Annotated in this window: 54 protein-coding genes and 4 tRNA genes (1 of these 58 only partly in view); 41 read left to right on the top strand and 17 right to left on the bottom strand. The window is 70.6% G+C overall.

The genetic code is table 11. The features are described from left to right. Positions 1-785, bottom strand: partial view of a uracil-xanthine permease family protein gene (locus tag ACJJVL_RS10035; RefSeq protein WP_405218521.1) — the 5' portion only. Its footprint begins 523 nt before the window's first position; only the first 785 of its 1,308 coding nucleotides appear in the window; the start codon lies at positions 783-785; its stop codon lies off the left edge, out of view. 148 nt (positions 786-933) lie between these two features. Here ACJJVL_RS10035 and ACJJVL_RS10030 point away from each other — a divergent pair, with 148 nt between their 5' ends. From ACJJVL_RS10030 to ACJJVL_RS10010, 5 genes are all read left to right on the top strand, one after another. After that, a complete protein-coding gene (locus ACJJVL_RS10030) occupies positions 934-3,189 on the top strand; it encodes an ATP-binding cassette domain-containing protein (RefSeq protein WP_405218520.1) in 2,256 nt (751 codons plus the stop codon). Positions 3,190-3,249: 60 nt separating this feature from the next. Then, positions 3,250-4,137 carry an alpha/beta fold hydrolase gene (locus tag ACJJVL_RS10025; RefSeq protein WP_405218519.1) on the top strand — a complete coding sequence of 296 codons (888 nt, stop codon included), beginning with the start codon at positions 3,250-3,252 and terminating at the stop codon, positions 4,135-4,137. A 56-nt stretch (positions 4,138-4,193) separates the two neighbouring features. After that, a complete protein-coding gene (locus ACJJVL_RS10020) occupies positions 4,194-5,243 on the top strand; it encodes a biotin/lipoate A/B protein ligase family protein (protein ID WP_405218518.1) in 1,050 nt (349 codons plus the stop codon). A gap of 55 nt (positions 5,244-5,298) precedes the next feature. Beyond that, positions 5,299-5,619: a GNAT family N-acetyltransferase gene (locus ACJJVL_RS10015; protein WP_405218517.1), complete on the top strand. Its 321-nt coding sequence runs from the start codon at positions 5,299-5,301 to the stop codon at positions 5,617-5,619. A gap of 44 nt (positions 5,620-5,663) precedes the next feature. Continuing rightward, positions 5,664-5,734, top strand: a tRNA-Gly gene (locus tag ACJJVL_RS10010). 123 nt (positions 5,735-5,857) lie between these two features. On the opposite strand, the gene pucL is transcribed toward ACJJVL_RS10010, so the two are convergent. The 9 genes from pucL to aceB all read right to left on the bottom strand — a co-directional run bounded on the left by pucL (position 5,858) and on the right by aceB (position 14,570). Next, complete coding sequence (pucL, locus tag ACJJVL_RS10005) at positions 5,858-6,757, bottom strand: factor-independent urate hydroxylase (protein ID WP_405218516.1); 900 nt, start codon at positions 6,755-6,757, stop codon at positions 5,858-5,860. Positions 6,758-6,759: 2 nt separating this feature from the next. Beyond that, positions 6,760-7,086: a hydroxyisourate hydrolase gene (uraH, locus tag ACJJVL_RS10000; RefSeq protein WP_405218515.1), complete on the bottom strand. Its 327-nt coding sequence runs from the start codon at positions 7,084-7,086 to the stop codon at positions 6,760-6,762. Then, positions 7,083-7,580: a 2-oxo-4-hydroxy-4-carboxy-5-ureidoimidazoline decarboxylase gene (gene uraD / locus ACJJVL_RS09995; protein WP_405218514.1), complete on the bottom strand. Its 498-nt coding sequence runs from the start codon at positions 7,578-7,580 to the stop codon at positions 7,083-7,085. The genes uraH and uraD overlap by 4 nt, the downstream gene beginning before the upstream one ends. A gap of 50 nt (positions 7,581-7,630) precedes the next feature. Then, on the bottom strand, positions 7,631-8,101 hold the full coding sequence (gene bcp, locus ACJJVL_RS09990) for a thioredoxin-dependent thiol peroxidase (protein ID WP_405218513.1): 471 nt from the start codon (positions 8,099-8,101) through the stop codon (positions 7,631-7,633). Between the two features lie 84 nt (positions 8,102-8,185). Continuing rightward, complete coding sequence (gene allB / locus ACJJVL_RS09985; protein ID WP_405218512.1) at positions 8,186-9,541, bottom strand: allantoinase AllB; 1,356 nt, start codon at positions 9,539-9,541, stop codon at positions 8,186-8,188. Further along, on the bottom strand, positions 9,538-10,734 hold the full coding sequence (locus tag ACJJVL_RS09980; protein ID WP_405218511.1) for a glycerate kinase: 1,197 nt from the start codon (positions 10,732-10,734) through the stop codon (positions 9,538-9,540). The genes allB and ACJJVL_RS09980 overlap by 4 nt, the downstream gene beginning before the upstream one ends. A 151-nt stretch (positions 10,735-10,885) precedes the next feature. Further along, positions 10,886-11,698, bottom strand: a complete 813-nt coding sequence (locus ACJJVL_RS09975) for a bifunctional allantoicase/(S)-ureidoglycine aminohydrolase (protein WP_405218510.1) — start codon at positions 11,696-11,698, stop codon at positions 10,886-10,888. Then, the gene (locus ACJJVL_RS09970; protein WP_405218509.1) at positions 11,695-12,969 is read right to left on the bottom strand and encodes a DUF6986 family protein; all 1,275 of its coding nucleotides are present in this window, start codon (positions 12,967-12,969) and stop codon (positions 11,695-11,697) included. The genes ACJJVL_RS09975 and ACJJVL_RS09970 overlap by 4 nt, the downstream gene beginning before the upstream one ends. Next, on the bottom strand, positions 12,966-14,570 hold the full coding sequence (aceB, locus tag ACJJVL_RS09965) for a malate synthase A (RefSeq protein ID WP_405218508.1): 1,605 nt from the start codon (positions 14,568-14,570) through the stop codon (positions 12,966-12,968). Before aceB ends, ACJJVL_RS09970 begins: the two co-directional genes overlap by 4 nt. A gap of 133 nt (positions 14,571-14,703) precedes the next feature. On the opposite strand from aceB, the gene ACJJVL_RS09960 reads away from it, so the two are divergent. Together ACJJVL_RS09960 and ACJJVL_RS09955 are read left to right on the top strand one after the other, a co-directional pair. Then, complete coding sequence (locus ACJJVL_RS09960; RefSeq protein ID WP_405218666.1) at positions 14,704-14,904, top strand: hypothetical protein; 201 nt, start codon at positions 14,704-14,706, stop codon at positions 14,902-14,904. A 41-nt stretch (positions 14,905-14,945) separates the two neighbouring features. Further along, complete coding sequence (locus ACJJVL_RS09955; protein ID WP_405218507.1) at positions 14,946-15,668, top strand: LmeA family phospholipid-binding protein; 723 nt, start codon at positions 14,946-14,948, stop codon at positions 15,666-15,668. Positions 15,669-15,673: 5 nt separating this feature from the next. On the opposite strand, the gene ACJJVL_RS09950 is transcribed toward ACJJVL_RS09955, so the two are convergent. Both ACJJVL_RS09950 and ACJJVL_RS09945 read right to left on the bottom strand, forming a co-directional pair. After that, a complete protein-coding gene (locus tag ACJJVL_RS09950) occupies positions 15,674-16,192 on the bottom strand; it encodes a hypothetical protein (protein WP_405218506.1) in 519 nt (172 codons plus the stop codon). Between the two features lie 59 nt (positions 16,193-16,251). Beyond that, positions 16,252-17,163 (bottom strand): EamA family transporter, encoded by a 912-nt coding sequence (locus ACJJVL_RS09945; protein WP_405218505.1) that lies wholly within the window; start codon positions 17,161-17,163, stop codon positions 16,252-16,254. Between the two features lie 112 nt (positions 17,164-17,275). On the opposite strand from ACJJVL_RS09945, the gene ACJJVL_RS09940 reads away from it, so the two are divergent. From ACJJVL_RS09940 to ACJJVL_RS09855, 18 genes are all read left to right on the top strand, one after another. Then, entirely contained in the window at positions 17,276-18,325 is a 1,050-nt protein-coding gene (locus ACJJVL_RS09940; RefSeq protein WP_405218504.1) for an ABC transporter ATP-binding protein, read from the top strand. Continuing rightward, the gene (locus ACJJVL_RS09935; RefSeq protein ID WP_405218503.1) at positions 18,322-19,362 is read left to right on the top strand and encodes an ABC transporter permease; all 1,041 of its coding nucleotides are present in this window, start codon (positions 18,322-18,324) and stop codon (positions 19,360-19,362) included. The genes ACJJVL_RS09940 and ACJJVL_RS09935 overlap by 4 nt, the downstream gene beginning before the upstream one ends. Before the next feature lie 157 nt (positions 19,363-19,519). Further along, positions 19,520-19,993 carry a YbaK/EbsC family protein gene (locus ACJJVL_RS09930; RefSeq protein ID WP_405218502.1) on the top strand — a complete coding sequence of 158 codons (474 nt, stop codon included), beginning with the start codon at positions 19,520-19,522 and terminating at the stop codon, positions 19,991-19,993. 275 nt (positions 19,994-20,268) lie between these two features. Next, complete coding sequence (locus tag ACJJVL_RS09925; RefSeq protein WP_405218501.1) at positions 20,269-20,940, top strand: Ltp family lipoprotein; 672 nt, start codon at positions 20,269-20,271, stop codon at positions 20,938-20,940. Between the two features lie 185 nt (positions 20,941-21,125). Continuing rightward, positions 21,126-23,435, top strand: a complete 2,310-nt coding sequence (gene glgX / locus ACJJVL_RS09920; RefSeq protein ID WP_405218657.1) for a glycogen debranching protein GlgX — start codon at positions 21,126-21,128, stop codon at positions 23,433-23,435. Between the two features lie 17 nt (positions 23,436-23,452). Beyond that, on the top strand, positions 23,453-25,783 hold the full coding sequence (gene treY / locus ACJJVL_RS09915) for a malto-oligosyltrehalose synthase (protein WP_405218500.1): 2,331 nt from the start codon (positions 23,453-23,455) through the stop codon (positions 25,781-25,783). Further along, positions 25,780-26,187, top strand: a complete 408-nt coding sequence (locus ACJJVL_RS09910) for a hypothetical protein (RefSeq protein ID WP_405218499.1) — start codon at positions 25,780-25,782, stop codon at positions 26,185-26,187. Before treY ends, ACJJVL_RS09910 begins: the two co-directional genes overlap by 4 nt. A gap of 102 nt (positions 26,188-26,289) precedes the next feature. Next, positions 26,290-28,182: a malto-oligosyltrehalose trehalohydrolase gene (gene treZ / locus ACJJVL_RS09905; RefSeq protein WP_405218498.1), complete on the top strand. Its 1,893-nt coding sequence runs from the start codon at positions 26,290-26,292 to the stop codon at positions 28,180-28,182. Positions 28,183-28,255: 73 nt separating this feature from the next. Next, entirely contained in the window at positions 28,256-29,275 is a 1,020-nt protein-coding gene (locus ACJJVL_RS09900; protein ID WP_405218497.1) for a hypothetical protein, read from the top strand. Positions 29,276-29,389: 114 nt separating this feature from the next. Continuing rightward, positions 29,390-31,201, top strand: coding sequence for a DUF222 domain-containing protein (locus ACJJVL_RS09895; protein ID WP_405218496.1), 1,812 nt, complete (start codon positions 29,390-29,392; stop codon positions 31,199-31,201). Then, on the top strand, positions 31,198-31,368 hold the full coding sequence (locus tag ACJJVL_RS09890; protein WP_405218495.1) for a hypothetical protein: 171 nt from the start codon (positions 31,198-31,200) through the stop codon (positions 31,366-31,368). The genes ACJJVL_RS09895 and ACJJVL_RS09890 overlap by 4 nt, the downstream gene beginning before the upstream one ends. Positions 31,369-31,408: 40 nt before the next feature. Next, a complete protein-coding gene (locus ACJJVL_RS09885) occupies positions 31,409-31,600 on the top strand; it encodes a hypothetical protein (RefSeq protein WP_405218494.1) in 192 nt (63 codons plus the stop codon). Positions 31,601-31,688: 88 nt separating this feature from the next. Continuing rightward, positions 31,689-33,230 (top strand): amidohydrolase, encoded by a 1,542-nt coding sequence (locus ACJJVL_RS09880; RefSeq protein ID WP_405218493.1) that lies wholly within the window; start codon positions 31,689-31,691, stop codon positions 33,228-33,230. A gap of 179 nt (positions 33,231-33,409) precedes the next feature. Continuing rightward, a complete protein-coding gene (locus tag ACJJVL_RS09875; RefSeq protein WP_405218492.1) occupies positions 33,410-35,608 on the top strand; it encodes an acyl-CoA dehydrogenase in 2,199 nt (732 codons plus the stop codon). A gap of 188 nt (positions 35,609-35,796) precedes the next feature. Beyond that, positions 35,797-36,900, top strand: a complete 1,104-nt coding sequence (locus tag ACJJVL_RS09870; RefSeq protein WP_405218491.1) for a fatty acid desaturase family protein — start codon at positions 35,797-35,799, stop codon at positions 36,898-36,900. A gap of 43 nt (positions 36,901-36,943) precedes the next feature. Next, positions 36,944-37,546, top strand: coding sequence for a 1-acyl-sn-glycerol-3-phosphate acyltransferase (locus tag ACJJVL_RS09865; protein ID WP_405218490.1), 603 nt, complete (start codon positions 36,944-36,946; stop codon positions 37,544-37,546). Between the two features lie 301 nt (positions 37,547-37,847). Then, complete coding sequence (locus ACJJVL_RS09860; RefSeq protein ID WP_405218489.1) at positions 37,848-38,291, top strand: pyridoxamine 5'-phosphate oxidase family protein; 444 nt, start codon at positions 37,848-37,850, stop codon at positions 38,289-38,291. A 216-nt stretch (positions 38,292-38,507) separates the two neighbouring features. After that, positions 38,508-39,197 (top strand): NADPH-dependent F420 reductase, encoded by a 690-nt coding sequence (locus ACJJVL_RS09855; RefSeq protein WP_405218488.1) that lies wholly within the window; start codon positions 38,508-38,510, stop codon positions 39,195-39,197. Positions 39,198-39,308: 111 nt separating this feature from the next. On the opposite strand, the gene ACJJVL_RS09850 is transcribed toward ACJJVL_RS09855, so the two are convergent. The 3 genes from ACJJVL_RS09850 to ACJJVL_RS09840 all read right to left on the bottom strand — a co-directional run bounded on the left by ACJJVL_RS09850 (position 39,309) and on the right by ACJJVL_RS09840 (position 39,644). Beyond that, positions 39,309-39,381: transfer RNA gene (locus tag ACJJVL_RS09850), tRNA-Phe, on the bottom strand. A 75-nt stretch (positions 39,382-39,456) separates the two neighbouring features. Continuing rightward, positions 39,457-39,531 (bottom strand) — tRNA-Asp (locus tag ACJJVL_RS09845). A 40-nt stretch (positions 39,532-39,571) separates the two neighbouring features. Further along, positions 39,572-39,644, bottom strand: a tRNA-Glu gene (locus ACJJVL_RS09840). Between the two features lie 290 nt (positions 39,645-39,934). On the opposite strand from ACJJVL_RS09840, the gene ACJJVL_RS09835 reads away from it, so the two are divergent. Then, the gene (locus tag ACJJVL_RS09835) at positions 39,935-41,371 is read left to right on the top strand and encodes a peptidoglycan DD-metalloendopeptidase family protein (protein ID WP_405218487.1); all 1,437 of its coding nucleotides are present in this window, start codon (positions 39,935-39,937) and stop codon (positions 41,369-41,371) included. A gap of 60 nt (positions 41,372-41,431) precedes the next feature. Here ACJJVL_RS09835 and ACJJVL_RS09830 read toward each other — a convergent pair whose 3' ends face one another. Further along, positions 41,432-41,977, bottom strand: a complete 546-nt coding sequence (locus tag ACJJVL_RS09830) for an inorganic diphosphatase (RefSeq protein ID WP_405218486.1) — start codon at positions 41,975-41,977, stop codon at positions 41,432-41,434. 47 nt (positions 41,978-42,024) lie between these two features. Here ACJJVL_RS09830 and tilS point away from each other — a divergent pair, with 47 nt between their 5' ends. From tilS to ACJJVL_RS09770, 12 genes are all read left to right on the top strand, one after another. Continuing rightward, positions 42,025-43,023 carry a tRNA lysidine(34) synthetase TilS gene (gene tilS / locus ACJJVL_RS09825; RefSeq protein ID WP_405218485.1) on the top strand — a complete coding sequence of 333 codons (999 nt, stop codon included), beginning with the start codon at positions 42,025-42,027 and terminating at the stop codon, positions 43,021-43,023. A gap of 224 nt (positions 43,024-43,247) precedes the next feature. After that, positions 43,248-44,045, top strand: coding sequence for a hypothetical protein (locus ACJJVL_RS09820; RefSeq protein ID WP_405218484.1), 798 nt, complete (start codon positions 43,248-43,250; stop codon positions 44,043-44,045). Between the two features lie 20 nt (positions 44,046-44,065). Beyond that, entirely contained in the window at positions 44,066-44,866 is an 801-nt protein-coding gene (locus ACJJVL_RS09815) for a hypothetical protein (RefSeq protein WP_405218483.1), read from the top strand. Then, positions 44,863-45,630, top strand: coding sequence for a hypothetical protein (locus ACJJVL_RS09810; RefSeq protein ID WP_405218482.1), 768 nt, complete (start codon positions 44,863-44,865; stop codon positions 45,628-45,630). Before ACJJVL_RS09815 ends, ACJJVL_RS09810 begins: the two co-directional genes overlap by 4 nt. Before the next feature lie 49 nt (positions 45,631-45,679). After that, a complete protein-coding gene (gene hpt, locus ACJJVL_RS09805) occupies positions 45,680-46,246 on the top strand; it encodes a hypoxanthine phosphoribosyltransferase (RefSeq protein ID WP_405218481.1) in 567 nt (188 codons plus the stop codon). A gap of 73 nt (positions 46,247-46,319) precedes the next feature. Beyond that, positions 46,320-47,132, top strand: coding sequence for a hypothetical protein (locus tag ACJJVL_RS09800; protein ID WP_405218480.1), 813 nt, complete (start codon positions 46,320-46,322; stop codon positions 47,130-47,132). A 57-nt stretch (positions 47,133-47,189) separates the two neighbouring features. Continuing rightward, complete coding sequence (locus ACJJVL_RS09795) at positions 47,190-47,915, top strand: hypothetical protein (protein ID WP_405218479.1); 726 nt, start codon at positions 47,190-47,192, stop codon at positions 47,913-47,915. Between the two features lie 92 nt (positions 47,916-48,007). Beyond that, positions 48,008-49,963, top strand: a complete 1,956-nt coding sequence (gene ftsH / locus ACJJVL_RS09790; protein WP_405218478.1) for an ATP-dependent zinc metalloprotease FtsH — start codon at positions 48,008-48,010, stop codon at positions 49,961-49,963. Beyond that, positions 49,963-50,529: a GTP cyclohydrolase I FolE gene (gene folE / locus ACJJVL_RS09785; RefSeq protein ID WP_405218477.1), complete on the top strand. Its 567-nt coding sequence runs from the start codon at positions 49,963-49,965 to the stop codon at positions 50,527-50,529. The genes ftsH and folE overlap by 1 nt, the downstream gene beginning before the upstream one ends. A 2-nt stretch (positions 50,530-50,531) precedes the next feature. Further along, complete coding sequence (gene folP / locus ACJJVL_RS09780) at positions 50,532-51,710, top strand: dihydropteroate synthase (protein ID WP_405218476.1); 1,179 nt, start codon at positions 50,532-50,534, stop codon at positions 51,708-51,710. Then, positions 51,704-52,207, top strand: coding sequence for a 2-amino-4-hydroxy-6-hydroxymethyldihydropteridine diphosphokinase (gene folK / locus ACJJVL_RS09775; protein ID WP_405218475.1), 504 nt, complete (start codon positions 51,704-51,706; stop codon positions 52,205-52,207). Before folP ends, folK begins: the two co-directional genes overlap by 7 nt. Then, positions 52,204-52,668 (top strand): DUF3180 family protein, encoded by a 465-nt coding sequence (locus tag ACJJVL_RS09770; RefSeq protein WP_405218474.1) that lies wholly within the window; start codon positions 52,204-52,206, stop codon positions 52,666-52,668. Before folK ends, ACJJVL_RS09770 begins: the two co-directional genes overlap by 4 nt. Positions 52,669-52,685: 17 nt before the next feature. Here ACJJVL_RS09770 and ACJJVL_RS09765 read toward each other — a convergent pair whose 3' ends face one another. Further along, a complete protein-coding gene (locus ACJJVL_RS09765; protein WP_405218473.1) occupies positions 52,686-53,675 on the bottom strand; it encodes an LCP family protein in 990 nt (329 codons plus the stop codon). A 124-nt stretch (positions 53,676-53,799) separates the two neighbouring features. On the opposite strand from ACJJVL_RS09765, the gene ACJJVL_RS09760 reads away from it, so the two are divergent. The 3 genes from ACJJVL_RS09760 to ACJJVL_RS09750 are packed head-to-tail and all read left to right on the top strand — an operon-like array spanning position 53,800 to position 56,848. After that, on the top strand, positions 53,800-54,294 hold the full coding sequence (locus ACJJVL_RS09760) for a PH domain-containing protein (protein WP_405218472.1): 495 nt from the start codon (positions 53,800-53,802) through the stop codon (positions 54,292-54,294). Then, entirely contained in the window at positions 54,291-56,156 is a 1,866-nt protein-coding gene (locus ACJJVL_RS09755) for a PH domain-containing protein (RefSeq protein WP_405218471.1), read from the top strand. Before ACJJVL_RS09760 ends, ACJJVL_RS09755 begins: the two co-directional genes overlap by 4 nt. After that, on the top strand, positions 56,153-56,848 hold the full coding sequence (locus tag ACJJVL_RS09750; RefSeq protein ID WP_405218470.1) for a DUF2520 domain-containing protein: 696 nt from the start codon (positions 56,153-56,155) through the stop codon (positions 56,846-56,848). Before ACJJVL_RS09755 ends, ACJJVL_RS09750 begins: the two co-directional genes overlap by 4 nt. Positions 56,849-57,015: the final 167 nt, after the last annotated feature.

The following is a 57,015-nucleotide window of genomic DNA, read 5'->3' as shown; positions in this document are numbered from 1 at the left end:
AGGTCGCGGTGCAGCAGCTGGCCGACGCCCTTGACGTGGCCGAGGTTCTCGGCGATCAGCGGCAGCACGATCGGCACGAACATCAGCATTGCCGGCAGCAGCGCCGGGTCGAAGGTGGGCGACGTGAATTCGGGGAGCCCGACCCAGGCGGCATCCTCGACCTTCGTCCAGTCGACCTTGCCCATCAGTGCCGCGGTGGCGTAGCCCACCACGACACCGACGAGGATCGACAGGCGCCCGACGAGCCCGCGGAAGAGCACCGACGTGAGGATGACCGCGAGCAGCGTGATGGCGGCCAGGCCCGGATCCTTCACGAAGTTGTCCCGGGCCGCGGGCGCCAGGTTGAAGCCGATGAGCGCGACGATGGTGCCGGAGACCACCGGCGGCATGAGCGCACCGATCCATCGGGTGCCGGCGAAGTGCACGATCACGCCGACGATCGCCAGCAGCACGCCGACCAGGATGACGCCGGAGAGCGCGAAGCCCGGGCCGCCGATGGTCGTCGCGGCGCCGATCGGCGCGAGGAACGCGAACGACGAGCCGAGATAGCTGGGCAGCTGATTCTTCGTGATGAGCAGGAACAGGATCGTGCCGATGCCGGAGAAGAGCAGCGTGGTCGACGGCGAGAACCCGGTGATGATCGGCACCAGGAACGTGGCGCCGAACATGGCGACCACGTGCTGCATGCCGAGCCCGATGGTGCGGCCCCAGCTCAGGCGCTCCTCGGGGTAGATGATGTCGGTCGCGGTGAGGTTGGTCTCGTCGCGGTAGCGCCAGGTGAACATGCTGTCCTTCGATGCAGGAGGTGCCGGGTGTGCTCCGGCCGCGACGGCGGGACTCCGTCGGCGGGATCGTATCCGGTGGCGCGCGAGCGTCTCACCCCTACCGCAGATTCCCGGTGCGGTCGGTGTCGCCGCCCGGTACCGTCGAGCCGTGAACGAGCAGATCAGTGTGCGCGGCGCGCGCGAGAACAATCTCCGCGATGTCGACGTCGACATCCCCAAGCGGCAGCTGAGCGTGTTCACGGGCGTCTCCGGCTCCGGCAAGTCGAGCCTCGTGTTCGGCACCATCGCCGCCGAGTCGCGGCGCCTGATCGACGAGACCTACGAGGCGTTCGTGCAGGGCTTCATGCCGCCCGCACCGCAGCCCGATGCCGACAGCCTCGAGGGCCTGACCGCCGCGATCCTCGTGGGTCAGGATCAGATGGGCGCGAACTCGCGCTCGACCGTCGGCACGGCCACGGATGCGTACACGATGCTGCGCATCCTGTTCTCGCGCGTGGGCGAGCCGAGGCTCGAGTCGTCGGTGCTGTTCTCCTTCAACGACCCGCGCGGCATGTGCATGGTGTGCGAGGGCCTCGGTCGCGTCTCGGCGATCGATGTGGGAGCGATCGTCGACCGCAGCAAGAGCCTGAACGAGGGCGCGATCGACTTCCCGAACTACCAGGTCGGCTCCTGGTACTGGAAGCTCTACGCCGAGTCGGGCCAGCTCGATCCCGACAAGCGCATCGCCGACTACACCGACGACGAGCTGCACCTCTTCCTCTACGGCGAGGAGCGGAAGGTGAACTTCGCGGGCTTCAACATGTCGTACGAAGGGCTCATCCCGAAGCTCAAGAAGAGCGTGTTCGTGAAGGACCCGGACTCCATGAAGCCGACGCTGCGCGCCCGCGTCGAGGCGGCCGCGACCTACGGCGACTGCGAGGAGTGCGGCGGTTCGCGCCTGAACGCCGCGGCGCGCGCGGTCACGGTGCAGGGCACCACGATCGCCGAGGCGACCGCGATGCAGCTGACCGATCTCGCGGCGTTCGTCGCCGCGATCCCCGCAGACGCCGGGGGAGCGGCGACGGCCCCGCTGCGCGCGAAGCTCGTCGACCTGCTCGAGACCTTCGACGCCATCGGGCTCGGCTACCTCTCGCTCGACCGTCCCGCGGGCAGCCTCTCCGGCGGCGAGGCGCAGCGCACGAAGATGGTGCGACACATGGGCTCGGCGCTCACCGACGTCACCTACGTGTTCGACGAGCCGACCGCGGGCCTGCACGCCCACGACGTCGAGCGCATGAACGGCCTGCTGCAGCGGTTGCGCGACAAGGGCAACACCGTGCTCGTCGTCGAGCACAAGCCGGAGGTGATGGCGATCGCCGATCGCATCGTCGACATGGGTCCGGGTGCCGGCACGCATGGCGGCACGATCGTCTTCGAGGGCACCTTCGACGAGCTTCGAGCCTCCGGCACGCGCACGGGCGACCACCTCGAGCACCGCCAGGCGATCAAGGCGTCAGTGCGCGAGGCCACCGGCAGCATCGCCATCCGCGATGCGCGCTCGCACAACCTCACGGGCGTCGACGTGGATGTCCCCACCGGCGTGCTCGTCGCCGTCACGGGCGTGGCCGGCTCCGGCAAGTCGTCGCTCATCCACGGATCGCTGCCGCGCCAGGGCACGACCTTCGTCGACCAGACCGTCATCAAGGGATCGCGTCGCTCCAACCCCGCGACGTACACGGGCATCCTGGAGCCCATCCGCAAGGCGTTCGCCACCCCCAACAAGGTCAAGCCCGCGCTCTTCAGCGCGAACTCCGAGGGCGCGTGCCCGGAGTGCAAGGGGCTCGGCGTCATCTCCTCCGACCTCGCATTCATGGCGGGCGTCACCACGCCGTGCGAGCTCTGCGGCGGCAGGCGCTTCACCGCCGAGGTGCTCGAGTACCAGCTGCGCGGCAAGTCGATCGGCGATGTGCTCGACATGTCCATCGAGCAGGCCGCCGCATTCTTCACCGAGAAGCAGGTCGCGCCGATGCTCGTGCGGCTGGAGGATGTTGGGCTCGGCTACATCACGCTCGGCCAGACGCTCACGACGCTGTCGGGTGGCGAGCGGCAGCGGCTGAAGCTCGCGATCGAGATGGGCACGGATGCCGCGGTGATCGTGCTCGACGAGCCGACCACCGGGCTGCACATGGCCGACGTCGACAACCTCATCGGGCTGCTCGAGCGCATCGTCGATGCGGGCCGAACGGTGATCGTGATCGAGCACAACCTCGACGTCGTCGCGCGCGCCGATTGGCTCATCGACCTCGGGCCCGGGGCTGGCCAGCAGGGCGGGCGCATCGTCTTCGAGGGCACGCCCGCAGCGCTCGCGGCAGACCCCGGCGACTCGCTCACCGGTCGCCACCTCGCGAAGCGGCTCGCCGTCTGAGCGCGGCGGGCGCGGCGGCGCGATGCGCCGATACCTATGTCGACGTCCTAGAATGCGGCCGTGCCCAAGTTCACCGCCATCCGCACTGAGTCGACCTTCGTCGACCTGCAGGGCGTGAGCATCCACTGCTACACCTGGAAGCCGGGCAAGCCGAAGGCCGTCGTTTTCATCGCGCACGGACTCGGCGAGCATGCCCTGCGCTACGAGCATGTCGCGCAGCACCTCGTCGGCGAGGGCTATGCGGTCTGGGCGATCGACCAGCGCGGCCACGGCGCCACCGGCATCGAGCAGCACGGCGGCGATCTGAGCAGGCTCGGCCGCATCGGCGCCGGCGGCATGCGAGCCGTCGTCGGCGACCTGGCGAGCGCGCTCAAGCGGATCCGCGGCGAGCACCCGGGGCTGCCGATCGCGATCCTCGGCCATTCGTGGGGCTCGGTCCTGACGCAGATCCTGCTCAATGACCGAGCGTCGCTCGTCGATGCGGCCGTGCTCACCGGCACCGCCTACCGAATGCCGGGCTGGGTGAATGCGGGCGACCTGAACGCGCGCCACGCGCACCTGGGCACGACGGGCTACGAGTGGCTCTCGCGAGACCAGGCGGTGATCGACGCGTTCGTCGAGGATCCGCTCACGTTCCCCGCGAACTCCCTGGAGCTCTTCGGCCTGCGCGAGGGCCTGCGGCTCTACGGCATGCCCGCGCGCCACATCGAGCCCGATGTGCCGGTGCTGATCGCCGGCGGCTCAGACGACTCGCTCGGCGGCACCAAGTCGCTCGAGAAACTGGGCGCCGCCTATCGCGGTCGCGCGGGCCTCAGCGACGTGACGGTGGTGGTGTACCCCGGCGCGCGCCACGAGATCCTCAACGAGATCAATAAGGGCAAGGTGCTGGACGACATCGTCGGCTGGCTCGACGAGCGGCTCGTGCCGAGCGCGGCACCACGGCGCTGAACGGTCGCGACCGGCGGGCTCCGGCCGGGCGGTAGCGGCGCCCGTAGGCTGAAGGCATGCACGGCGAGTACAAGGTTCCCGGCGGCAAGCTCGTGGTGGTCGACCTCGAGCAGAGCGACGGCCGCATCGTCGACTTCCGGCTCGCGGGCGACTTCTTCCTGGAGCCCGACGAGGCGCTCGGCGCGATCGACGAGGCGGTGAATGGACTGCCCGTCACCGCGACCGCCGTCGAGATCGGCCAGGCGATCACGGCGGGCCTGCCGCAGGATGCCGTCCTGCTCGGCTTCACCCCGGAGTCGGTGGGTGTCGCCGTTCGCCGCGCGCTGCAGCACGCGAGCTCGTTCGGCGACTACGAGTGGACGATCATCGACGACGAGCCGCGGTTGCCGATCGTCCACGTCGCACTCGACGAGGTGCTCACCGAGGAGGTCGGAGCCGGCCGTCGGGGCCCGACGCTGCGCTTCTGGAACCTCGCGGGACCGGCCGTCTACCTGGGCTCGTTCCAGTCGTACAGGAACGAGGTGGAGCCGGATGCCGCCGAGCGCCACGGCATCCCCGTGCTGCGCCGCATCACCGGCGGCGGCGCGATGTTCTCGGAGCCCGACAACGCCATCACGTACTCGCTCTACGTGCCAGGAGATCTGGTCTCGGGCATGAGCTTCCAGGACTCGTACGCATTCCTGGACGCCTGGGTGATCGAAGCCCTCAAGGGGCTGGGCATCGACGCGTTCTACGCGCCGCTCAACGACATCACCTCGGCGAAGGGCAAGATCGGCGGTGCGGCGCAGAAGCGCCTGGCCTCCGGCGCCGTGCTGCACCACGCGACGATGTCCTATGACATCGACGCCGACAAGATGACCGAGGTGCTCCGCATCGGCAAGGAGAAGCTGAGCGACAAGGGCACGACCAGTGCGAAGAAGCGCGTCGACCCGCTGAAGTCGCAGACCGGCATGGAGAAGGCCGCGGTGCAGGATGCGCTCAAGGGCACCTTCCGCAGGCTCTTCGGCGGCGCCGACGGAACCCTGACCGAGGCCGAGCTCGCCGAGGCCGAGGAGCGCATCCGCAGCAAGTTCAGCACGCGCGAGTGGCTGCACCGCGTGCCGTGATGCTGGCCCGTCGGACGCTCTTGTCTGCAGTGGCTGCTCACGATTGGATGGGCGCATGAGCGAGCCCGCAGTGCACGAGACCCACGTGGTGGTCGGAGACGACTCCGACCGCTCTCGCTATGAGGCGCACATCGGCATCCGGCTGGCCGGGGTGCTCTCGTACGTCGACGACCCGGACGGCAACCGCGTGCTGCAGCACACGGTGGTCGGGGAGGAGTTCGGCGGACACGGGGTCGGCAGCGCGCTCGCGGCGTTCGCGTTCGCCGACGCGGCCGAAGCCGGGCGCAAGATCGTGCCGCAGTGCACGTTCGTGCAGTCCTGGCTGCAGCGGCACACCGAGCATCAAGCACTGGTGGCGCACCCGTACGCAGGCTGAGGCCGCGACGTCGCGTACACTGGTGGCAGCCGGTCTCCGGCTGCGCGGATGTAGTTCAATGGCAGAACTTCAGCTTCCCAAGCTGATAGCGCGGGTTCGATTCCCGTCATCCGCTCCCTTGGCCCGGTCGACGACCGGGCCTTGCTGCTGCCGGGACAGTGCGGCCAGCGGCGCGACGACCGGCTGACACGGCGGTCGCGCGCCCGCCCCAGCAGTCGCCGCCTGGCCCGCGAGCTGATCAGCAGAAGCCGGCGATGCCCTTCCACGCAGCGTGGTCCGTCGCTGCACCCTCGCGCAGCACGGTCGCCTCGATTAGCCCGTAGGGGCGGTCGGCGGCGAAGAAGACCTCGTTCGGGTTGTCGAGCCCGAAGGGCTCGAGATCCACGAGGAAGTGGTGCAGGTTCGGCATCGAAAACTTGATCTCGTCGATCTCCGGGTGGGCCTCGAGCACCGCCTTGCCCATCGCGAACAGCGACTGCTGCAGCGCGAGCGAGTGCGTCTGCGCGAACGTCTCGAGCAGGATCCGGCGCACGTCAGCGAACGCGGCGTTGAAGTCGAGGTCCGCACGGTTGTAGCGCCACTTCGTCGTGACGGAGGTCGCCAGGATGCGATCATCCGTCTCGACGAGGCTCGTGTACCGGTCGCGCGGGAAGCCGTGGAACTCGGAGCCGGTCGACTTGAGCACCGCGAGGTCGTGCAGGCCGGAGATGACGGTGGTCTCGCCATCGTCGACCGTGACGACGGTCGAGCGGGTCTCGGTGCCACCGCGCACGAACGCGTGGTCGTGGCCCTCGCCATCCACGGGGATCCGGCTCCAGGTGTACTGCTCGGCCTCCCAGCGGCCGCCGGTGACCCAGTCGAAGTCGTCCGTGAAGTGCGCGCCCAGCCGCAGGAGGAAGTCCTCCGGTGCGCCGACGCCATCGCGGGCGAACGCGTAGACGGTGTTCTTCTGGGTGTCGGTCGCGACGACCCTGGCGTTCTCGCCCTCCGTGTGCGCGGCGGTGAAGTCGCCGCGCAGCTGCGAGGAGACGTTGAGATCGGTGATCTCGTGGCGGGGCGTGGCCCTGTCAATGCGGACCAGGCGGACCTCCGCCTTGCCGTACTGGTTTGCACCGAGGACGATCCTGCTCTCTGGCATCTTCAGTTCCCTCGGTAGGTCGAGTAGGCGAACGGGCTGATGAGCAGCGGTACGTGATAGTGCTGGTCTCCGTCAGCGACCGAGAAGTCGATCGACACGACGGGGTAGAAGGTCTCGCGATCGGTGCGGTTGAAGTAGTCGCCGACCGCGAACGTGAGCCGGTAGGTGCCGGCCTCGAGCCGCTCGGGGCCGAGCTCCGCGATGCGCCCGGCATCGTCGGTGACGTCGGCTGCGATCTCGCTGCCGTCTCCGCGCTGCAGCGCGACCGCGACCCCGCGGGCGGGGCCGCCGAGCGCGGCGTCGAGGATGTGCGTGGTGATCTGGCTCATGATCCGAAGATGCCTTCCAGTCGGAGGATGGCGATCTGCCGCAGCTGGTCAGCCACGACGGGGATCTCCTCCTCGTCGGTGTGGGTCAGCCGCTCACGCAGCGACGCGAGGATCTCCTCGGCGCTGCGACCCGCGGCTCGGATGAGGAACACCCGCGAGAACTGCTCCTCGTATGCGCGATTGCCGGCAGCCAGGGCTGCGGCGGTGTCCTCGCGCTGGACCCCGAGGCCGGCTTGCTCCGAACGCGACAGCGAGGCCTCAGCACTCGTGCCGCTCGCGCGCTCCCCGATGCGGGGGTGGTGCGCGAGGGCGCCGTCGATCTCAGCGACCGTCCAAGGCAGCGCTCGGGTGCGTGCTGCCTCGATCAGCGCTTCCATGCTGGAGTAGGGGCGGCCGTCGACGAGAGCGTCGACCCAGCGATCGATGTCGACGCAGGGTCGCACGACTGCTCGTGCCGCCTCGGCATCGATGCGGTTGAATGCTGCAAGCTGCATTGCTTGTCCTTCAGGTTTGCCGGTCGGGTGCTGCCGCCTGTGGCTGAGCCTCAGACCTGCAGCGACGCACGCAGGCGCGCGACGTGCCCGGTCGCATCGACGTGGTACTCGGCGGACTCGATCCGCCCCTCAGGGTCGAGCACAAAGGTGGAGCGGATCAGGCCGATGCGCTCCTCGCCGCCCACGACCTTGCGCCCCCAGGCGCCCCAAGCGTCGGCAACGGCGTGGTCCTCGTCCGACAGCAGCGGGAAGCCGAGCTGCTGCTCCTCGGCCCACTGCGCGATCCGCTCGACCGGGTCGGGGGAGATCCCTACCACCGCAACCCCGGCGGCGCTCAGCGAGGCGAGGCTGTCGCGGAAGTCGCAGGCCTCGGTCGTGCAGCCGGGCGTGAACGCGGCCGGGAAGAAGTAGACGATTAGCCGGCGGCCGGCGAAGTCCTCCGGTCGCACCTGCTGGCCGCTCGCGTCCGGCAGGGCGAATCCTGGCTGCGGATCACCCGGGGCGAGGCGTGTGTCGGTCATGGTCGTTCCCTTCGGGGTCGGGTTCCCGGCGGTCATGCCGGGTTGCGCAGACGGTCGGTGCCATCCTGCACGGTTGGGCGTGGATCAGGCTGCGCCGCGTCGCAGCAGCTGCCCGAGCGGCTGCTCGAAGTCGACGCGCTGCCCGCGCAGGTAGGTGTCGCGCACCACGCCCGACAGCGCTCGACCGTGGTACGGCGAGAGCGGGTTCTTGTGGTGCAGGCGCTGCACATCGACGACGAAGGCGGCGTCGGGAGCGAAGACCGAGAGATCGGCGTCGAAGCCGATCGCGATCGTGCCCTTGCGGGTGAGCCCCGCGAGCGCGGCCGGTCGCGCCGACATCCACTGCACCACGCGCTCGAGCGGGATGTTGCGACGCCTGGCCTCGGACCACACGAGCGGCAGGCCCAGCTGCAGCGACGCGACGCCGCCCCAGGCGACGGCGAAGTCGCCGTTGTCGAGGTCCTTGAGGTCGAGCGTCGAGGGGGAGTGGTCGCTCACGACGCAGTCGATCGTGCCGTCCAGCAGGCCCTGCCAGAGCAGCTCGCGGTTGGACGCCTCGCGGATCGGCGGGCAGCACTTGAAGGCCGTCGCACCGTGCGGGATCTCCTCCGCCAGCAGCGTCAGGTAGTGCGGGCAGGTCTCGACGGTGAGGCGCACGCCATCGCGCTTGGCGCTGGCGATCATCGGCAGCGCGTCGGAGGAGGAGAGGTGCAGGATGTGCGCGCGGGCGCCCGTCCAGCGGGCGCGCTCGATGACCTCGGCGATCGCGATGTTCTCGGCGCCGCGGGGGCGGGAGGCCAGGAAGCGGTCGTAGTGGTCGCCCTCCGCGGAGGGTGCGCGGTCGATGGCGCGGGAGTCCTCCGCGTGCACGATGAGCACCGAGTCGTAGCCCGCGAGCTCCGCCATGTCCACCTCCATCTCGTCGGCATCGAGATGCGGGAACTCGTCGACCCCCGCGTGCAGCAGGAAGCACTTGAACCCGAAGACGCCGTTGTCGTGCATGGCGCGCAGCTCGCTCGTGTTGCCGGGGATGGCACCACCCCAGAAGCCCACGTCGACGAAGACCTGGTCGGCAGCGACGCTCCGCTTCAGCTCGAGCGCATCGACCGAGACGGTCGGGGGGATGCTGTTGAGCGGCATGTCGATGATCGTGGTCACGCCGCCGGCAGCCGCCGCCTTCGTGGCGGACGCGAAGCCCTCCCACTCGGTGCGGCCGGGCTCGTTCACGTGCACGTGGGAGTCGACGAGCCCGGGCAGCAGGGCCTCATCGTCCTGCAGGGTGACGGTCTCGCGGCCGCGCAGCTCGTGGCCCAGCGGCTCGAGCGCGCGGATGACGCCATCGGTGATGCCGATCTCGCGGGGCCGGAAGCCCGCGGTCGTCAGGATCCGCTCGCCGCGCACGACGAGGTCGTATTCGACGTCGGGGGTGGGGTCGCTCATGCTCGTTCGCTCTCTGTGGTCGAAGGTGTGCGGGGCGTGCCGGAATCGCCCGGTGCCATGGTGCCTGCAGCGGGCAGCCGCGCGGCGATCTCCTCGCCGACCTGGTGCAGCAGTCGCGCGGCGTCGCGCATGCTGATCTCGCGATCGGGCTCGCGGGACGCGAGCGAGTAGGTGTGCTGGAAGCCTGCATCCTGCAGGCGCTGCTGGTCGAGCGTCGTGCGGCCGCAGACGGCGACGGTCGGCACCGAGACCGCCGCAGCCGCCCGGGCGACGCCCACCGGGGTCTTGCCGCCGAGTGACTGCTCGTCGATGCTGCCCTCACCGGTCACGACGAGGTCGGCGCCGTGCAGGCGCTCGTGCAGTCGGGTGAAGTCGAGCACCACGTCGATGCCGTTGCGCCGCTCGGCGTCGAGGGCCGCGAGTGCGGCGAAGCCCACGCCACCAGCAGCCCCTGCGCCGGGGGCATCGGCGACACCGGCTGCGTCGAACGCCGCCTGCACGGCCTGCGCGAAGCGGGAGAGACCGAGCTCGAGCAGCACGACGTCTTCCGGCCTCGCACCCTTCTGGGGTCCGAAGACGGCTGCTGCGCCCTGCGGGCCGAGCAGCGGGTTGTCGACGTCGCTCGCGAGCAGGAAGGCTGCGCCTGCCACCCGGGGGTCGAGCCCGGATGCGTCCACGGAGACGACGTCGACGAGTGCGGCGCCGCCGTCGGCCACCGCGGACCCAGAGGCATCCAGCATCCGCACGCCGAGTGCGCTCAGCATGCCGGCGCCGCCGTCGGTGTTCGCGCTGCCGCCAACCCCCAGCACGATGTGCGTGGCGCCGGCATCCAGGGCGGCGAGGATGAGCTCGCCCGTGCCGCGGCTGGTGGCTCGGAGCGCGTCGGGCGCACCGCGGACGACGGCGAGGCCGGAGGCGAGCGCCATCTCGATCACGGCCTCGCACCCGCGCAGCCCCCAGTCCGCCTCCACGGCGGTGCTGCTCGGCCCCGTCACGGTGGCGGAGCGGCGCTCGTAGCCGGCGCTGAGCGCCGCATCCAGCGTGCCCTCGCCGCCGTCGGCGACCGGAGCCAGATCCACCTCCGCATCGGGTCGCACCGCGAGGATGCCGTCCGCGATCGCACGGGCGACCGCCGGGGCCTCCAGTGAGCCCTTGAACTTGTCGGGTGCGATCACGACGCGTGCTGCGCGCATGTCAGAACCTCCTGGTCCGCTTGTCGCCGGTGCTGCCACGCTCGCAGAGGCCGTGCCCGCTCAGGACATGGTGGCGCGGAACCCGTCGCTGCGCACGGGCCACGAGACGAGCCGGCGGTCGCCATCGGGCATGTCAGCGTCGAAGCCGGCGTCAGGTGAGACGGATCTGCCGATTGACGTCCTTGTACAGCAGGTAGCGGAACGGCTCCGGGCCCCCGGCGTAGCAGGCTTGCGGGCAGAAGGCGCGCAGCAGCATGTAGTCGCCCGCCTCGCACTCGACCCAGTCGTCGTTGAGCCGGTAGACGGCCTTCCCCTGCAGCACGAACAGGCCGTGCTCCATCACGTGGGTCTCGGCGAACGGGATCGAGCCGCCAGGCTGGAAGGTGACGATGTTCACGTGCATGTCGTGCGAGAGGTCATCGGGGTCGGCGAACCGCGTCGTCGCCCACGCGCCGTCGGTGTCCGGCATCGGTCGCGGCTCGACGTCCTGGTCGCGGGTGACGAATGAGCTCGGCAGGTCGATGCCGTCCGCCGCCTCGTAGGCCTTGCGGATCCAGTGGAAGCTCGCGGCCGTGTCGCCGGCGTTGGCGAGCGACCAGGAGGCGCCGGGTGCGATGAACGCGTAGCCGCCCGGCTCGAGCACGTGCTCGACGCCCTCGAGCGTCAGCGTGAGCGTGCCTGCGGTCAGGAACACGACGCCCTCGACACCTGCCTCCGGCTCCGGACGCTCCGCTCCGCCGCCCGGCCCGATCTCGACGATGAGCTGGGAGAAGGTTGTGGCGCCGCCGGCGACGGGACGCGCGATGATCCACGCCCGGGTGTTCGAGAAGCCCGGCAGGTTGCTCGTGACGATGTCGCGCAGCACCCCCTTCGGGATGAACGTGTAGGCCTGCTTGACGACCGCGCGGTCGGTGAGCAGATCACGCTGGGGCGGCAGCCCGCCCTGCGGGGTGTAGTAGTTCATGCTGACTCCTGTGTCGCGTCGAATCGGGGATGCGCGAGCGCGACCAGCGCGCCGGTCTCGATGCCGGTGGCGGTGATCTCGTCGGCAGTGACGGCACCGCACGCGAGGCCGCGCGCGACGAACGCCGCGAGCGCGCGAGCCGTTGCCGGCTCATCCATCACGGCACTCTCGACGCCGCGCAGATAGTTGTCGAGGCGCGTCGTGGCCGATGCGAATCCCTCCCGGTAGAAGAGCGTGTTCGCGATGAAGCGAGGCACGAGCTGCGCCGGATGCAGATCCCACCCCTGGTAGTAGCCGCGCTCGAGCGAACGCCGCGTCAGCCTCGCGCTCAGCTGCCAGGCGCTGTCGACAGCCTGGGCATCGCCCACCGGCAGGATGTTGGTCGATCCGTCGGAGAGCCGCACCCCCGTCTGCGCGGCGGCCACCAGCATCACCTGCTTCGCGTGGTCCGCGGCCGGGTGCTCCATCGACTGGTAGGCGGCGGCGATGCCGAGCGACGCGCTGTAGTCGTAGGTGCCGTAGTGCAGCCCGCTCACGCGCCCCTCCGCAACATGGATGGCGCTCGCGAGCGGCGACGAGCCGTTCGGCCCGAGGATCAGCTGCGGCGTCTCGACCTGCACCTCGAAGCGTAGGCGCCCCGGCGTCAGTCCGAAGTGCTCCTCGAAGCGACGGCAGATCTGCACCATCACCTCGACCTGCGCGACGGTGCTCACCTTCGGCAGCGTGAGCACCAGGCCGTCCGGCAGGTCGCCGGCATCGAGCAGCGTCGACAGGAACAGGTCGAGCGAGCGGATGCCCCGCTGCCTGGTCGCCGCCTCGAAGCACTTGCAGCGGATGCCGAAGAACGCGGGCGCGGAGCCCTCGGCATGCGCCGCCGCGAGGCGCTTCGCGGCGGCGCACACGTCGGCATCCTCCGTCGCACGCCCGCGATCGCCGTAGCCGTCCTCGAAGTCGAGCCGGAGATCCTCGATCGGCTCCCTCTCGAGCTTGGTCGTCACGAGCCTGGCGACGTCGGGCGCGAACGCCTCCGGCACCTGCAGCGAGCGCAGCACCGCGTCGATGCCGCCCTGCTCGGCGATGGCGGCCTGCGCAGCCGCGCCCCACCTGCGAGGCAGGTCGCTCGTGTAGGTGTCGGCGGGCACGTAGACCGTGTGCACCGGCTGGCGCGAGCCATCGTCGCCCGGGAACTGCCGTGCGAGCATGCGGTCGGTCGCCGTCAGCTGCTGGTCGAACACGGCGAGGTCGGCCGCGCTCAGCAGTGCCGCCGTCACTGCGTCACCAGCAGCTCGTAGGCGGGGGTGGTGAGGAAGTCGGTGTACTCCTTGGACAGGCAGAGGTCGGCGACCAGGTCGGCGGCCGGGCGGTAGTAGCGCTCGAAGTCGTCCTCGCGCACCTCCCCGCGCAGGCGCTCGAGCTCCTCGTCCAGGGCGCTGCGCACCAGCTCGGGGGTGACGGTGGCCCCGGTGTCGGCGAGCACCGACTCGTTGCGCAGCTGCTGCCACACCTGCGAGCGAGAGATCTCAGCAGTCGCGGCATCCTCCATCAGGTTGTGGATGGCGACGGCGCCGTTGCCCGACAGCCACGCCGCCACGTAGGCGATCGCCACGGAGAGGTTCGTGTGCAGCCCCTGCTCCGTGACGGAGCCCGGAGCCGAAGTGACGTCGAGCAGGTCGGTCGCGGTGACCTCGACCTCGGGCCGCTGGCGGTCGATCTGGTTGGGGCGGCCGCCCAGCACCGAGTCGAACACGTCGCGGCAGATCTCGACCAGGTCCGGATGCGCGACCCACGAGCCGTCGAAGCCGTCGTTCGCTTCGCGCGTCTTGTCGTCCCGCACCTTCTGGAACGCGGCAGCGGTGACCTCGGGCTCGCGCCGGTTGGGGATGAACGCGGCCATGCCGCCCATCGCGAATGCGCCGCGGCGGTGGCAGGTCCGCACGAGCAGCTCGGTGTAGGCCCGCATGAACGGCGCGGTCATGGCGACATCCGCGCGGTCGGGCAGCACGAAGGCGTCGCCCGCGTCGCGGAAGTACTTGATGATGCTGAACAGGTAGTCCCAGCGGCCGGCGTTGAGCCCGGAGGCGTGGTCGCGCAGCTCGTAGAGGATCTCGTCCATCTCGAACGCCGCGGGGATGGTCTCGATCAGCACGGTGGCGCGGATCGAGCCCTGCGGGATGCCGAGGGCGTCCTGGGCGAAGACGAACACGTCGTTCCACAGGCGCGCCTCGAGGTGGCTCTCGAGCTTCGGCAGGTAGTAGTAGGGGCCGGCACCGCGCTCGAGCAGCTGCTTCGCGGTGTGGAAGCAGTGCAGGCCGAAGTCGACCAGCGACGCGACAGCATCCCGGCCGTCCACCTCGATGTGCTTCTCGACCATGTGCAGGCCGCGCGGTCGCGTGACGACGACCGCGAGCGGTGCGTCGGTGCGGAGCGCGTAGGTCTTCCCCTCGGGGGATGTGTACGCCAGGTCGCCGCGAGCCGCGTCGGCCAGCGTCGCGATCGCGTCGACGACGTTGCTCCAGGTCGGCGTCGAAGCGTCCTCGAGGTCGGCCAGCCACACCTTCGCACCCGAGTTGAGGGCATTGATCGCCATCTTCGCGGGGGTCGCGGGCCCGGTGATCTCGACGCGTCGATCCCGCAGTGCGGCGGGAGCGGGGGCGACGGTCCAGTCGCCCGCGCGGATCTCGGCGGTCTCCGGCAGGAAGTCGAGCACACCGGAGCGGGCGACCGCGTCGCGGCGCGCACCGCGAGCGGCGAGCAGCTCGTCACGCCGCTCGGCGAACCGCACATGCAGCTGCTCGACGAACACGAGCGCGTCGGGAGTGAGGATCTCATCAGCGCGATCCGGCGCCTCGGCGGTGCGGATGCTCAACCTCATTGGGGCTCCTCTGGTTCGACTCAGTGCTCACGCGTCTGGGTGCCACGAGCATGGCAGGCGTGATGCCGACGGCGGCATACCTTGGGGTTTCCGTATGGTGGATGTCGCGCACCGTTGATCGAGAGGCGGCCTCATGGCTGAGAAGGCATCCGGCGAAGTCCAGTCGGTCGAGCGCGTGTTCGAGCTGCTGGAGATCATCACGGACGCCGACGCCGACGCCGACGCCGACGGCGACGTGACGCTGAGCGAGCTGTCCGCGAGCAAGCAGCTCGGCACGATCGCCCGCCCACAGCTCGGCACGATCGCCCGCCCACAGCTCGGCGAGGGCGCATGACGGCCCGGCCGGAGCGCCCGCGCCACCGTGGGCGAGGTTTCGTGATCGTCGGGGTCGTGCTCCTGGTGGTGGTGGCGATGGTGGTGGCGGCCGAGCTCGCCGCGCGTCAGCTGGTGCCCGACACGATCCGATCCGCCGTCGTCGAGCAGCTCGGGCTGCCCGCCGACCACCCGGTGGACGTGGAGGTCGACGGCATCCTCCTGCCGCAGCTCATCGTCGGCACGCTCGATGACGTGCGCATCGCTTCCGAGGCCGTCACGGTCGGCGACTTCGGCGGTGATGTCACCGCGCGCCTCGAAGACCTCCCGATCCGTGGCGACGGGGCGGCCGCCGGCGGCTCGGCGCAGGTGCGCATGAGCACCGAGCAGCTGCGCTCGCTCGTAGCGACCATCGATGGCTTCCCGGCGGAGGCCATCGAGCTCGAGGCGCCGAACGTCACCGCGTCGACCGAGTTCACCGTGCTCGGCGCGACGATCCAGCTCGGCCTCGTGCTCGAGCCCAGCGCCGCAGACGGGGAGCTCGTGCTCGCTCCCGTCTCGGGCAGCATCGCGGACGTGACGGTCACCGCAGCGCAGCTGCGCGAGCAGTTCGGCGGGCTGCTCGAGCCGCTCGTGCAGGATCGCAGCGTCTGTGTCGCATCCTCGATGCCCGCGGCGCTGACACTGGAATCGATCGACGTGGTGGATGACGAGCTGGTGGCGGGCTTCGACATCGACGGCGGCATCATCAACGATCCGGCGCTGCAGGAGAACGGCACCTGCTGAGTCTGTCAGTCCGGCACGGTGAGCGGCTCGAGCACGCCCAGCTGCAGCCACGTGAGCGGCGCGACCACCGCGAGTGCCGCGACCAGCACGAGCGTGAGCACCACCACGATGTACTGCACGCGCCGGCGCCCGTGCGAGATGCGGCGGAAGCCCCACGCGATCGGCAGTCCCACGAGCGCGATCATCAGAGCGATCGTTGGCGCGACCCAGTGCGGTACGCACGCGAGCGCGGCGAGCAGCGCGATGCCGATCGCGATCGGCAGCATCGACGGCTCACGCTGATCAGCCGCCTCGGGCTCGGGCGGCGCGTCCCACGGCACGTCCGGTGCACGGAGCTCTGAGGCGGGCCCGGCGGGCGCATCGCGCGGATTTCTGGCCGGGGGCAGCGCGCGGGTCCAGGGGGCGGCTGCCGATGGCGGGGTGCCCCCGCCGGCGGTGGCGTCCCGCGTCGGGCCCGGCTCGTCGGGCGCGGCTCGACGCTCCGGCGGCGCCCACCGCCGTGCCTCCTCATCGTGCCCGTCCACGCATCCATCCTCCCAGCGTTCGTTCGGATCCGATGGCAGCGAGCCACGGGCGCGCGGCGTCAGGGGACGAGCGGCATCTGGCCGGTCTGCGGCGGCATGGGGCGCGCTCGCGCGGCGGTGATCGCGACGCCCGCCGACGCGGTGACGACGAGCGCGAGGGCGAGCAGGTCCAGCCCCGTGAGCAGCTCGCCGATCACCAGGAACCCGAAGATCGCCGCAGCGGCGGGCTCGGCCGCCATGAGGATGCCGAACACGCGGGTCGGCACGCGGCGCAGCGCCAGCATCTCGAGCCCGTAGGCGATGGCGCTCGAGAGCATCGCGACCGCGAAGGCCGGCAGCAGCACGCTCGGCGTGGCCGCGACCGCGCCGATCACGCCGAACAGCCCGAACGGCAGCACCGCGACCGTCGCGATCACGAGCGCGCCGGCGAGCCCGCCGACGCCCGGCACATGCCGGCCGACCGAGGCGGAGGCGAGGATGTACGCGGCCCAGCAGCCCCCCGCGGCCAGCGCGAGCACAACGCCCAGCGGATCGAGCGAGCCGTCGAACGACTGCACGCCCAGCACGCCGACCCCGACCACCGCAAGACCGACCCAGGCGAAGTCGATCGCGCGCTTCGAGTGCGAGAGCGCGACGATGAGCGGCCCGACGAGCTCGAGGGTCACGGCCACCGCGATCGGGATGCGCGGCAGCGCCAGGTAGAACAGCAGGTTCATGCCGGCGAGCGCGAGACCCAGGAACAGGATCGAGCGCCACGCGGCGCGATGCCACGACCGGATGCGGGGCCGCGCGATCAGCAGCATGACGACCGCCGCGATCGCCAGCCGCAGCAGCGTGAGTGCCGCGGGGTCGATGCGGTCGAAGAGCGTCTTCGCGATCGAGGCGCCGAACTGCACCGACGAGATCGAGCACAGCACCAGCAGCACGCCCGCGACCATGCCGCTGGTGGAGGGTCGACGGATGCGGGGCACCGATCCAGGGTAGGCGTGCGGGGCGCTCGCGACCGCATCATCCTTGCGGCTGATGTTCCGGGGCGCCGGTAGGCGTTCCGGCCCGCGCCGGGCAGGATGAGCCCATGACGACATGGCAGTCCCGACACGCGCGGGTCCCGGCGTGAGCGCGAGCGCTCCTGACGCTCCCGAGCCGATCCCCGCATCCGCCCCTCCGGTGTTCGTCGATCCGCTCGCGCAGCAGTCCGAGCGCGTGGCGCTCGATGCCGGCGGCATCGTCGTCGAGTTCGTCGCGCGCAGCTTCGGCACCGTGCACGCGGTGCGCGAGATGTCCTTCCACGCGAAGCCCGGCCGCGTCACCGGCCTGATCGGCCCCAACGGCGCAGGCAAGACGACGCTGCTGCTGATGCTCGCATCGCTGCTGGCCCCGGATGCCGGCACGATCCGCATCGACGGCGCGGATCCCGTGCGCGACCCGAAGGCGGTGCGGCGAGCGATGGGCTGGATGCCGGATGTGCTCGGCACGTGGCGCACGCTCACGCCGCACGCGATCCTGACAACCGTCGGTCGGCTGCACGGGCAGCCCCGAGCCGTGGCGAGGGCGCGCGCCGATGAGCTCATCGTGGAGGCGAGGCTGGAGGAGCTCGCGAACCGCCCGAGTCGCGTGCTCTCGCGCGGCCAGCAGCAGCGGCTCGGGCTCGCACGCGCACTCGTGCACCGACCCCGGGTGCTGCTGCTCGACGAGCCTGCCGCCGGGCTCGACCCGACGTCGCGCGTGGAGCTGCGCGAGATGCTGCGAGGGTTCGCCGCCGACGGCGGCACCGTGCTGATCTCGAGCCATGATCTCTCGGAGCTCGACGAGATGGCGCACGACGCCGTCTTCGTCGACCGGGGCGAGGTGGTCGGCGGCGAGCGGCTCGTGCTCGCGAAGCAGGCTGCCCGCGAGTGGCGGATCAAGGCGCTGGATGCGCGGGCGCTCAGCTACCAGCTCGCGCACATCGGTGTCGCCTTCGACCGCGTCCGCATCGAGGGCGACATCGCCTACGTCGCGCTGGACCGAGACGAGGATGCCGCCGCGGTGCTGGCGCTGCTGGTGCAGGCCGGCGTCGCCGTGACGCACTTCGCGCCTTCGGTGGGCGACATCGAGCGCACCTATCTGGGTCTCGCTGGAGGTGCCCGATGAGCGCCTGGCTGCGCATGCTCGGCGTGGTCGTCGGGCTGGAGCTGCAGCAGCGTGTGCGATCGGTCGCCTGGTACGTGCTGCTCGGCGTCGTCGCCCTCGTCGTCGGCGGCGTGATCACCGTGCTGTTCCTCGCGCTCAGCGGGTTCCAGCGAGACCTCGGCGGCGCCATCTTCTCGATGACCATCTTCCTGGTGCTGCTCGTCACCTCGCTCGTCACGCCCGCGCTCAGCGGCAACGCGATCAACGGCGACCGCGATGCCGGCACGCTCGCCTCCACGCAGGTGACGCAGGTGAGCGCCACGCAGCTGGTGCTCGGCAAGGTGATCGGCTCCTGGATCGCCTCGCTCGGCTTCCTGGCGGTGTGCGCGCCCTTCATGCTCATCTCGGCGTCGCTCGGCGGTCTGCGGCTCGAGGCGGTGCTGGTCGCGATCCCCGTCCTGGTGCTTGAGATCGGTGTCATCTCGGCCATCGGTGTCGGGCTCTCCGGCCTGATCCGGAAGCCGGTGCTCTCGACGGTCGTCACCTACCTGGTGGTCGCGTTCTTCAGCGTCGGCACGCTGGTCGGCTTCGGCGTGGGCATGCTCGCGCTGCAGACCGAGGAGACGCGCAACGAGATCACGTGGGACTACGACGAGCAGACCGGCGCCTCCACCTGCCGAGAGACCGACCGCACCTACGAGATCACGGTCCCGCGCCCGGATCGCGTGTGGCTGATGCTGGCCGCGAACCCCTACGTGATCATGGCCGACGCGATCCCGCCGCACTACGACGCGAGCGGGTATCCGGACGACCTCTTCGGGCAGATCGGCTACGGGGTGCGTGCTGCGCAGGAGCCTCCGCGTGGCGAGTCGTGCGCCGACTACGACGACCAGGGGATGCCGCAGGAGTTGGCGAGCGAGATCCACGAGCGCACGCTGCCGAGCTGGTTCGTCGGCCTCGGCCTGCACCTGCTGCTGGCGGGAGCCGCGGTCTGGGGCGCGATCGGCGCGGTGCGCGCGCCCGCGCGCACGCTGGCGGCGGGCAGCCGCATCGCCTGACCCCACCCCTGACACAACGCAAGCCCGAACACCGGATTCGGCGGCGAGCAGAGCAGCGTCGCGGCCGATGCCGCTCGCAGCGTCGCCCGGGCTTGCGTTGTGTGGAGGCGGGTGGGCTGAGGGCCGTCAGGGAGAGGCGAGCGGGCAGGATGGGGGCATGACGCTTCCGCAGAGGGCCGAGTCCATCCAGCAGCAGCTGCACGCGCTGGGCATCGACCGCGAGGTCATCCACTTCCCCGAGGGCGTGCACACCGCGAAGGCGGCAGCGGCCGCGCTGGGCATCGAGGTCGGCGCGATCGCCAACTCGCTCATCTTCTGGATGGCCGACGCGCCGCTGCTGGTGATGACCTCCGGCCGCCACCGCGTGGACACCGCCGCGCTCGCCGAGCAGTTGGGGGATGGGCCGATCGAGCGCGCCACCCCCGCGCAGGTGCGCGCCGCGACCGGGCAGGTGATCGGCGGCGTCGCGCCGCTGGGCCATCCCGCGCCCATCCGCACCCTCGTGGACGTCGCGCTGCGCGACTACCCCCAGCTCTCGACGGCAGCCGGCACCCCCGACACCGTCTTCATGCTGCGCTACGACGAGCTGCTGCGCATCACCGGCGGCGAGGAGCGCGTTGTCGCCGACTGACGCTCAGGCTTTCTACAAGAGGGTCGCAGCGATCTGGTGCACGATGCGCATTTCTTCTTAACTGGCGGTCACGTCGGAGGGCCCCAGCCTCCGGCTCCTACATCGGAGTCTCCATGTCGAACACGACGCCAAACCCCACCGGGGTGCCCAATCCAATGCAGACCAGCGCTCCTCAGCCATCTCCGACGCAACGCCTGTCAGCGACCCAGCAGCTGGCCGGACAGGCCGGAGCGGCCCAACACGTCACGCCGCCGCAGTACCAGGCGCCGCCCGCGTTGCCGCCGCAGTTCCAGGCTCGGCCAGGCATCCAGCAGCAGCCACCGAAGAAGCCGATCTACAAGCGGGTCTGGTTCTGGATTGCGGTGGTGATCGGCCTGCTGATCGTTGCGAGCATCGGCGGGGCACTCGGGGGCGGAGGAGCGGCCGCCCCGACAGCGCCCACGCGCGCTGCAGTCGTCGCTTCCGAGGATCCGGCGGTCGAGGAGGCTGCGGCTGAGCAGGATGCCGAAGCTGCAGCCGCGGCAGCAGCCGAAGCTGAGCAGGCAGCTGCAGCAGAGGCAGAGCGGTTGGCGGCAGCCGAGCAGCAGGCAGCGGACGCCGAGGCCGCCGCTGCTGCGGCCGAGGCCGAAGAGGCAGAAGCCGCTGCCGCACCCGACTACTCGATGGCACAGCAGAATGCGATCAGCGCTGCTGAGAACTATCTGCGCTTCATGGGCTTCTCGCGGAGCGGTCTGATCGAGCAGCTCGTATTCGAGGGCTACGCGGAGGCCGATGCGACGGTCGCTGTCGACTCGCTCGCCGCGGACTGGAACGAGCAGGCCGCTGTGAAGGCACAGAACTATCTCGACACGATGGCGTTCTCCCGACAGGGCCTGATCGACCAGCTCGTGTTCGAGGGATTCTCGGCCGAGCAGGCCGCGTTCGGTGCCACCGCAGTCGGGTACTGATCTGCATCTTCGCGCAGTGCACCTGAGATGTGCACGCAGCGGCACTGTCATCGCGCTCTGGCGCGTGGGGTGCAGCCTGCGTGCACATCGCAGTGGCCGGTAGCGGCGAGCTGCGACAGGCCGCGCACACCGGACGCGAAACTGGGCCGCATACACTCGGCAGAGTGACTGACATCTCTCCCGCCCTGCAGGTCTGGCCCGGTGAGGCCTACCCCCTCGGCGCCACGTTCGACGGCTCCGGCACGAACTTCGCCCTCTTCACAGAATCCGCCGAGCGCGTGGAGCTCTGCCTGTTCGATGAGGACGACGTCGAGACGAAGGTGGAGCTGACCGAGGTCGACGGCTTCGTGTGGCACGCCTACCTGCCGTCCGTGCAGCCCGGTCAGCGCTACGGCTACCGCGTGCACGGCCCCTACGAGCCCGAGCGAGGCCTGCGGCACAACCCCGCGAAGCTGCTGCTCGACCCGTACGCGAAGGCGACGATCGGCTCGATCGACTGGGGCCAGCCGCTGCACAGCTACAACTTCGGCGATCCGCTCAGCCTCAACGAGGAGGATTCGGCGCCGCACATGGTCAAGGGCGTCGTGATCAACCCGTTCTTCGACTGGACGGGCGACCGCTACCCGCGCACGCCGTACAACGAGACGATCATCTACGAGGCGCACGTCAAGGGCCTCACGCAGACGCATCCGGAGGTGCCGGAGGAGATGCGCGGCACGTATGCCGGACTCGCGCATCCCTCGGTCATCGCGCACCTGCAGAAGATCGGCATCACGGCGATCGAGCTCATGCCGGTGCACCAGTTCGTGCACGACGCGACGCTGATGGAGAAGGGGCTGCGCAACTACTGGGGCTACAACACGCTCGCGTTCTTCGCGCCGCACGCCGAGTACGCGGGCACCGGCCAGCTCGGCCAGCAGGTGCAGGAGTTCAAGGGCATGGTCAAGGCCATGCACGAGGCCGGCATCGAGGTCATCCTGGATGTGGTCTACAACCACACCGCCGAGGGCAACCACATGGGCCCGACGCTCAGCTGGCGAGGCATCGACAATCGCGCCTACTACCGCGTCGTCGAGGACGACGAGCAGTACTACATGGACTACACGGGCACGGGCAACAGCCTGAACGTCGCGCATCCGCACTCGCTGCAGCTCATCATGGATTCGCTGCGCTACTGGGTCACCGAGATGCACGTCGACGGCTTCCGCTTCGACCTCGCCGCCACCCTCGCGCGCGAGTTCTACGACGTCGACAAGCTCTCGACCTTCTTCGAGATGGTGCAGCAGGATCCGGTGATCAGCCAGGTGAAGCTGATCGCCGAGCCGTGGGACATCGGTCCCGGCGGCTACCAGGTCGGCAACTTCCCACCGCAGTGGACCGAGTGGAACGGCGAGTACCGCGACCAGGTGCGCGACTTCTGGCGCGGTGAGCCGACGGCACTGGGTGAGTTCGCCAGCCGCATGTCGGGCTCGGCCGACCTGTACGAGCACTCGGGTCGGCGCCCGGTCGCATCCATCAACTTCGTCACGGCGCACGACGGCTTCACGCTCCGCGACCTCGTGAGCTACAACGAGAAGCACAACGACGCGAACGGCGAGGACGGCAACGATGGCGAGAGCCACAACCGCTCCTACAACTACGGCGTCGAGGGCCCCACCGACGATCCGGAGATCCAGGCGGTGCGCTCGCGCCAGCAGCGCAACTTCCTCGCCACCCTGCTGCTGAGCCAGGGGGTGCCGATGCTGCTGCACGGCGACGAGCTCGGTCGCACGCAGAACGGCAACAACAACACCTACGCCCAGGACTCGGAGCTCAGCTGGGTCGACTGGTCGAACATCGACCAGCCGCTCATCGAGTTCACCGCCGCGGTCGCGAAGCTGCGCCACGACCACCCGACGTTCCGTCGCAAGCGCTTCTTCACGGGCACCACGGTGCGCACCGGCGACGGTGAGCGGCTGAACGACATCGTCTGGCTCCTCCCCGACGCGACGCCCATGGAGTCCGACCACTGGCAGGAGGCGGAGTCCGACAAGACGCTGGGGATGTACCTGAACGGCGGCGGTATCTCCGGTCTCGGCGCGCGCGGCGAGCGGCTGATCGACAACCACTTCCTGATCTATTGCAATGCCTCGGAGGAGGAGCGGGAGATCACGATCCCGCCCGCCGAGTACGCCGAGGCGTGGGATGTGCTGATCGACACCGGCGCACAGGAATCCAGCGAGGGTCCCGTGCGCGCTGGCGAGGTCGGCAGGCTCGCGCCCCGTTCCATCGCCGTGCTGCGCGAGCACCTCCCAGCCGTGGATCAGGACTACTCGGTCGCGGCATCGGTCGCCGCGGCGTCCGGGACCTCCGCACCGGGCCCTGTGACGACGGCGGAGACCACGCCGCATGAGGCGAGGCCCCTGCACATGTCGACACCGGCCCCCGATGCCGATCAGCCCGTGGAGCCCGGCGTCGACGGCGTCGTACCCGACGCATCCGATACCGACCACTGACCGCATCGAGGAGTCACGTGCGCACGCCCCACAGCACCTACCGCCTGCAGATCAACGAGGCCTTCACCCTCTGCGATGCCGCCCGGCGGCTCGAGGCGCTCGCCGACCTCGGTGTCGACTGGGTCTACCTCTCGCCCATCCTGCAGGCCGAGCCCGGTAGCGACCACGGCTACGACGTGGTCTCGCACGCGCAGGTCGACACCTCGCGCGGCGGCAGAGAGGGCCTGGATGCGCTTGCCGCCGAAGCACGCAGGCTCGGGATGGGCGTGCTGGTCGACATCGTGCCCAACCACGTGGGCGTCGCGACGCCCGAGCACAACAGCTGGTGGTGGCAGGTGCTGCGGGACGGCCCGGAGAGTGCGCTCGCGGATGCGTTCGACATCGATTGGGAGGCCGGTGGCGGCAAGCTGCTGCTGCCGATCGTCGGCGATGACGACTGGTCGGCCGACGGCACGGTCGCCCACCTCGAGCTCGAGCAGGGCGGCGAGGCGCTGCGCTACTGGGACACGCGGCTCCCGGTCGCACCCGGCACGGGCGAGGGCACCGCGCAGCAGGTGCTGGAGCGCCAGCACTACCGGCTCGGGCACTGGAAGCAGGGCGACGATCAGCTGAACTACCGCCGATTCTTCGCCGTCAGCACGCTCGCGGGCGTGCGGGTCGAGCTGCCGGAGGTGTTCGACGCCACGCACGTCGAGATCGAGCGGTGGTTCGACGAGGGCCTCGTGCACGGCCTGCGCGTCGATCATCCCGACGGCTTGCGCGACCCGCGCGGCTACCTCGAGGATCTCGACCGCGTCACCGGTGGCGGGTTCGTGCTGGTCGAGAAGATCCTCGAGCCCGGTGAGGAGCTGCCGCGCTGGGCGACCGCCGGCACCACGGGCTACGACACCCTCGCCGCGATCGACCGCGTGCTCACCGACGCCTCCGCCGCCGATCGGCTGGACGCGCTCGACGCGCGGCTGCGCGGTGGCGAGAGCGTCGACTGGGCCGAGCTGACGCATCGCACCAAGCGTCGCATCGCCGACGGCATCCTGCGCGCAGAGGTGCTGCGCCTCGAGCGCGAGGTGCGGGCGGCGGATGCGTGGGGTGACGAGGGAGCGCCAGCCGACACGGCGGATGCGATCGCCGAGCTGCTGGCGTGCTTCCCGGTCTACCGCTCCTACCTGCCCGACGGGCTCGAGCACCTCGGCACCGCGGCCGAGCGGGCGAAGGGCTACCGTCCCGACCTCGCCGGCACGATCGATGCACTGCTGCCGGTGCTCGGCAACGCCCGTCAGCCTGCGGCGCTGCGCTTCCAGCAGACCAGCGGCATGGTGATGGCGAAGGGTGTGGAGGACACCGCCTTCTACCGCTACTCGCGGCTCACGAGCCTCAACGAGGTCGGTGGCGATCCCGACGTCTTCGCCATCGACGTGGCCGACTTCCACGCCTCCATGGGTCGGCGGCAGGCCGAGTGGCCGCACGCGATGAACACGCTCTCGACGCACGACACCAAGCGCGGCGAGGACGTGCGTGCGCGCATCACGACGATCGCAGAGGTGCCGGAGGCATGGGAGGCGCTGCTCGACAAGCTCCTCGTGTTCGCACCGCACCGCGGCCGCGCCTTCGCGAACCTGCTGCTCCAGGCGATCGTCGGGGCCTGGCCCGCGAGCGAGGATCGCCTGGTCGCCTACATGGAGAAGGCCGCGCGGGAGGCTGATGCCATCACGCACTGGACCGATCCGGACACTGCGTTCGAGGCGAACCTCACCGAGCTGGTGCGGAACGTCTCCGCGCAGCCGGCCGCGAGCGATGTGGAGGCGTTCCTCGCCGAGACCGAGACCGGGTTCCGCGCGAACGTGCTGGCGGCGAAGCTGCTGAACCTCACGATCCCCGGTTTCCCCGACGTCTACCAGGGCGCCGAGGCGCTCGAGCAGTCGCTCGTCGATCCCGACAACCGCCGCCCGGTGGACTGGGACCGGATGGATGCGCTGCGTGAGGCGGCGCGCGAGCCGCTGTCGTCGGAGTGGGATCTCGAGGTCGCGAAGACCCGGCTCGTGCGCGAGGCGCTGCACCTGCGCCGTGCGCACCCGGAGCGGTTCGACGACTACGCGCCGCTGCTCGGCCACGGCGAGGCGGCCGAGCACGTGATCGCCTTCGACCGCGGCGGAGCGGTGGCCGTCGCCACGCGTCTCCCGATCGGGCTCGACGCACGCGGCGGCTGGGGTGACACGACCCTGCAGCTGCCGGACGGCGAGGGTCGTTGGCGCGAGCTGCTCACCGGGCGCGAGCTCGACGGCGGAACCGTGCGTCTGGCCGACCTGCTCGAAGCCCTGCCCGTCGCACTGCTGACACGCATCGAGCAGTGAGCGCGTGGCTGCTCGCAGCCTTTCGCGCGCTGCTCGTGCTCGTGCTGGGCTGCGGGGTGCTGGTGGTGCTGAGCCTCCTGGGGCGCGGCCCGGCTGAGCTGACGCTGCTCGCGGTCGGGATCCCGAGCGAGCTGCTGCCGTCGGGCACCCTGCCGTTGGTCGCCGCGGGTGTGATCGTGGCAGTCCAGGCGCTCGCGCTGCTGTCGGCCACAAGACGCCGTGAGTGGGGTCGCTGGGCCCTGCTCGCGGTCGCGGTCGTGACGACGGCGACGCGGCTCTCCACCGGCGCGGCCACGGGCGATCTCGGTGCGGCTGCCGCGTTCTCGGCGGTGTGGCTGCTGCTGGTCGGCATGCTCTTCCTGCCCGGCTCGACCGACTGGTTCGACGAGTCACGTTCGCGCTGACGGCGGCGACGAAGGCGGCGCAGTGTTCCCGCGGTCGGCATCCGGCGCGTGGCTCGCCGCGCGCACACCTGGCGCTGAGGCGCCGATGGCACGATCGGGTGCATGAGCGAGCTGCACGAGTACCGGGTCTGGGCGCCGCATGCCGAGCGGATGCGCGTGGTCGCAGGCGAGACGACCGTCGAGATGGCGTCCGAGCCGGGCGGCTGGTGGCAGGCGACCGCGCCGGCCGGCGACTACGGCTTCCGCATCGACGACGACGACGCGGTGCGGCCCGACCCCAGATCGACGCGGCAGCCCCACGGCGTGCACGAGCGCTCGCGCACGTGGGACGCATCCGCCCACGACTGGGCCGACGCCGCATGGACGGGTCGCCCGATCGCCGGAGGCGTGCTCTACGAGCTGCACATCGGCACGTTCACTCGCGAGGGCACGCTCGACGCTGCCGCGGAGCGCCTCAGCCACCTGCTGGAGATCGGTGTGACGCACGTCGAGCTGCTGCCCGTGAACGCCTTCAACGGCACCCACAACTGGGGCTACGACGGCGTGGCCTGGTTCGCGGTGCACGAGGGCTACGGCGGACCGGCGGCGTACCAGCGCTTCGTCGACGCCGCGCACGCAGCGGGGCTCGCGGTCGTGCAGGACGTCGTCTACAACCACCTCGGGCCGTCGGGCAACTACCTGCCGCTGTTCGGACCGTACCTCTCGAGCGAGGGGCGCTCGACCTGGGGTGACCACATGAACCTCGACGAGCCGGCCGTGCGCCGCCACATCCTCGACAATGTGCGCTTCTGGTTCGAGACCATGCACGTCGACGCGCTGCGGCTCGATGCCGTGCACGCGCTCGTCGACGACAGCGAGCCGCAGATCCTCGAGGAGATGGCGATCGAGACCGCCGCGCTCGCCACGCACCTGGGGCGCCCGCTCGAGCTGATCGCCGAGAGCGACCTGAACGACCCGAAGCTCATCACGCCGCGCGAGGCGGGCGGCTATGGGCTGGATGCGCAGTGGTCCGACGACTTCCACCACGGCGTGCACGTGGCGCTCACGCGCGAGACCGAGGGCTACTACGCCGACTTCGAGCCGCTGGCTGCGCTCGCGAAATCGCTCGAGCGCGGCTTCTTCCACGACGGCACGTTCTCCTCCTTCCGCGGTCGCGACCACGGGCACCCGATTGACACCGCGCGATCGCTGTCGTGGCGCCTGGTCGTGAGCGCGCAGAACCACGACCAGATCGGCAACCGGGCGCGCGGCGATCGCACGAGCGAGGTGCTCGACGAGTCGCAGCTGCTCTGCGCCGCGCTGCTGCTCTACGGCGGCCCCTTCACACCGATGCTGTTCATGGGGGAGGAGTGGGGCGCGTCGACGCCGTTCCAGTTCTTCACCTCGCACCCCGAGCCCGAGCTCGGCAAGGCGACCGCCGACGGGCGGCTGGCGGAGTTCGAGGCCATGGGCTGGGACGAGTCGGTCGTGCCCGACCCGCAGGATCCCGCCACGTTCGAGCACTCGAAGCTCGACTGGACCGAGCTGCGGCGCGAGGGCCACGCCCGCGTGCTCGACGGCTACCGGCGGCTCGCGGGGCTCCGGAGCGAGCTCGAGGCGCTCACGGACCCGCACTATGCGCGCAACCGTGTCGAGTCCGACGAGCAGACGCGAGTCCTCCGCCTGACGCGCGGCACGCGCACCCCGTCGCCCGCCTCGTCGGTCGAGGAGCGCGCCGGCGCAGCCGGCTCGCGTCCCACCCCGTCGGTCGAGGAGCGCGCCGGCGCAGCCGGCTCGCGTCCCACCCCGTCGGTCGAGGAGCGCGCCGGCGCAGCCGGCTCGCGTCACGAGACCAACCCGGCCACCCCGTCGGTCGAGATCATCATCAACTTCGGCGCCGAACCCCAGGCCATCCCCGTCACGAACGACCGCATCCGCTTCCAGACGCATCCGTCCGTTGCCGTCGACGGCGGCGTGCTCACGCTCCCGCCCGGCAGCGGCGCCCTGCTCGCCTGAGCGGGCACGCCGCAGCCACGGGTCCGAGTACGTCACGAGCCTGGCGCGCCCGAAACCGCAATACCGTAGACCCGTGACCCAGACCGTCGGCGAGCTCGACTTCCCCATCCATGGCTTCCTCGAGACGCGGCGCGGGCCGATCGTCGAGATCGCACTCTCGAACGACCCGACGCGGATCGCGCGCACCTACGTGCTCGTGCCGGACGGCGCGGGCGAGATCCCGCCCGGCATCTACAGCACCCTCGTCAAGCAGGTCGTCGACCTCGACGAGGAGTACGGCTGGGTGGTCGAGATCGACCTCGAGCCCGAGTCGAGAACCGCCGAGGTGCGCGGCGACGCCACCCTCGACGACGAGTGGGAGTCGGACGAGCGCGACCTGCTCATCGCATCGACGCCCGACCGATTCCTGCAGGAGGCCCCGCCGGAGCGCGAGGGCGACGCGCCCGTGAACCCCTTCGGTCTGTGGGCGATCGATGCGCAGGGCGTCCCGCTCCGCGTGGAAGCCGAGCTGGATGAGGAGACCGGTGGGCTGGTCGTCGAGGCGGCAACCCGATTCGGCAAGGCCCTCCACCCCTGGGCCTACGGGGCCGTGCGCGCCGACACGCTCACCATCGAGCAGCACGCGCTCGACGCCGACGACGCGCTGCTCGACGTGCAGCTGTACGCGTTCGACGGTGCGGAGGATCGCGAGTACGAGCGCTGGCTGATCGGCACGCGCCGCGCTATCGAGGCCGCTGCGCGTGAGCCGCTGCCGGAGTTCGACCCCGGGCGATGGATGCGCTGGCTGACCCCCGTGCGCGGCGGCGACCCCGTCGCGTTCGGCGGGTTCCTCGAACCCGGCGGCAGTGCGATCGAGCTGGCGCCGGTGATGCCGCGGGAGCCCGATTGGGCGTCCGGTCGGGTGCTGACGATCCCGCGGGAGCGCCCCGACCAGGAGTTCGCCGCGAGCCGCGAGGTGACGGTCTACGGCAAGCCGTTCAAGGAGCTGCGCTCATCGAACGCGAAGCTGCGGAAGCGCCCTGCCACTGCGATCGGTCGCTTCACGCTCGAAGCCGAGGGCTTCATGCCCTCGGGGTGGAGCCTGCTCGGCTGAGCCTCATCATGCTGGCTCGTCAGTGCCGAAGGCACCGCCCGACGGGGCATGCACCGTGCGTTCTCCACAGCCGCCGTGCGTTCCCGAGCGAGTGTCTGCGCTATCTCGTAGAGTGTGTTCGAACACACATTCGATCAGCCGGAGGCGAAGATGTCGGGCATCGACCAGAACACGGCAGCCTGCGCCGCGTTGGCGGTCGACGCGGTGCGTGCCGTGCGGTCGCTGCTCGCCGAGACCTCCTCGTTCCCGCTCGAATCGGATGCCACGATCACCGAGCTGCTCGGTAGAGCCGCCGAGCTCGCCCGCGTTGTCGACGCCGTGCAGGTGCATCTCGCTGCCGAGGTCGCGTCGCGCTCGCGGAGGCCAGCCAGCGAGTCGCTCTGCGGCAGGCTGGGCGCACGCAGCGCGAAGGAGGCGCTCGCGAGCGTGTTCGGGTCCCGAGCACGTGAGGCAGCCGACCTGCTCGCTGTAGCCGCAGCCACGGCCGCGTCCCCGGTGATCTCCGGAGGAGAGGTACCGGCACGCTATCCCCGAGTAGCAGGGGCACTCGGGGTCGGAGCGCTCTCGCTGGCTCAGGCGCAGGCGATCGTGCAGGTGCTCGAGCCCGCTGCACCGCATGCTGACGCGGGCGAGCTCGCGTGGGCCGAGAACGCGTTGGTCGACGCGGCGACGGATGCGGCCGCGCCGCTTGTGCCAGAGCTCTTGACCGCGCAGGGCAAGCTCTACGCCGCAATGCTCGATCCGGATGGGCTGCTCACCGATGCCGAGCGGCAGCGTGTGATGCGGTCCGCGACGCTGCGTCGGCGCGGGGACGGCATGTGGGTGCTGCATGTGGTGTCGCCGGCAGAAGAAGGCTCCTCGCTCAAGTCCCTCGTCGATGCGCATGAGGGCCCACGCGTGCGGGTGCGGTTCCAGGATCCGGGCGGGCTCGAGTCGACCGACGAGGGGCCTATCGACGACGACGCCCCCGACGGTGTGATCGAGGCGGTCGACGAGCGCACGCGGGAGCAGAAGCGGCACGACATCATCGTCGGCATCCTGCGCGCGCACGCCGCCTCCCCTGCCGCGCCAACGGCAGGCGGTGAGGCACCGACGCTGGTGCTCACGGGCACGATCGAGGCCTATCTCGCCTATGTGCAGGGCGTCCAGCACCGCGATGGCCATCTGCGCATCGAGCACACGGGCGACCTGCTGCCGATCGAGTGGGTCGACCGTGTCCTGTGCGGCGGATCCGCGCAGCTCGCGGTCATCAGCGACCATCACCACACGCTCATGCTGGGCCGCACGCAGCGGCTGTTCTCCCCGGCTCAGCGTCGGGCGCTCGCGCTGCGCGACAAGGGCTGCGCCGTCAAGGGGTGCGGCATGCCGCCTTCCTGGTGCGAGGTGCACCACGTGCTGCCCTGGCTGGCTGGCGGGCCGACCGACATCGACAACGGCATTTTGCTCTGCAGTCACCATCATCATGAGGTGCACGCCGGGCGGCTGCGCGTCGAGCGCGCCGGTCCGCAGCCGGGCCGCTGGCGCGTCGTCGCCCAGCTGCAGCCGCCGCGCAACGCCGGTGGGTGGCGTGCCGGCGCGAACCTGGTCGCCGCAGCGCCGGTTGCGCTCGGTGCTGCGGCAGCGCCGAATCTCGCCGTCCGCCTGCCGGAGCGCGATCCTGCGCACTCCGGTGAGGCTCCGCCCGATGACAAGCGTTCCCCCGAGAGGACGTGCGCCAACCACTTCGTGACGCCGCGTCCGGATCCGGATGCCGGCCGGGGGCGCAGCGATCCCGTGCGGTCCGATCGCGGGTCGCGCGACCGGTCGCGAATGAATGCTGCAGGTGCGCAGCGTCGACGCGGGGCGACGAGTCGATACCGGCGCTCGCGGCAGCTGGCCGCGCACCGCGACTGGGCTTTGCCCCCTTGTATCATCCTGCGGACGTGAGGGCCGCTTCGGTCGATGCTGCAGATCGCGCGGCACGACTGCACGCCGAGCAGCGCGCAGGGCGCATCCTCGCCGAGCTCCAGGCGCGCTATCGCGCGCCCCAGCGCGGTCAGGAGCGCGGCACCCACACCGTGAGCATCGAAGGCATGTGGGCTGGCGGCCTGTGAATCTCGCATCTGGCACCGGCCCGGATATGAGCGCATCATCATGACCATGCACCCGCACCTGCTCAGCACCGCAGCCTTGGACCCCACCTGGCTCGCGATCGTCGCAACGATCGGCGCGGTCGGGCTGATCGCCACCGCTGTCACGCTCGTGCGGCAGACGACACCCCCGACCCGGGTGGATCGGGAGCGCGTCGCACGCCGCCGCGAAGCCTCCAGCAGCATCGCGCACTGAGGTTGCGCTGGTGCGCTTCGGATGATGCGAGGCCCGTGCACGGGAGCGGCGTCGTGCGGCCCGTCCCGTGCCCGGTAGCGTGCCGATCATGCGTCTCGCGAATGCCCTCCTGCTCGACGGCCTCTGCTCACTGCGCGCAGCTGACGGCTCAGGCGAGGTGCTGGCCGACATCGACATCGTCGACGGCGTGATCGAGCGGGTCAGTCCGGCCGGCTCGACCCCGTCCGTTGGCGAGCGGGATGATCTCGAGGGTGCCACCGTCATCCCGGGTCTCTGGGACGAGCACACCCACATGGGGCAGTGGGCTCGTCATCGCACCCGGCCGAGCGTGCTCGCGGCGGCCAGCGCCGAAGAGGCGGCTGCCATCGCAGGCACGGCCGCGCGTGCCCACGGTGCGCGCTCCGGCGCCGATGGCGACCCGCTCGTGCTGGTCGGCATGCGTGACGCGCTGTGGCCGACGCCGCCGACGCGCGCGCTGCTCGACGCGGCCACGGGTGCGGTGCCCACCCTGGTGGTCTCCAGCGATGTGCACTGCTCCTGGCCCAACAGCGCGATGCTCACGCGCCTCGGCCCCACGCTCGATGACACCCTCCTGCGTGAGGACGCTGCGTTCGACACGCTCCAGGCGATCGAGGGGATGCTCGACACCGACGCGCTCGACCTGCTGGTCGTCGACGCGCTGGCAGCGGCGGCCGAGCGCGGTGTCGTCGGCGTCGTGGACCTCGACTTCGACGATGCCGTCGGGGCCTGGCTCCGCCCCGCGCGCGCGACGCCGACGCGCATCGAGGTGGGGGTCTACCAGCAGGATCTCGAGTTGGCCGAGCAGCGCGGTCTGCGCACCGGCGATCCCATTGCCGGTACCGCCCGGATGGGTCGGCTGAAGGTGATCACCGACGGGTCGCTCGGCACGCGCACGGCGTGGACGGCGCACCCGTATGTCGGTGCGACCGGCGGCGGCACCGGTGTGCGCAACGTCGACGACGCCGACCTCGACCGACTCCTGGCGCGAGCAGGCGGACTGGGACTCGCGGCAGCCGTGCACGCGATCGGCGATGCCGCCGTCAGCGCCGCGATCGACGCGTTCGAGCGTGCCGCGAGCGCGGGTCGTCGGACTGCGGACGATCGCATCGAGCACGCGCAGCTGGTCGCCGAGGCCGACATCCCTCGCATCGCGCGGCTCGGCCTCACGGCCTCGGTGCAGCCCGAGCACGCGCTCGATGATCGGGAGCTGACCGAGTCGCTGTGGGCGGACCGATCCGGCAATGCGTTCCGCATCCGCTCGCTGCTGGAGGCCGGCGTGCCGGTGGTGCTGGGCTCCGACGCCCCCGTCACGCCGCTCGATCCGTGGCGCGCGATCGCGACGGCCGTGACGCGCACGCGCGGGGATGAGGAGCCGTGGCAGCGCGAGGAGGCGATCACGATCGAGCAGGCCATCGCGGCCTCGGCTCGCACGCGCATCGCCGCTGGCGAGCCCGCCGACCTCGTCGTGCTCGGCGCCCCGCTGCCGGACGGCGATGACCCGCACGTGGTCGCGGCCGCACTGCGATCCATCGCGGTCGAGCGCACGCTGGTCGGTGGCGAGGCGGTCTTCGACGCCTCCGGTTCGCGCTCGGATGCCGCGGCGGGATAGGTGCGAAGGTCGACAGCGGATGCGCCCTGCGGTTGTAGCCAGGGCACAAGTGCGGTGGGGAACGTCCCGCGCGCCGTTGTGCCCTCGATCACGCGCACGTGACCGGGGCCAGGGCCGCGCCTACCGTGGAGGGGCGCCTGCAGAGGCGCAGTATCGTCACGTCCGTCCGAGGGGGACCCATGGCCGACACGAACCGCACCCGCCGCCAGCGCAGCGAGGAGCCTCGCCAGCACGGCAAGGTCGATGTCGATTGGCTCGGCCGCGACCTGCGCGGCACCTGGGGCGACCGCCGTCTGGCCGCGCGCGACAAGGTCGCCGACCCGCGATACCAGCGCCTCGACGACTTGACGATGGCCGAGCACCGCCAGCGCGTGCTCGAGCAGATGCACATGCTCGTCGACGACGGGGCGGTGCTCGCTGCGTTCCCGTCGCGCCTCGGTGGCGAAGACGATCACGGCGGCAACATCGCCGGCTTCGTCGAGCTCGTGCTCGCCGACCCGAGCCTGCAGATCAAGTCGGGCGTGCAGTTCGGCCTCTTCGGCGCGGCGGTGCTGCACCTGGGCACCGACTACCACCACGACACCTTCCTGCCCGCCATCATGAGCCTCGAGGTGCCCGGTGCCTTCGCGATGACCGAGACAGGGCACGGCTCGGATGTCGCCTCCATCGGCACGACCGCGACCTACGACGAGGCGACGGAGGAATTCGTCATCCACACCCCGTTCCGGGGCGCCTGGAAGGACTACCTCGGCAACGGTGCGCTGCACGGCACGGCCGCTGTGGTGTTCGCGAAGCTCGTGACGAAGGGCGTCGATCACGGCGTCCACGCGTTCTACACGCCGCTGCGCGATGAGGAGGGCAACTTCCTGCCCGGCATCGGCGGCGAGGACGATGGCTACAAGGGTGGCCTCAACGGCATCGACAACGGCCGGCTCCACTTCACGCAGGTGCGCGTGCCACGCGCAAACCTCCTGAACCGCTACGGCGACGTGGCAGCCGATGGCACGTACTCGAGCCCGATCGACAGCCCCGGACGCCGCTTCTTCACGATGCTCGGCACGCTCGTGCAGGGACGCGTCTCGCTCGACGGTGCCGCGACCGTCGCGCAGCAGGCAGCGCTCGCGATCGCCATCCGCTACGGGTCCGAGCGCCGTCAGTTCAACGCCTCAAGCGAGACCCACGAGGAGGTGCTGCTCGACTATCGCCGACACCAGCGCCGCCTGTTCACCCGTCTGGCGAAGGCCTACGCCCAGACCTACGCGCACGAGCGGCTGCTCGTGCAGTTCGACGGCGTCTTCTCGGGCCGCACCGACACGCCCGAGGAGCGCGAGGATCTCGAGACCCTCGCCGCGGGCCTCAAGTCGCTCTCCACCTGGCAGGCGCTCGACACCCTGCAGGAGGCGCGCGAGGCGACCGGCGGCGCCGGGTTCCTCGGCGAGAACCGGCTGGTGCAGCTGCGCGCCGACCTCGACGTGTACGTCACCTTCGAGGGCGACAACACGGTGCTGCTGCAGCTCGTCGGCAAGCGGCTGCTCGGCGACTTCGCCAAGCAGTTCAAGGGGGCTTCGAAGGCGGACATCGCGCGCTTCGCGGCCGACCAGTTCTTCGAGCGCGCGTCGACGCTCGTCGGGCTGCGCACGCTCAGGCAGGACGTGCGCGATCTCCGCAACGTCAAGAAGTCGTCGATCGCGCTGCGCGATCGCGACCTGCAGCGCGAGCTGCTGGAGGATCGCGTCGAGACGATGGTCGCCGACATCGCCTCTCGCCTCCGCCACGCGCCGAAGGAGCAGGCGAAGGCCGCGGCTGCCTTCAACGCCGAGCAGCACCAGCTCATCGAGGCTGCGCGAGCGTGGGTCGAGCTGCAGCAGTACGACGCGCTCGCGATGGCGGTGGAGCGCAGCCCCGAGGCGACGAAGAAGGTGCTGACGCACCTGCGCGACCTCTTCGCGCTGACGATCATCGAGGAGCACGCGGCCTGGTACCTCGAGAACGGCCGGCTGTCGGGCGCCCGATCGCAGGCCGTCACGTCGACGCTCGAGCGGCTGCTGCCGAAGCTGCGACCCCACGCGCTCGACCTGGTCGCCGCGTTCGGGCTCGGCGACGAGCACCTTCGCTCCCTCATCGCGTCGGGCGCGGAGGGCAAGCGCCAGGCCGAGGCCCAGGCCCACTACGCGGCGCTCCGCGACGCGGGACAGCTGCCCACACCGGAGAAGAAGGCCAAGGGGACCGATCCCGAGGCACAGCCGATCGCGGTCGCCGGCGCCGCGCCGATCGCTCCGGAAGAGATCCTGGACGACTCGGTCGACGCAGCGCCCCACCTCGACGCGACGTCGGCTTCCGCCGTCGACGCCGAGAGCGCGAAGGTCGCGGCGCGCTGAGACTGCGCGTGGCGAGATGGAGCCCGGCCGCCCTGCGCGGCCGGGCTCCATGCATGCGCAACCCATAGGCCATATTCCGGGTTCGGCATTGCGTACGCCATACGCTGAGAAGCATCCGAGGTCCCGACCACACGAGGTCGGCCGGCCTCCACCGGCTGGGAAGTCGCCGATGACCCCTAGGGGGCCGTATGACCACGACGACCGCACCCGCGGTGACACACGGAGCGCTGCGCACGACCGTTCGCGCATCCGATCGATCGGACGAGGAGCGGCGCGCCGACTTCCGAGTCGTCGCGAAGGCGGTCCGCGATGCGGGCCTGCTGGAGCGCGCCGTCGGCTTCTACACCTGGCTGATGGTCGGGCTCGGCGTTGCGCTCGTGGGGCTGCTGGTCGGCTCGGTGCTGTTGGGCGACAGCTGGTTCCAGCTGCTCATCGCTGCCGGTCTCGGCATCGTCCTGACGCAGATCTCGTTCATCGCGCATGAGGCATCGCACCGCCAGGTGCTGAAGTCCGGTCCCGCGAACGATCGGCTCGGCCGCATCCTCGCCGCCGGGGTCGTCGGCATCAGCCACCAGTGGTGGATGTCGAAGCACTCGCGACACCACGCGAACCCGAACCAGATCGGGCGCGACCCCGACATCGAGATCGACACGATCTCGTTCCTGCCGAGCGATGCCAAGAAGGCACGTGGCCTGCAGCGTGCGATCACGCGCCACCAGGGCTGGTTCTTCTTCCCGCTGCTCACGCTCGAGGGCCTCAACCTGCACCAGCACTCGATTCGCACGCTGCTCGAGCGTCGCCCCATCACGGGCCGCTGGATCGAGCTCAGCCTGATCGCGACCCGGTTCGCCCTCTACATCACCTTCCTGCTGCTGGTCATGCCGCCGCTGATGGCGCTGGCGTTCTTCGGTGTGCAGATGGCCGTCTTCGGCATCGGCATGGGCGCATCCTTCGCCCCCAACCACAAGGGCATGCCCACCGTCAGCCGTGACGCCAAGCTCGACTTCTTCACGAAGCAGGTCCGCACCTCGCGCAACGTGCGCGGCTGGGGTACGACGTCGCTGCTCGGCGGACTGAACTACCAGGTCGAGCACCACCTGTTCCCGAACATGGCGCGCCCGCACCTGCAGGCGGCGAGCGAGATCGTGCGCGAGCACTGCGCGAAGCACAACATCGCCTACGTCGAGACGAGCCTGGTTGGCGCGTACGGCGAGGTCGTGCGCTACCTCAACCGTGTCGGGCTCGCGGCGCGCGACCCGTTCGACTGCCCCATGCTGGACATGCGGCGCTGACCGCACCGCACACGACGACCGCCGGAGGGCAAGCATGGGCAGGATGCCGATTCGGCACGCCATCGCGCAGCTGCACTGGGCGCTGAGCCCGTGGAAGCTGCAGCGTGAGCACCCGAGGTACGACGGGCCACGGCTGCTCATCGGTGCCCCGCACACCTCCAACCGCGACTTCGTGCTGATGCTCGCCATCACCTGGGATGCCCGCCTGCCCGTGCGGTGGCTCGGCAAGCGAGAGCTCTTCCAGGGTCCGTTCGGGCGCGTCATGCACTGGCTCGGCGGCATCCCGGTCGATCGCGATGATCCCGCCGGTCTCGCCGACCGGGTGATCGAGCTGGCACGGACCGACCCGCACGCAGCCATCGTCGTGACGCCCGACGGCACGCGCAGCTCGAGCCAGTGGCGCAGCGGCTTCTATCGCATCGCCTACGAGGCCGGGGTGCCGGTCACGCTCGGTTTCGTGGACTCCGGCACCGGCACGACGGGCCTCGGCCCCACGATGCACCTGACGGGTGACGTGCCGGCCGACATGGACGCCATCCGGGCCTTCTACGCCGACAAGCGCGGCATCAACCCGGAGCGCACGACGGAGCCGCGCCTCGCCGACGAGGCGGGCCTCGCCCAGCGCCTCGCCCAGAACCGCGCGTAGGCACGCCCCACACGTCGGTCGAGGAGCGTGCCGCAGGCGCGCGGTGTCCTGTCGGTCGAGGAGCGTGCCGCAGGCGCGCGGTGTCCTGCCGGTCGAGGAGCGTGCCGCAGGCGCGCGGTGTCCTGTCGGTCGAGGAGCGTGCCGCAGGCGCGCGGTGTCCTGTCGGTCGAGGAGCGTGCCGCAGGCGCGCGTCACGAGACCCCGCGGCGGCGGGCGTCCTGTCGGTCGAGGAGCGTGCCGCAGGCGCGCGTCACGAGACCCCGCGGTGGCGCCCACTCGCCGCGGATGCCACCATGAGGCCATGGCCGAGAATCCCGTGCATGAGATCAGCGAAGCGGAATGCCTGAAACTGCTCTCCGTCTTCGAGTTCGGGCGCATCGCGTTCCGCGTCGGCGACCGCCTCGAGGTGTTCCCGATCAACTACCACGCCGATGGTCGCGAGATCACGTTCCGCACCGCACCCGGGACGAAGCTCGCGGGTGTCCTGCTCGCCGACGACGTCGTGTTCGAGATCGACAACATCGGCGTGCGCGAGGCGTGGAGCGTCGTGGCCCATGGCCGGGCTCGGCGCCTCGAGACGAGCAGCGAGACCGAGGCCGCGGCTGCGCTGCCGATCTACCCGCTCATCCCCACGGTCAAGCGCGAGTTCGTGCGCATCGACCTGACGAGCGTCTCCGGTCGGCGCTTCCACCGCTGGGCTGAGCCGCTGGCCGACAGCGAGCCGGTCGTCGATTCGACCGACTGAGCGACATCTCGCCGCGCCGGCCGCATGCCGCCAGCGCGGATGCTCCGCCGCGGGCGTCGCCCCTCGATGCGCGCGGCTGCCCAGCGCACGACCACGGCCCCCGGGGCCAGCGCAGGCGGGTACTGCACCCGGCGCCGCTGAGCGTAGGCCTTCGGGGAATGCAGCGAGGTCGATCTGCTGTTGAGACACTGGGAGACGACATGGGGGAGTGAACGAATGACGCGGCAGGGCAAGACGAGCACGGGCGGCACCGGAACCGCGGAGATCGATCCTCAGACGCAGTCGATCGCGATCCTGGGCGCGGGCAAGATCGGCACGGTGCTCGCCAAGCGCTCGGTCGCTGCGGGGCACCGCACGCTCATCGCGGGCTCCGGCAGCGCCGCTCGCATCCGCTTGACCGTGGAGTACCTGGCCCCGGGCGCTGAGGCGATGGTGGCAGCGGATGCCGCCGCCGCGGCCGACGTCGTCATCCTCGCGCTGCCGCTGGGGCAGTACGAGCGCCTGCCCGTTGAGGCGCTCGAGGGCAAGCTCGTGATCGACGCGATGAACTACTGGTGGGAGACCGACGGTATCCGCGACGAGTTCACCGATCCCGCGCGTTCGACGAGCGAGATGGTGCAGGAGTTCCTGCCCGCCTCGCGCGTGGTCAAGGCGTTCAACCACATGGGCTACCACGACCTCGCCGACGGGCCGAGGCCCGCCGGGCATCCGCAGCGGCGCGCCATCGCCGTCGCCGGAGACGACCCGCGCGATGTCGAGCAGGTCGCTTCTCTGGTCGACGGCTTCGGGTTCGATGCGGTCGTGCTCGACTCGCTGGCTGCCGGCCTGCATCTGCAGCCCGGCTGGCCGGCCTTCGGCGCGAACGAGAGCGCTGCGACGCTGCGAACGCTGCTCGTGACCGAGTGACGACGCACCTTGCGCGTGTCTTGAGCCTCAGCGCGGCCGCATCAGCAGCCCATGCGCCCCGGACCGAGCGAGAGGAACGACGAAGCCCCCGGCATGCGGGGGCTTCAGCGGTGGCTCCGACGGGCGTCGATCCCGTGACCTCACGATTTTCAGTCGTGCGCTCTACCAACTGAGCTACAGAGCCGGACTCGAACGAGCCTGGCGGACTCGCGTCCGCCCTTGCACAAGGCCCTCTCTTTCGAGAGGGCCTTCACAACCGCGACCCTGACGGGACTTGAACCCGCGACCTCCGCCGTGACAGGGCGGCGCGCTAACCAAACTGCGCTACAGGGCCTAACTGGTAGAACCCATCGTACAGAAGAATCCGTACTGAGTGACCCCAACGGGATTCGAACCCGTGCTGCCGCCGTGAAAGGGCGGTGTCCTAGGCCGCTAAACGATGGGGCCGAGTGCCGAAGCACACGACTACCGAGGAGAGACGTTACCCGACGAGCGCGCCTACTTGCAAATTGAGCGCCGATCGCGCCGAATGCGGCGCCGATTCGACGTGCGGATCGCGCGGCTCGGGCCCTCAGCACCTGATTTCCGACACGCCAGCCTGAAGTTCCGCTGAACAAAACCTTCAGGTGGAACATGAAACTTGGTAGCGTGGCCCCGACTGTGTCGTGACAGCGGGCGTGAGCCGGGTGCACGATGATGAGCAACGCGGCGGTCCGACGCCGCAAGACGGGGAGACCATGGCCCAGCCCGACCGGCAGGCGCACGTGCGCGGGGCGCGCTCGAGAGCGCGACGGTTCCGCGTCGCGATCGCCGCCTCCGCAGCCGTCGCGATCGTGGGCTCGCTCGCTGTGTTCCCCGGCGCCCCGAGCGCGGTCGCCGTCGATCAGTACGGCTACCCGACGTGGTCGGAGGTCGAGGCAGCGCGCGGCAACGTCTCGGCGAAGAACCAGCAGATCGAGCAGATCCGCGGTCTCATCGCACAGCTCGAGTCCGCCGCCGTCAATGCGCAGACGGAGGCCGACCAGCGCGCGGCCGAGGCCATCGAGGCGCAGCGTGCCTACGACGAGGCCGTTGCGGTCGCCCAGCGGCTGCAGGAGCAGGCCGACGAGGCATCCGCTCGCGCCGAGGAGTCGCAGATCGCCGCGGGGCAGCTCGCTGCACAGCTCGCCCGGTCGGGCGGCACCGGCGACATGAGCGCAGAACTGTTCGCCAACCCCGGCTCCGCCGACAACTGGCTCTACCGTCTCGACATGATGGATCGCGTGGCCGGCACGGCAGACACGCTCTACCAGCAGGCGCAGCGCGACGCGAACACCGCGCAGTCGCTGCAGGACCAGGCGGCCGTCGCGCGCGACGCGCTGCAGGGGCTCAAGGAGGCCGCGGACGCCGCCTACCTCGTCGCGCAGGAGGCAGCGGTGCAGGCGCAGGTCGCGGTCGAGGAGGAGCAGAACCACCGAGTCGAGCTCGAGGCGCAGCTGTCTGTGCTGGTCGAGAATCGAGCAGCGACCGAGCGTGACTACCAGGCGGGCCAGGCCTACCGGGCGTATCTCGCTGAGCAGGAGCGGTTGCGCATCGAGCGCGAGCGCCGCGAGGCCGAGGAGGCGAGGCAGCGCGCCATCGCCGAGCAGCAGCGTCTGGCCGCGCAGGCAGCAGCCCAGGCTGCGGCGGCTGCTGCCGCACGGCCCCCCAGCGGTGGGTCGAACCCGGCGCCGCCCGCCAGCAGCGGCGGAGGTGGCACCGTTCCCGTCGCACCGCCGGCCAGCAGCGGCTGGGTCACGCCGCACTACGGCCGCTTCACCTCTGGCTACGGCTGGCGCAACGACCCGGTTGGCGTCCTGGGCCGCAAGCTCCACGCGGGCATCGACATCTCCGCGGGCTGCGGCACACCGATCTACGCGGCCGCCGCAGGCACGGTCGCACTTCGCTCGCGCGACATCTACGGCGCGAACATGCTCTACATCAACCACGGCAACGGCGTGCAGACGGAGTACTTCCACATGAGTCGTCCGGCGCACGTCTACCCGGGCCAGCGCGTGAGCGCCGGACAGGTGGTCGCATACGAGGGCAGCACCGGTCACTCCACCGGCTGCCACCTGCACTTCCAGCTGCGCGTGAACGGCACGCTCGTCAACCCGGAGTCGTTCCTGAACGCACGCGGCGTCGGCCTGCGCTGACGCCGGAACACGAAGGAGGGGCGCACCGCCAGGTGCGCCCCTCCTTCGTGCGTGCAGCGATCAGTCGGTGACGTCGCGACCGCCCTCGGGCTTCTCGACGGGCTCGTCGGTCTCGTCGCCGTGCTCGGCGTCGAATGCCGCGAAGCCGGCCTGCACGGTCGCCTCCGCGGCTGCGGCGCCTTCCCATCCACCGAGCTTCGCCCACTTGCCGGGCTCGAGATCCTTGTAGTGCTCGAAGAAGTGCTCGATCTCGTTCCGGGTCTGCTGCGGCACATCCTCGATGTCCTGGATGTGCATCCAGCGCGGGTCCTTCTCGAGCACGCAGATGACCTTGGTGTCGATGCCGCCGTCATCCTCCATGTTCAGCTGGCCGATGGGCCGCACCCGCACGAAGACGCCCGGCGGCACCGGGTACTCGAGCAGCACCAACGCATCGACGGGGTCGCCGTCGAGGCCGAGCGTGCCCTCGAAGAAGCCGTAGTCCGTGGGGTAGACGAACGTCGTGAACAGCACTCGGTCGAGGTAGACACGACCGGACTCGTGGTCGATCTCGTACTTGTTGCGGCTCCCCTTGGGGATCTCGATGACAACGTCGTAGGCGGCCAACGGCGGCTCCTTCTCGTGGGGGTGGGGAATCGGCATAAGGTTACTTCATGCCCGAAAACGACCGTCGTCCTCGGCTGACGCCCGCCGTCGCCGACGTGCGGCGCGCGGTCCGCGAGGCGACGGCAGACCTGGAGGCCGGGTCGCTGCTGCTCGTCGCGCTCTCGGGCGGTGCCGACTCGCTCGCGCTCGCCGCAGCGACCGCGTTCGAAGCAGATCGCGCGGGGCTGCGCGCTGGCGCGGTGATCGTCGACCATGGCCTGCAGGTGGGCAGCGACGAGATCGCCGAGCGCGCGGCCCACCAGGCTCGTGGGCTGGGGCTCGACCCCGTGCGCATCATCCCCGTGAAGGTCGCGCCCGATGGGAGCCCGGAGGCGGCTGCGCGTCAAGCGCGCTACGCGGCACTGCTGCAGGTGCGGAAGGAGCTCGACGCCGACGCCGTCCTGCTCGGGCACACGCTCGACGATCAGGCGGAGACCGTGCTCATCGGCCTCGCGCGAGGCTCCGGCGCCGAGAGCCTCTGGGGCATGCACCGCCGCATCGGGTTCCTTCGTCGGCCGCTGCTGCAGGTGCGCCGCGCGACCACGCACCAGGCGTGCAGCGACGCAGGGCTCGCTCCGTGGCGGGATCCCCACAACGACGACGACCGCTTCCTGCGGGTGCGCGTGCGGCACCGAGTACTGCCGATGCTCGACGAGGTCCTGGGCGGCGGCGTGGCGCTCGCGCTCACGCGCACGGCCGACACGCTGCGCGAGGACGCTGAGGCGCTCGCGCACTTCGCGCAGGAGCAGATCCTCGACCTCGTCGAGCATGCCGAGGGCGGCCTGTCGCTGGACGCGGGCGCGCTGGCCGCGAACCCGCCGGCCCTGCGCCAGCGCATCATCCGCCTCGCCGTGCAGAGCGAGTTCCACGTCGCGCTGTCACGCCAGCAGACGCTCGAGGTGTCGCGGCTCGTGACGGATTGGCACGGGCAGGGGCCAATCCACCTGCCCGGCATCCGCGTCACCCGAGAGGGTCGCAGGCTCGTGTTCGTCGCCGTCGGTGGCTGACCCGGGATCCATGCGCGCGTCACCGCGGTGGTCTCCCTCGCAATGGCCGACAGCCTCGACCGGGATGCGCCCGCGCTCCCGCAGCCATCGCCTGCGCCGCGGCGCCGCGTCGCGTGGAGGCGTGCCGCGTAACCGAATCGTGATCGCGAGGGTGTGACCTCGCGCGCATGACGGACATGTCGGAATGCCAGGATGCGCTCGCACCTCGCCACGAGAGGATCATCATGCACCGTTGCCGTCCCATTGCCCTCGGGGCCCCCGCCCTCATCGCGCTGCTCGTGATCACCGGATGCGCGCAGTCGACACCCGCACGAACGGCGCCGCCGTCGCCGTCGCAGACGCCGTCGCCTTCACCGACGCAGGTGCAGTCGCCGTCGCCGTCGCCGACCGTCGACGCGACCGCAACCGCTGCACCCACGGCCACCGTTGCCGCGCCATCTGCCGGACGCGAATCGCCCACGACCGATGACTGGACCACGTATGCAGTGGGCGATGACCACACGAGCTGGTCGATGCCGGCGGGCTGGGTCGCGAGCATCGAGCGGGAGGTGGTCGAGGGCAATGCGGACTGGACCGACTACCGCGGCCTGATCCGCGACGAAGCTGGCACACCGATGCTCCGCTTCGAGGCGATCGGCAGCGGCGGGCAGTACGCGACCGACTTCGCTCCCTGCGAGCGACCGCGCACCGAGGTGTTCGAGTCGGTGCCGCTGGGGGAGCAGGTGCTCGATCGCGCCGCGACAGCATCGGTCACCACGCTCGCCTATGCCGCCAACGACGGCGGCATCGTCTTCGCATCCGGTGTCTCCGACAACGACCCAGAGGCCGCGTGCGAGCCCGGCATCCTGGCGCTCTACCAGGCGGAGACGCCCGCGGGTTACGACTTCCTGGTGCTGGAGATCGTCGACGACGCTGGCGAGTCCGCTCCCGTCTTCGCGAGCTTCGAGGCAGCACGGGCCTATCTCGAGACCGATGAGTACGCGGCGATCCGCGGGGTGCTGACGTCCTTCCACAGCAGGTGACGCCAGGTACTGTGACCTCGGTGCACGCCAGCAGATCTCACGGCGCGCTCACCGCGCTCGCGCTCGCGGTGCTCCTCTCGGGCTGTGCCGACAGCCCTGGCGCATCGACAGCACCCTCCATGCCGCCGACGATGCCGAGCGCCACTCCGACGTCGAGCGACGCGGCGCCGGTGCCGACGAGTGCCTCGCCCGCGGTCACCGTCGCACCCCCGGCACCCGAGCCCGCGGCGTGGGACGGGCCACTGGCGATCGACGACTCGAGCTGGCAGACCTTCACGATGCCGGGTGGCGAAGCCTCGTTCCGGCTCCCGCCGACCTGGGAGGTGCGCGATGTGCTTCCGTTCGCGCCCGGTGGCTCGGGATCGCCGGGCACCGCGCACGTGTACACCGATGACGACGAGCACCTGCTCGGCCTCACGCTCGCGAACGAGCCCTGGTCGTTCGACTGCGGCGAGCCCGCTCCCGATGCCCACGTGTTCCACGCCGAGCCGCTCGCGCTCGAGGTCGTGACGACGAACGGGGGCGAGACCGCGACCGAGATCCGCTTCGAGGCGACCGGAGTGACCGGAGCGCTCACCCTCTCGATGACCGACGGTCAGACTGGAGACGGCACGTGTGCCCCGGACAGCACCGTCGCGATCACGCCCGGTGGCAACGGCATCGTCGGTGTCGCGTTCGGCAGCGGTGCTCCGGGCCCGTCGATCGTGGCCGCGCCGTCGTTCCACGGGTTCGCCTCGGCCGGTCGTGCGATCGAGCTGGTCGATCACGAGCTGCTCGCCACTGCCTGGCAGATCGTCCGGTCGCTCGAGGTGACCCCGTGAGCGCCACGCTCCGGTCGACGCTGCTGACGCTGTTCGCCGGGCCGCTGCTGCTCGCCGGATGCGCCGCGACAGGCCCGGATGCCGCGCCGCCGCCCGCTGTGAGCACGACAGCGAGCGCCGAACCGAGCGCCGAGCCGAGCCCTGAGCCGAGCGGCGAGTCGAGCGGCGCGGATGCGCCGACCGGCGAGGCCGCCTGGCACCGGTTCTCGACCGAGAACGGCATGGCCTCGATCGCGGTGCCGCCGACGTGGACGGTCGAGGGTGGCGCGGTGAGCAGCGACGTCGGCGAGTGGCAGTGGATCTGGGTGCGCAACTCGCTGCGGCACGAGATGGCGCTGCTGAGGCTCGGCGTCGGCGGCGACCGTGGCGGAGCCTGCGGCGGGAACGTGATCGCCGGCACGAGTGACGTGCCTGCGCGCATCCATCTGGTGGAGGAGGTGGATGTCACGGGCGAGACGCTCGGCGACGCACCACCGACGTACCTCTACGCAGCGACGGTCGAGCGGTCCGACGGTGCCTTCGCGTTCCACGCCGGCTACAGTCTCGAACGCCCCGCCGATGACCGGATGCCGTGCATCGTCTACGACGACGTGGCCGTGCCGGTCGACTACCCGCAGGTCTCGTTCGGGGTTCCCGACGCCGACATCGGCGGTGGCCTGTGGCGTGTGGACTCGCTCGAAGCGGGAGAGGCGTACGCCCAGACGGAGGAGTACGAGACGCTCATGGACGTGCTGCGATCGCTGCGCCTCCAGGCGGGTTCATGACCCGCCGCGGGCGGTAGGTTGGTCGCACCGCCGACCGCCAGGAGCGCACATGGACTTCACGCACGTCGAGTCAGACCTCGCCAAGACCCTCATCACCGAGGATGAGCTGCATGCCAAGCTCCAGGAGCTCTCGCGCCGGATCGAGGCCGACTACGAGGGCAGGGACCTGCTGCTCGTCGGCGTGCTCCGCGGTGCGGTCATGGTCATGGCCGACCTCGCCCGTGCGCTCAACCGTCACATCGAGATGGACTGGATGGCGGTCTCGTCCTACGGCTCCGGCACCGTCTCCTCGGGTGTCGTGCGAATCCTCAAGGACCTCGACAGCGACCTCACCGGCCGCAACGTGCTCATCGTGGAGGACATCATCGATTCGGGCCTGACGCTCTCCTGGCTGCGCGGCAACCTCGAATCGCGCGGTGCCGCCTCCGTGGAGATCTGCACGATGCTGCGGAAGCCCGACGCGCTCAAGGTCGAGGTCGACGTGAAGTACTGCGGCTTCGACATCCCCAACGAGTTCGTCATCGGCTACGGCCTCGACTACGCCGAGCAGTACCGCAACCTGCGGGGCATCGGCGTGCTCGCGCCGCACGTCTACACGGATGCCGAGGAGAAGTAGTCGGGAGCTGTAACCCCCTGGAGCTTCCGGACATGTCAGTGCACAGGTTCCTGACCGATCCCAAGGAGTCACCATGCGCACTGCATCGCACGCACTCGCAGCATCCCTCGTCGTGCTCGGGTCGCTGTCCCTCGCCGGCTGCGGGCAGCCAGTCGCGCCAGCCGCGCCCTCGACACCCGCGACATCGCCGCCCGCGCAGCCCGAGCCCACCGCCTCGCTCACCCCGGAACCCACTGCGGCAGCTGACGGCTGGCACGCGTTCGAGACGCAGGACGGCGCTATGCGCATGCGGCTGCCGGACGGATGGTCTGTCGAAGACCGCAGCGCCATGGAGGCGTCCGAGATGTACAACACCGGACCACGCTGGCTCAACGACCTCATCGTGCTCGACCAGGACGGGAACGCGATGCTCTCCTACGAGGAGGCGTACGGGGATGACTCGTCCGTCTGCGCGGAATGGCAGCCGGCCGACATCGAGGTCGCGGTCGATCCCTACTCGCCCTCGATGCGCGACGCGGCGCAGGATGCAGGGATGCCCCCAGAGGTGCAGGTGCGCAGCGATATCCAGCAACTGCTCGACTGGGATGGCGAACGCGACGTGCCGACGGGGGACTGGGCCGTCTCCCTCGACATGCTGGCGGCCGTGCCGAGCAGTGCCGAGTGCGAATGGGACGGGTGGGAGGCCGAAGTCTGGGCCGGCAGCCGCCTCGCCATGGTGCGAGCGATCGCCGATGAACCGGCCGACGACGGCACCGGCAGACAGATCGTCATTCGCGGGGAGCAGGAGGCTCGAGCCTGGTTCGCCAGCGACGAAGCCGCGACGCTCGTCGACGTGCTCTCAACGGTGCAGTTCACCGGCGCACCGCTGCTCGACACAGCACCCTGAGCGCGACACGGGGCGGGTTCCGGGGAAGTGCGAGCGAGAGTTTGGGAAGATGCTGACATGACGCTCCGCGCACGCCTGCTCACCCCGATCACCGTGGTCGTCGCAGCAGCGGCCCTGCTCGGCTGCTCGAGCACCCCCGAGCCCACCACCGGACCCTCGATCCCGCCGGGCATCACGGCGCCGCCGCCGACCGCGCCGGCAACACCAGAGGCCGAGATCCCCTCCGAGCTGCCCGCCGAGATCGCGGGCGTCGACACCACCGACTGGCAGCAGATCGGCGTCCCGAGCGGCAGCGCCACCTTCCGCATCCCCGCCGACTGGACCGTGCGAGAGGTCGACGGCGGGCTCGACCTGCTGCGGGCCGACGGCCAGCGGCAGCTCGTGTATCGCGAGGCTCCTGACACCGGCGACGGTCGGTGCGTGAACGCCGACGGCGTCCCGGTCGCCTGGCGCACCGCCATCCTCGATTCGAGCCAGGACGTCGAGCTCGCAGGCGCTCCTAACGTCGCCTTCGGAGCCGCCGCGCTGCAGCTGGGCGAGCAGTGGATCGTCAGCGTCGGCCTCCGGCCGGCCGGCGCCGCTCAGTCGCCGAGCTGCCCGATCATCAACGCCTTCGACTCCGCGGCGGGGACGATCGGCTTCGGCTCGGAGGTCATCGTAAACGGCGCCGGAGAGGCATCGCCGTGGCAAGTCGCCTCACTGGACGACGGTCGGAGCTACACGGGCGATGACGAGTACCTGAACATCCGCGCGATCCTCATGTCGCTCGAGCTGCTGGCATAGCTCGCACCCAGCCCGCACCGGCCCAGAGCGAACACCCCGGCTGCACGGGTAGGCGCCAGATAGCCTGAGGGCATCAGACTCAGAAGGGCGTCATGAGCTTCAAGAAGTTCCTGCGCGGGCCGATCCCCTGGATCGTCATCGCAGTCCTCATCGTCGGCGTGGCGTTCAGCTTCTTCATCACGCCGCAGTTCCGATCCGTGCAGACGGATGTCGGGATGCAGATGATCGAGGACGGTCGCGTGCAGCAGGCGCGCATCGTCGACGGCGAGCAGCGCGTCGACCTCGAACTCACGGATGCCGACCCCGAGTTCGGCCAGCGGGTGCAGTTCTACTACGTCGAGCCTCGCGGCGACGCCGTCGTCGAAGCCATCACCGCAGCCGACCCCGAGGGCGGCTACATCGACGAGGTGCCGCAGGCCAACTGGCTGCTCTCCATGCTCAGCATCATGCTGCCCGTGCTGCTGCTCGCCGGCCTGTTCTACTTCTTCATGGCCCGCATGGCCGGCGGCAACCGCGGCGTCATGCAGTTCGGCAAGTCGAAGGCGACGCTCATCACCAAGGACATGCCGCAGGTGAAGTTCGCCGATGTCGCGGGTGCCGACGAGGCGGTCGAGGAGCTCCACGAGATCAAGGAGTTCCTGCAGGACCCCACGAAGTTCCAGGCGGTCGGCGCGCGCATCCCGAAGGGTGTGCTGCTCTACGGCCCTCCCGGAACCGGCAAGACGCTGCTCGCGCGCGCGGTCGCGGGCGAGGCGGGCGTGCCGTTCTACTCGATTTCGGGCTCGGACTTCGTCGAGATGTTCGTCGGCGTGGGCGCCAGCCGCGTGCGCGACCTGTTCGAGCAGGCGAAGCAGAATGCGCCGGCCATCATCTTCGTGGACGAGATCGACGCCGTCGGCAGGCACCGTGGTGCAGGGCTGGGCGGCGGTCACGACGAGCGCGAGCAGACGCTGAACCAGCTGCTGGTCGAGATGGACGGGTTCGACGTCAAGACCAACGTCATCCTGATCGCCGCGACCAACCGCCCCGACATCCTCGATCCGGCGCTGCTGCGACCCGGTCGCTTCGATCGGCAGATCGGTGTGGATGCACCGGACATGAAGGGGCGCGAGACGATCCTCGGCGTGCACGCCAAGGGCAAGCCGATCGCACCGGGCGTCGACTTCTCGGTGCTCGCGCGCAAGACCCCGGGCTTCACCGGCGCCGATCTCGCGAACGTGCTGAACGAGGCGGCGCTGCTGACCGCGCGGAACAACGAGACGCAGATCGGCGAGGAGGCGCTCGACGAGGCCGTCGACCGCGTCATGGCGGGTCCGCAGCGACGCTCGCGCGTCATGAACGACAAGGAGCGGCTCATCACCGCGTACCACGAGGGCGGCCACGCGCTCGCTGCAGCGGCCATGCGGCACTCCGACCCGGTCACGAAGGTGACCATCCTGCCGCGTGGGCGTGCGCTCGGCTACACGATGGTGCTGCCCGTCAACGACCGCTACTCCGTGACGCGCAACGAGTTGCTCGATCAGCTCACGTACGCGATGGGCGGGCGCGTCGCGGAGGAGATCGTCTTCCACGACCCCACCACGGGCGCGAGCAACGACATCGAGAAGGCCAGCGGCATCGCGCGCAAGATGGTGACCGAGTACGGCATGACGAGCGCGATCGGCGCCGTCAAGCTCGGGCAGGCGCAGGGCGAGCAGTTCTTCGGCCGTGACACGGGCTCCAGCCGCGACTACTCGAACTCGCTCTCCGAGACCGTCGATCGAGAGGTGCGCGCCCTCATCGAGCAGGCCCACACGGAGGCGTGGCAGGTCCTTAACACGAATCGCCACGTGCTCGACCGACTCGCGAGCGAGCTGCTGGAGCAGGAGACGCTGGACCACCTGAAGCTCGAGGACATCTTCCACGACGTGGAGAAGCTGCCGGAGCGCCCGCAGTGGCTGTCGAACACCGACCGGCCGGTGAGCGACCGACCGCCGATCGAGCTGCCGGTCTCGCAGCACGTCGACGAGGCGGTCGAGCCGGACGTCGAGAGCGAAGCGCAGGTCTGATGGCGGTCGATCGCGAGCGCGTCGAAGCCGCCGTCCGCGAACTGCTGGCAGCGATCGGCGACGACCCGCATCGTGCGGGTCTCGCCGATACGCCGCGCCGCGTCGCGACCGCCTACAGCGAGTACTTCGCGGGCGTCGGCGTCGACCCGGCCGATGCGCTCACGACCCTGGGGCTCGACGGCGAGACGGGGGAGCTCGTGCTGCTGCGCGACATCGAGTTCCGCTCGATGTGCGAGCACCACCTGCTGCCGTTCACGGGTGTGGCGCACGTCGCCTACCTGCCGAGCGATCGCATCACGGGCCTGGGCCGCATTCCCGCGGTCGTCGACGTGGTGGCATCGCGCCCGCAGATCCAGGAGCGGCTCACCGACGAGATCGCCGACGCCCTCGAGGCCGGTCTGCAGCCGCGCGGCGTGCTGGTCGTGGTCGAGGCGTCGCACGGATGCGTCGCGGTACGAGGGCAGCGGCAGGCGAAGTCGACGGCGGTCACGATCGCGAGTCGCGGCGAGCTCGCGAAGCCGATCGAGCGCGCCGAGATCATGGCGCTGATCGGGGAGCGGCGGTAGCGATGACCGAGGTCTGGGGCATCCTGAACGTCACGCCCGATTCGTTCAGCGACGGTGGGCGCTTCGTCGATCCGGGAGCCGCGATCGCGCACGCGCGCCGCCTGCTCGCCCAGGGGGCGGATGTGATCGACATCGGCGGCGAATCCACGCGGCCGGGCGCGGACCCCATCGATCCGAGCGAGGAGCGTGCGCGCATCCTCCCGGTCGTGGAGGCGCTCGTGCGCGAGGGCGTGCGCGTCTCCGTCGACACCATCCACGCATCCACCGCGCGAGCGGTCATGGATGCGGGCGCCGAGATCGTGAACGACGTCACTGCGGGTCTGCACGACGAGGACATGCTGCGCGCGGTCGCCGCCGGCAGGGCGCGCATCGTGCTGATGCACTCGCGCGGCATCGATGTCACGCGCGACACCGAGTACGACGACGTGGTGCAGGAGGTCGCGCAGCACCTCGTCGACCGCGTCGCCGCGGCCGAGGCCGCCGGGATCGATCGCGATCGCATCCTCATCGACCCGGGCTTCGGGTTCTCGAAGGCCGCGGACGACAACTGGCGCCTGCTGGCCCAGTTGCGTGCGCTGACGGGCATGTTCCTGCCGATGCTGGTCGGCACGAGCCGCAAGCGCTTCCTGGGAGCACTGCTGCCCGATGGCGCGGCCGCAGACGAGCGCGACGGCCTGACCGCCATCACGAGCGTGCTGGCCGCGCAGGCCGGCGCGAGCGCCGTGCGCGTGCACGACGTCGCGTCGACGGTCGCGGCGCTGCGCGCACTCGAGGCCGTGCAGGCGGCCGCAGAGGCGACTGCCGACCACGACGCCGACAGCGGCTCGATCCGGCTCGAGGGCATCCGCGCCTTCGGCCATCACGGGGTGCTGCCCGAGGAGCGCCGCGACGGCCAGGAGTTCGTCGTCGACGTCGACCTCAGCGTGCAGGTCGGTGCCGCGGCTCGCACCGATCGCGTCACCGACACCGTGCACTACGGTGAGCTCGCCGAGCGCATCGTCGCCGCTGTCGAGCGCGACCCGGTCGATCTCATCGAGACGCTCGCCGCTCGGCTCGTCGAGCTCTGCATGGAGCATCCGCTCGTCGAGGCGGCGCACGTGACCGTGCACAAGCCGAGCGCGCCGGTCGGCGTGCCGTTCGGCGACGTCTCCGTGACCCTTGGCAGGAGCCGCCCGTGGTGAGGTTCGGCATCGAGCGGCGCGCCGTGCTCTCGCTCGGCGCGAACCTCGGCGATCGCACGGCGACCATCGACGCCGCCGTCCGCGCCATCGAGGCAATCGACGGCATCCGCGTGCTCGAGCGCTCGAGCGCCTGGGAGTCGCCCTCCTGGCACCCCGACGGGGAGGGCCTCTCGCCCGACTACGTGAACATCATCCTGATGGTCGGCACGTCGATGGAGCCGATCGATCTGCTCGACGCGATGCAGGCGGTCGAGGATGCGCTCGGCCGCGTGCGCGACGCGCGCTGGGGCGACCGCACGATCGACATCGACATCGTGTCGGTCGGCGGCATCGAGCGGGCCAGCGACCGGCTGGTGCTGCCGCACCCGCGGGCGCACGAGCGGCAGTTCGTGCTGCAGCCGTGGCTGGAGATCGAGCCCGATGCGGTGCTGCCGGGCCACGGCTCGGTCGCCGAGCTGGCCGACTACGTGGACGGCGACGTCTGGAGGCTCGCGTGACGCGCACGAGCGCCATCACGGTGCTGCTCACAGCACTGGTCGCGGGCGCCATCACCTGGATGCTCGAGGGAATGCTCGTCATGAGCGGGCGAGCGGCCGTCGTGCCACCGATGACGCTCGGGGTCGCGCTGCTGCTGCTGGGCGCCGTGCTGCTCGTGGTCGCGTGGCCCGTGCGGCAGGCGGCGCACGGCAAGCGCCGCATCGACTACCGCCACGCGACCTCGGCGCTGGGCTTCGCGAAGGCCTCGTCGCTCGTGGGCGCCATGCTGGGCGGGGCGGCCCTCGGCGCACTCGCCTTCTTCCTCACCCGCTCGGTGGTGGCGACCGACGCGGTGCTGGCCGTCGGTGTCGTCGCCGTCGGCGGGCTCGTGCAGCTCACAGCTGGACTCATCGCCGAGCACTGGTGCGTGCTGCCGCCCGACGACGACGATGCCCCGGCGGCGGCCGGCAGCCCCGCCTGAGCGGGGAGCCAGCTGGACTACCGCTCGGGCGCCGGCTGGAAGGTGGTCATCGACTCCTCGTCGAACGCGGCCTGGACTTCCGCCAGGCCGTCCTGGTTGATGTAGACGACCGACTGCGACCCCTCCATCCCCGTGCCGCGCGTGGGCATGGTGAACGTCTGGATCTGCGATCCGCTGATGCCCGCCATCGACGGCCCCAGCGACAGCGCTGTGCCGAGATCGACGGTGTCGGTGGTCGCGACGTACGGGGAGACGGTCGCGAAGATGTCGGCGATCCGGTTGGGGTTCGTCATGTTCTCGCGCGTCATGAGCTGCGACATCATGCCCCGCAGGAACGCGCGCTGGTTGTGGGTGCGCTGGTAGTCGCCGTCGCTGAACGGGTAGCGCGCCCGCACATAGATCAGTGCTTCCTCGCCCTGCAGCGTGATCTCCCCCTGCGGGTAGTCGAAGCCCTGGTAGGAGAAGGCGAGGTCGTTGTCGACGGTCACGCCGCCGAGCGCCTCGGTGAGCCCCTCGAAGCCCTCGAAGTCGATGATCGCGACGTGGTCGATGCGCTGATCGATGAGGCCCTCGACGGTCTGCACCATGAGCGGCACGCCGCCCAAGGCGAGCGCACCATTGACCTTGCCCATGCCGTGCCCGGGGATCTCGATCCAGGAGTCGCGCATGATCGACATGATCTGGATCGTCTCGCGGTCGGGGGGGATGTGCGCGACCAGGATCGTGTCCGCGCGGTCGCCCAGGTCCGTCAGCAGTGAGCCGTCGGCGGCACGCGAGTCACTGCCCAGCAGCAGCACGTTCACCGGCTGCGACGGGCCCTCCTCGGCCTCCGGCCGCAGCGACTCCTCCGGGAAGGCGGTCTCGATCGTCTCGACCTGCTGCACCGACGGGTTGATGCGCAAGAAGTACCAACCGATCGCGGCGAGCAGGGCGAGCACGATCAGGCCGACGATCGTCGCGGAGATCCAACGGCCGACGTGCTTCTTCCTGATGGGCGCATCTGTCACTGCGGCAGTATCGCAGAACTGCGTCTCAGCCTCGTCGCACTAGCCTGGGGTCGGGCCGATTCCGGTCATCCGTGCGCGCGCCGTCGTGCTGCTCGGAGCCCCAGATCGCAGCAGGAGGAACCTCGTGGCAGAGCGCCTGGACGTCACCGGCGAGTGGCAGCGCATCAGCATGCGGTACGCGAGCGTCGAGGCGGTCAGCACCGTCATCTGGTGGCTCATCCTCGGCGTCGGTGCCACCGTGCCCATCTGGATCGCGACCGACGGCGACCTGCCGTGGTGGGGCTGGCTGCCGCTCGCCGGGGCGATCGTGCTCATCGTCGTCGGCGTCACGTTCTCGATCCTGCGCACGCGCACGATCGGGTACCTCGAGCGCCAGGACGATCTGCTGGTGCGCCGGGGCATGCTCTTCCGCCGCTTCGTCGCGGTGCCGTACGGCCGCATGCAGGTCGTCGACATCACGCAGGGACCGGTCGAGCGGATGTTCGGACTCAAGTCCCTGAAGTTCGTCACGGCCGCCGCGTCCAGCGCGATCACGATCCCCGGGATGCCGGGCGACACCGCCGAGCGGCTGCGCGACCACCTGGTCGCGGTCTCCGAGTCCCGCCGGGCGGGCCTGTGACCGTCCCGAGCGCTCCCCAGCTGCCGCCGGCGCCGGCCGCGCCCGTCGCGCAGCCGGCGCGCGCGCAGGCGGCCGACCTCGTCGACGGCGAGTGGCACCGGCTGCACCCGGCGACCCCGCTGCTGCGCGGCGGGCTGTCGCTCATCATCTTCCTCGGCATCCTCTTCTCGATCTTCCGCGACCGGCTCATCGCCCTGTTCGTGCCGGATGAGTTCGATGCGGAGTGGAATCAGGATCCCTTCGCCGACTTCATCGTCACCCAGCTGCTGTGGGTGGCGCTGGGGGTCATCGTGCTGGTGCTCCTCCTCATCGCCCTCTTCTGGGCCGGCTGGCGCGTGCACCGCTTCCGCATCACAGGAGATGCGGTCGAGGTGCAGCAGGGCATCTTCGTGCGCAAGCACCGGCGAGCGCCGCTCTCGCGCATCCAGGCCATCAACATCCAGAAGCCCTGGTTCGCGCGGCTGCTGGGCGCCTGCAAGTTCGAGGTGCAGCAGGCGGGCAACGACTCCAACGTCGATCTCAACTACCTGCGCTCGTCGGTCGCCGACGCGCTGCGGTACGAGATCCTGAACCGCGCCTCCGGCCGCTCCGCCGCCGACAACGAGCGGCTGGCCGCAGAGCGAAGGCAGGCCGCCGGCGGTGCGATGGACGAGTTCCTGCGTCCCGACGCCGAGATCGCGCACCTCGCACCGGACTCGCTCGTGCGGATCCCGGTGCAGCGCATCGTGCTGTCGTCGCTGCTCGACGGATGGATCGTCTGGGCGGTGCTCTACGTCATCGGCACGCTGGTGGTGATCTTCGGCTTCCAGCAGTGGTGGGCGATCTTCGCGGTGCTGCCGGCGGCCATCGCCTTCTTCGCCGCCGGCATGCGGTCGCTGGGGGCGAAGCTGCGCTACTCGATCGCGGCGACGCCCGACGGCATCCGGCTCGCCTACGGCCTGGCGTCGACGACCACCGAGATCCTGCCGCCCGGCCGCATCTTCGCGCTGCAGGTCAAGCAGCCGCTGCTGTGGCGGCCGTTCGGTTGGTGGCAGGTGACGTTCACCCGCGCAGGCAGGATCAAGTCAGACGGCTCGGGCCAGGGCGGGCAGGGTTCGCAGATGGCGAGCTACCTGCTGCCGGTCGGCGACCTGCGCGATGTGCGCACCGTCATCGGCCTGGTGCTGCCGGAGCTCGCGCATTCGCCGCTCGTCGATCAGGGGCTCTTCGGCAGCGCCCCGGATGCGTTCGTGGTCAGCCCCCCGCGCGCCCGCATCTTCCGCTGGTTCTCGGTCCGCCGCAACGGCTTCTTCGTGCATCACGCGGCCTTCCTGCTGCGCAGCGGCCGCATCTGGCGCGCGCTGCAGCTCGTGCCGGCGGCCCGCGTGCAGTCGATCGCCGTGCAGCAGGGGCCGATCTACGGGGCGGCACGCCTGGGCCGGGTGCAGTTCCACGTGCCAGACACCGTGCTCTCGCCCGGCATCGGCGCCATCGACCAGCAGGATGCGCACACGCTCTTCGAGCACGCGTCCCGCACCGTGAAGGCTGCCATGGCGGCGGATGCCTCGGAGTCGTGGGCGTCATCGCTCGTGCGGCACGCGGTCGTGCCCGCGGCACCCGCGGGGACACCCGCTGGCTGGGAGCAGCCCGGGACGGGGCCGGAGCAGCGCTGGGAGCAGCCCGGGGTGGGTCCGGAGCAGCGCTGGGAGCAGCCCGGGACGGGGCCGGAGCAGCGCTGGGAGCAGCCCGGGGCGGGGCCCGAGCAGCACTGGGAGCGGCCGAACGCGGATGCCTGGCGACGGCCGACGCAGCGCCCGTCCTTCGGGCAGCAGGCGCCCCCGGGGCCCGATCCGCGCGACGCAGCGCCGGGCGAGCCGCGATGAAGCCCGGCAGGCTCGGCGTCGGCGTCATCGGGGCTGGTCGCGTGGGCCCCGTGCTCGCGGCGGCGCTCGCGGGTGCCGGCCACGCGATCATCGGCATCGACGCGTCGGGCGAGGACGCCATCGAGCGCGCAGAGACGATCCTGCCGGGAGTCGAGATCCTCGACATCCCGACGATCGTCGAGCGCAGCGAGCTCGTGCTGCTGTCCGTGCCGACGGCCGCGCTCGCCGACCTCGTGGCGGGGCTCGCCGCGACCGGCGCGTGGCAGCCCGGTCAGATCGTGGTCCACACCGCGGCCGAGCACGGCATCGAGGTGCTGCGACCGGCGCTCGAGTGCGGCGCGATCCCGATCGCGCTGCATCCCGCGATGACCTTCACGGGCACGACGCTCGACCTGTCGCGGCTGCTGGAGGCGACGATCGCCGTCACCGCGCCGGGGCCGGTGCTGCCGATCGGGCAGGCGCTCGCGGTGGAGATGGGCGCCGAGCCGATCATCGTCGATGAAGCGGATCGCGCGGCCTATGCCGAGGCGGTCGGTGCAGCGCGGGAGTTCGCGGACGGGGTCGTCGCGCACGCCATGCGCCAGCTGCACGAGATCGGCGTGGAGCGGCCGTCCCGGGTGCTCGGCGGCGTCGTGCGCTCCGCGGTCGAGACGGCGCTGTCGCGCTACCCCGATCCGCCCCTCGAGCCTTAGCACCCGCGCGTCAACCGAGCCTGTGGTCTGGCAACCCTACAAGGCAGCGTCAGACGATGAGTGCAGTGCTCGAGAAGGGGGCTGCAGATGGTCTGGCGTAGATGGACGGTCGATGACGAGGCCGAGGTGTTGCTGATGTACGGCCGTGGCGTGACGATCGAGGAAGT

The organism is Agrococcus sp. Ld7 (assembly GCF_045064095.1).
In the GTDB taxonomy this organism is placed as follows: Bacteria; Actinomycetota; Actinomycetes; order Actinomycetales; family Microbacteriaceae; genus Agrococcus.
The sequence above is the reverse complement of the archived record's forward strand: the minus strand, read 5'-3'. Positions and strand labels throughout refer to the sequence as shown.

Excerpts from the sequence above, each read along its gene's own strand:
- ACJJVL_RS10015 (WP_405218517.1), top strand. The coding sequence starts at position 5,299 with ATGAGCGAGCCCGCAGTGCACGAGACCCACGTGGTGGTCGGAGACGAC.
- ACJJVL_RS09865 (WP_405218490.1), top strand. The coding sequence starts at position 36,944 with ATGCCGATTCGGCACGCCATCGCGCAGCTGCACTGGGCGCTGAGCCCG.
- ACJJVL_RS09885 (WP_405218494.1), top strand. The coding sequence starts at position 31,409 with ATGACCATGCACCCGCACCTGCTCAGCACCGCAGCCTTGGACCCCACC.
- tilS (WP_405218485.1), top strand. The coding sequence starts at position 42,025 with ATGCCCGAAAACGACCGTCGTCCTCGGCTGACGCCCGCCGTCGCCGAC.
- ACJJVL_RS09855 (WP_405218488.1), top strand. The coding sequence starts at position 38,508 with ATGACGCGGCAGGGCAAGACGAGCACGGGCGGCACCGGAACCGCGGAG.
- ACJJVL_RS09935 (WP_405218503.1), top strand. The coding sequence starts at position 18,322 with ATGAGCGCCTGGCTGCGCATGCTCGGCGTGGTCGTCGGGCTGGAGCTG.
- ACJJVL_RS09980 (WP_405218511.1), bottom strand. The coding sequence starts at position 10,734 with ATGCGCGCAGCACGCGTCGTGATCGCACCCGACAAGTTCAAGGGCTCA.
- ACJJVL_RS09835 (WP_405218487.1), top strand. The coding sequence starts at position 39,935 with ATGGCCCAGCCCGACCGGCAGGCGCACGTGCGCGGGGCGCGCTCGAGA.
- folE (WP_405218477.1), top strand. The coding sequence starts at position 49,963 with ATGGCGGTCGATCGCGAGCGCGTCGAAGCCGCCGTCCGCGAACTGCTG.
- treZ (WP_405218498.1), top strand. The coding sequence starts at position 26,290 with ATGAGCGAGCTGCACGAGTACCGGGTCTGGGCGCCGCATGCCGAGCGG.
- ACJJVL_RS09960 (WP_405218666.1), top strand. The coding sequence starts at position 14,704 with ATGGCTGAGAAGGCATCCGGCGAAGTCCAGTCGGTCGAGCGCGTGTTC.
- uraD (WP_405218514.1), bottom strand. The coding sequence starts at position 7,580 with ATGCAGCTTGCAGCATTCAACCGCATCGATGCCGAGGCGGCACGAGCA.
- ACJJVL_RS09870 (WP_405218491.1), top strand. The coding sequence starts at position 35,797 with ATGACCACGACGACCGCACCCGCGGTGACACACGGAGCGCTGCGCACG.
- ACJJVL_RS10020 (WP_405218518.1), top strand. The coding sequence starts at position 4,194 with ATGCACGGCGAGTACAAGGTTCCCGGCGGCAAGCTCGTGGTGGTCGAC.
- bcp (WP_405218513.1), bottom strand. The coding sequence starts at position 8,101 with ATGACCGACACACGCCTCGCCCCGGGTGATCCGCAGCCAGGATTCGCC.
- aceB (WP_405218508.1), bottom strand. The coding sequence starts at position 14,570 with ATGAGGTTGAGCATCCGCACCGCCGAGGCGCCGGATCGCGCTGATGAG.
- ftsH (WP_405218478.1), top strand. The coding sequence starts at position 48,008 with ATGAGCTTCAAGAAGTTCCTGCGCGGGCCGATCCCCTGGATCGTCATC.
- ACJJVL_RS09820 (WP_405218484.1), top strand. The coding sequence starts at position 43,248 with ATGCACCGTTGCCGTCCCATTGCCCTCGGGGCCCCCGCCCTCATCGCG.
- ACJJVL_RS09750 (WP_405218470.1), top strand. The coding sequence starts at position 56,153 with ATGAAGCCCGGCAGGCTCGGCGTCGGCGTCATCGGGGCTGGTCGCGTG.
- allB (WP_405218512.1), bottom strand. The coding sequence starts at position 9,541 with ATGAGCGACCCCACCCCCGACGTCGAATACGACCTCGTCGTGCGCGGC.
- pucL (WP_405218516.1), bottom strand. The coding sequence starts at position 6,757 with ATGCCAGAGAGCAGGATCGTCCTCGGTGCAAACCAGTACGGCAAGGCG.
- ACJJVL_RS09930 (WP_405218502.1), top strand. The coding sequence starts at position 19,520 with ATGACGCTTCCGCAGAGGGCCGAGTCCATCCAGCAGCAGCTGCACGCG.
- ACJJVL_RS09860 (WP_405218489.1), top strand. The coding sequence starts at position 37,848 with ATGGCCGAGAATCCCGTGCATGAGATCAGCGAAGCGGAATGCCTGAAA.
- ACJJVL_RS09795 (WP_405218479.1), top strand. The coding sequence starts at position 47,190 with ATGACGCTCCGCGCACGCCTGCTCACCCCGATCACCGTGGTCGTCGCA.
- ACJJVL_RS09975 (WP_405218510.1), bottom strand. The coding sequence starts at position 11,698 with ATGAACTACTACACCCCGCAGGGCGGGCTGCCGCCCCAGCGTGATCTG.
- ACJJVL_RS09875 (WP_405218492.1), top strand. The coding sequence starts at position 33,410 with ATGGCCGACACGAACCGCACCCGCCGCCAGCGCAGCGAGGAGCCTCGC.
- uraH (WP_405218515.1), bottom strand. The coding sequence starts at position 7,086 with ATGAGCCAGATCACCACGCACATCCTCGACGCCGCGCTCGGCGGCCCC.
- hpt (WP_405218481.1), top strand. The coding sequence starts at position 45,680 with ATGGACTTCACGCACGTCGAGTCAGACCTCGCCAAGACCCTCATCACC.
- folP (WP_405218476.1), top strand. The coding sequence starts at position 50,532 with ATGACCGAGGTCTGGGGCATCCTGAACGTCACGCCCGATTCGTTCAGC.
- ACJJVL_RS09880 (WP_405218493.1), top strand. The coding sequence starts at position 31,689 with ATGCGTCTCGCGAATGCCCTCCTGCTCGACGGCCTCTGCTCACTGCGC.
- ACJJVL_RS09800 (WP_405218480.1), top strand. The coding sequence starts at position 46,320 with ATGCGCACTGCATCGCACGCACTCGCAGCATCCCTCGTCGTGCTCGGG.
- ACJJVL_RS09940 (WP_405218504.1), top strand. The coding sequence starts at position 17,276 with ATGGCAGTCCCGACACGCGCGGGTCCCGGCGTGAGCGCGAGCGCTCCT.